Genomic DNA, 57,671 nt, shown 5'->3' on the forward strand with positions numbered 1-57,671 from the left:
CGATGAGGATTCGAATAGTCACCATTCAAGGTGACCGGTTTTTTTAAGTTAGCACTAGTCTAATATGCCTGGCAGCAAAGATGCTTGTTCTTCACACGTGTGCAAAAGGCATAGGAGCGTTCCTTTCCGCTGCATGCGCTTGCTTTCCTGCGGGGAGGGCGTCGAGCCTCCTCGTGCCTGCGGGGTCTCGCCACTCCTCCTTTTCCGCTGGAGTCAATCGCCTTCCGCTTCAATTCACTCTGTGGTTTTAATCAAGGTGATATTCGATTTGACTATAGAGTCATTCATTTGAACTTTAGCCTGACCTGATAAACAGTATTGCTACCTCTACTCACCATCATAATGAAATGATCTTTCCCATTAACATTAGCTACCACATCTTAAAAAGCACACAGTGCAGCAAAAACCTCACGACTCCTAAGGAATAATCCGCAGAGTGAAACCACGCAAGCGCAGCCGAAGCGGCTCACCGTCCCCCCCGCTGGAAAGCGGTCGGCCGAAGCGGAACAAACGACCCTTTTCCCTCCAAACCTAATAAAGTGATAGATTAGCAGATAGCAATCACTCATCCTGATGCACTCAGTGCAGTGTAGCGGAGGCCACCCGACTCCTATGGGAAAAGCGGGCAGGGTGAGACCCTGCAGGCTTGCCGAAGCGGCTCACCGCACGCCCCATGGAAAGCGGGTGGCCGCAGCGAAACGGAACGACCCCTCCTCCCCTCCATCCCTAATCAAAAGGAAACAACATGCTTGATCCCCCACTTAAAAAATCCATACATTTTGTTAAGAAGTCTTTGCCTGTTGCATGACCTTATTCATAGATTCCCCCATCAAATCTCACTCTACGTTTCCTAGGAACAGCCAGCCCCTTTTTCTACACCCCTTGTCATTTCCATTCCTCCCCCTGCAAAAAGATTGCTATTGAATAACGTCTGCACACATCTTTTCCTAGGGGATCATGCATGAAACATTCATCAATGACAAATGAAAAAACATGGCCAAATCAAAAATCGATTTGGCCATGTTCTTCATTCTTCTACAGGTGAGAAAAGGATCAGCTGAACCAACCTTTTATGGACTTAAAGAAGTTCCCGATGGCTTCAATCAGTCCTGAGAAAAAGTCGGATATCTTCTGCCCGAGTCCTTCATCCTGCACAATATCCTTGATCTTAGATTGGATGTCTTTCGTCAGATCCTCAAGCTGCTGCTGGACATTATCGAAATTGATATCAAGAGAACGCATCTTTTCAAACAAATCGATGAGAAGTTGACGATCCTCAGGAGATAACTCGATTTTCAATGTTTTCAGCTTTTCCTCGACAATCTGCTCCACTTCTTCTTTTGTCGCAGGGTTTTGTTCCGCGATTTCTTTTTTGATTTCAGTCAGGAGCTGACTGATTTCTTCTTTATCCACACCAGAATCCTTTGCGATTTCAGTTGCGACATTCAGTTCTTCGTTGGCTACTTCCATGCGGACGGTGTCCAGTTCTTCCCCGCTCTCGTCGTAGGCCTTATAAATACCTACCAGGGCAGAATGACCACTTACCTTCACTGGAGATGCAACTTCTACGACCGCATTCTCTACCCCAGCAGTTAACAGGGCGTTAGCGTACATCGTATCCGTCACCTCGGTGATGTTGGACGGAGTGACAATTTCCACATTCAATCCTTCACCCTTTTCAACACGGGTGATCTTTGCAGAAGAAAACATTCGGGCATTGCGGTTTTCCCCTTCGATGTACTTGACAAGATCGTCTCCGTTGGCGACGAACTCCTCCACATCTGTGTCAGCATCGATCCCTAGTTCCCGTTGAACCTCTTTTTTCTGGTCGGCTGTCAGTGTTTCCCCGTACACAACGATGGGCACACCGAATTTCTCGTTAATACTATCTTTGTCCTTGGAATTATCGGAAGCAAATGCACTCGTCTGTACCGTAGTCATCATCAGGGCAGCTGTTACAAACATTATGAATCTCTTTTTCATGCTCATTCTCCTCTTATCATTTCGCTCCGTCACTCCATGCCTCCCCCTTGTGCATGGGTGACTCTTACTATAAGACGTGTTCCCCCTCCATGAGGTTACAGGAACTTTCAACATTATAGCATATCTGATACGGAAGAATGATGGCGATTAGATTAAATAGAATCCCGTTTGTCTCTTTGCCATATACTCGGCCCTTCCCCGGATGACGCCAACGGGTTCTTCGAGATAGATCGGCACCTCCTGCCCCCACTCCGGGATATAGTCCCTGCAGTTGAATTCCAGTGCATACAGCGTCTGGTCGGTCACTGGGAGCTCTCCTTTGATCGGAACAGGTCCTTGGAGATCGTATAGTCCAATCAAGGCACCGGCTTCATGACAGTGAACTCCTATAGGATGTGTGTAGATCATGCCGTTCAGTTCCTCTTCATCCATTCTTGCCATGGATCTCCGGAAGACGTCATTCCCTGGTACACCGGGTTTCAATTCTTCCATGATGATGTCTTCCATTCTCAGAGCCTTGTTAAAGGCAGAGATAAGTCCCTGGGGCGGCTGTTCTTCATCCGGGAATAAAACATATGCCAGCTGCTGCGTATCTGTGGCAAGGCCGAGATATTCGATTCCAAAATCGAGGTGGACGATATCTCCCGGCCTGATGATCTCACCTTCAATCCGGTCCATGGCAGCTCCCTTCCTCTGCAGATCCACCGTAGGATAAAAGGACGTCTTCAATCCGAGATCCAGCACCTTTTGACGGATCCACTCCACCACATCATCGGTCGTTGTGATACCGGGATGGATGACACTTCTGGAAAGGGCGGATTCTGCGATTTCCCTCGCGGATTCTGCGATGAAAGGATAGGCAGTCAGTTCCTTTTGGGAACGGGTTGAATACCATTCGATCAAAAGAGGTTCCGCTGAGATGAATCGATCGGTAAATCCAGGAACCAGATATGCTAGCTTGGAGTGGAGGTTATGGGTGAGACCATCACATAATGCAAACCCCTCGGAAGTATTCAGAGCAATCGTCGCGGGATCTTTCTCCTTGATCAACCTGACCAGGCACTCCCATTGATCTTCGGTTGCAGGATTCCACACCCGCTCATAAAAAGGCTCAAATTCGGGATTGGTATGAATGACAGAACGCTTCAGGATTCCACCTTCCAAAGTAAAGACCAGGATCGTCAACCTCCTGGAGCTATCGACGGCAGAAGGAAATAATGTGAGAAGGGCCGGATCTTCATGGTACTCCCTCCCGATTGTGATCCACATCCCGACACCATGCTTTTTCATCAAAGTGGGAAGCAGCGTATTCAAACGGTGGAAAAGCCATCTATTTGTGATTTCTTCCCTCTTTCTCAATGGAAGGAAATGTGAAGTCATTTCGTTCATCTATAGCGCCCCTTTATAATATGATTAAGTCTACATCGCATAGGATTCTACACATTTCGGCAAAATCCTCCTTTATGCCGTTCCAATCACCCAGAAAATAGGACGTCAATATAAAACTGACCACCCTCCCGGATCGAAATACCCAAGAAAAAATATAATTATAGGAATATTCAAAACGTTTGTTCTCCATTTATGATACCATTCTAATACATCACCAGAACCTGCATCATTGAGGGAAAGAGGAGCTGATCAAATGACCATCGGTTCTAAAATCCGCTTTCATCGACAGAAGCGTCAACTGACCCAGGAAGAATTATCAAAGGGGATTTTATCCGTTTCCTATCTTTCGAAAATCGAAAACAATTCCATTTCCCCTTCACAGGAAATCATCGAACTCCTTTGTGAACGACTGGGAATCTCCAATCTGATGGATGACCATCGCGTCGTCCTGAACAAACTGGAGAAATGGAATCGTCTGCTTTTATGGAATTCATTAGCGGAAGCAGACGAAATGAAGGCGTCTATCAGGTTACAATTGGAGAACGTAGACGAACTCACACCCCATCTCTACTATCAGATCCTTTGTTTCCGAGCCGATCTGATCCATCTCGACCTTAAAGCAGCACTTGCCCGATTAAACGCGATCCATAAGAGCTATACGGATATGACGGACCTATTGAAATTCTACTTCCATAAGTATCGGGGAAACTACTATTATCTGCTGAACGAATACAGCAAGGCGGAGAATGAACTGAAAGAAGCCGAAACCTTCTATGTTACAGGGAACGTGGTGAACGAAGAAGAAAGGGCCGATTTGTATTACCTGTCAAGCCTGGTCAAGACCCGCTTGAATCACTTTCGCCTCGCCCTGTACTATGGTGAAAAAGCACTGAACATCTTTCAAAGCGTCTATTTCCAGAAACGATGCGCAGAAGTCCACCTGCTTCTCGGGATATGCTACAGGCGGATTGGATCCCTGGATGAGGCCAATAAGCATTATGAATGGGCCGGATATATTTCTGAAACCATCCGCTATACCCGTCTAAGGTCCAAGGTGGAACAGAACCTTGGATATATGAAGTCCCTATCCGGTGATAGCCAAGAGGCCATCCGTCACTTTTTGAGGAGCATCGATCTGAAAGGGACAGATGCGGAAGGTCAGCTGTATTCCATCCTCTCCCTCGTTAAGGAATATCATAAATTGAATCAGCAAAGGGAAATGACAGAGTGGCTGGATCGCGGCCTGGGCCTCTGCGGACGAGATCATCATCCTGCTAAATATTACGAGCTATGTTATTACCGGTATGCGTCGGAGGGATTCAGGGATGGGTTCGAGCCATTTATGAGGGATCAAGCCCTTCCGTTTTTCCATCGCCACGATATGAAGATTTTATATGCGACGTATTCTACACTTCTTGGTCAATATTACCAAGGGATGAGGAAATATAAAAATGCCGCCTTTTATTTCAAAGAAGCCAATGACATCTATGAACAGATGGTATCTTTTTAGGAGGTGAGAATATGAAGAAAGTGACATCCACCATCATCGCAATCTGTCTGACATCCATGGCATTGACTGCAGTGGTCATCAACCAGATCAACGAAGAGGAATTTCCACCATTCAGCGTCAAACAATAAACGTTCATGAAATCCGTACCGGTGGACCCGGTGCGGATTTTCATTTTTGATGAAATTTTCTGAAGAAAAAGATATAGTAAGGAGGAGACATACATAAGGGGGAATCAACGTGAATCAAGAATTTCAACAAAAACTGGAGAACTATGCAGAGCTGCTCATCAAAGTAGGACTTAACCTGCAGAAAGGTCAACATTTGAGCATACAGGCACCGCTGTCCACGGCTTCTTTCGTGAAGATTGTCGCACGGAAAGCGTTTGAAGCGGGAGCGGCCATCGTCCTTCCCGATTTTTATGATGAAGAATTCAAAAAAATCCGGATTGAACATTCAAGTGAAGAGTACCTAGGTGTATATCCGGATTGGAAAGCAAAAGGGATGATTGAGTTTGCTGAACAAAACGGCGCCCTCCTCAACTTGATTGCACCCAACCCGTCAATCTTAAAAGACAGTGACCCTGCCAAGGTGGCCGCATTGAATAAAGCGGCAGCCATTGCCACAAAAGATTTCTCGGCTTATATAGGAGGAGGGAAAATCAACTGGCTCATCGCTGCCCACCCGTCCGATGAATGGGCAGAAAGTGTTTTCCCCGGGCTTGACAAAGAAGAGGCCTTGGATGAATTATGGAAGAATATCTTCTACACGACACGGGCGGATCAAGATGATACCGTCGGCCTTTGGAAGGAGCATATCGCCTCTTTGAACACCCATGCCGACCGATTGAACAGTCAAGATCTCAGACTTCTTCATTATAAAGGGCCGGGAACGGATCTAACAATCGAACTCCATCCGGAAACCCAGTGGCTCAGCGCAGAGTTTACGAGCGACACAGGAACCAAGTTCGTGCCAAATCTACCGACTGAAGAGGTCTTTACCATTCCAGTGAAAGACGGCGTCAATGGTATCGTCTCGAGTACGAAGCCCCTGAACTATGGCGGGACGATCATCAAAGACTTCAGCTTAACGTTCAAGGATGGCAAAGTGGTTGACTTCTCAGCTGTAGAAGGGTATGAAACGCTCAAGAACCTTCTTGACCTAGATGATGGGGCCAGACACCTCGGTGAAGTCGCCTTGGTTCCCCATGACTCACCGATTTCAAATACAAACATTATTTTTAACAATACCCTCTTTGATGAAAATGCTTCCTGCCATCTTGCGCTTGGCAGGGCCCTGCAGGTTTGCGTGAAAGACGGGATCGGCCGCTCCGAAGATGAGCTCGCTGACATCGGCTTCAATCAAAGCGGCACTCACGTCGATTTTATGATTGGTTCAAGTGATCTATCCATTGTAGGCACAATGGCTGACGGCACCCAAGTCAGCATATTTGAAAAGGGAGATTGGGCAGAGTAAGTCCTCAAGTTCTGTCCTGTACAGAAAACACTTCAAAAACCAAGAGTCTGGGACAAATGTGATTTAGTCATTGCAAAACCCGAATTGAACTGCCAATGATAAGGCAATTTAATTCGGGTTTTTAGTATGTACTTGTTCCAGCGATTGATTGAAGTTCAAAAGGAAGGCTCCTGCGGCAAGAGTAGCTGATGTAAGACCCCGCGGAAAGCGGAGTCATGCACGGAAATGCGGTATAAAGGATTTTGTTACTCTTAAAATGGCCACTTCTACCTTTGTCACTACCATATCGCTATTTACCTACCGTCTTATTCTTCCACAAATGGATTGGTCACCTTCCATCCGATTCCCTCGAATAATGATTTCAGCATCCATACATGGTCCCCACCTACCAGAAGCAACAGGCGGTCCCCATCCTTGCACACATCGATTACATTCTTGAAGATCATCAGTTCCCTCTCGTTCCACTTTCGTAAGAAATCATAACCGATCTGATTTTTGTCCTCCTTCACCACGATGAATGATAAGTACATGTTTTCCATTTCGTTTACGATTTTTGCATCATTCAGATCTTTGTAGGACGTCATCAAAGGAATATCCGGACTAACTTCCGGGGAACATTCACCGACTCTTTGCATGGTACGGACAATATCCGGGTAGGAATCTTGAATCGTCGTATTGAGCGCCACCATATCTCCTTCTGTAATCCCTCCTTCCCAGTTCACAGCATATACTTTATCATGACCGGCCTGCCTTGCCAGCCTGAAACCGATCTGCTGAATTTCATCCATGGAATCATTCCATCGACATTCTGAATATAGCTCTTTTAGTTCAGGGTCCTTTGAGGCTTCCCATTCCAGCGCAATTTTCGTCGGTTTGAAACGAGACAGGTGCTCTACCAATTCGTTGATTTCCGCTTCTTTTCGGGCGATTATATCTGCATTTTGTTCAAGATGGAATGTTCCTACGAGGATGATTTCTTTTTCCATTCCTTCTCCTCCCTTCTTTTATATAGCACCCGAGTACGACTTCCAGCTTCACCATTCTTCTCAAATGCAAACAGGAAAACGGATTCATGCCAATACTCCTCTATATTACCAATAATTACATCCATTATGACAAATAAATTTCTTTTATAACATATTCAAGACTTCCCATATGGCTTACAATAAGGATATACCTTTTTAAGGGAGAGAACTGTTATGTCTTTTAAATCCAAGCGGGTCTACATATGGAGCATCGCACTCTGTTTTGTTTTCCTTATTGCATATACCCTTTTCGAATCTCAGGGCGTTGAGTCCAGTGAGCAGCCTCTCACAGTCGAACAACAATACCCTACCGTGTTCGTCCATGGCTATAAGGGCACCCATAATTCGTTCAGAACCATGCTTGAACGCTTCCAAGACGATCATGGATGGGGACAGAAAGTCCTGGAGATCTACGTGAGGCAGGACGGCAGTGTTGAACACAAAGGAGAACTCCCCGATGACCCAAGCTCCACACCATTCGTACAGGTAATCTTCGAAGATAACCGTGCCTCATTGGAGAAGCAGGCAGTTTGGCTCGAAAACGCCATGAAGTTCCTGCATCATGAGTATGGCGTGGAGAAAATCAATATCGTCAGTCACTCCATGGGGGGGCTCGCTTCTACTGTGTACCTTGAACAGACGAGTGACAATCCCTTCGTGCCTCAGACAGAACGGTTCATCACGATTGCCACACCATTTCAGGGAGTTACAAAGTCATCTTATGCCCAAATCAACACCGGTGAGGCTGTGATCGATCTCAAACCGGGATCAGATGCCCTGCAGCATATGGTTCAAGATGCACACCGGATCCCTGAAGGATTGAAGATCCTATCCATCGGAGGTAGTGGAGACGGAGTGGTCAACACCAAGAGTGCTACGTCCAGCAAAGAGATCTTCACAGGTCAAAATGTTCAAACCACCATCGTATACGATAACAGCATCACCCACAGCGGGATGCATGAAACGTTGAAAGTCGATAAGCTCATCGGGGAATTCCTTTGGGATCAGTGACATCCATCCATCGGTGGATGTCTTTTTTTATACTCCTCCCCCTTCCCAATCCCTTGCACCACAAGAGATTAACCTCTATACTACACATGACAGAAATCATAGATTAGGATGAAGCATATGACGAACGAGATTACGATCCAGGCAAATCCCAAAAATGTAAAATCATTCAGGAAAGGATTCCCTCTTCTTCAAAAAGAACATCTCAATACTCGAATGAGTGATATAGAGGAAGGAACCATCATCAAACTGACGGACCATACACATTCCTTCATAGCGCGAGGGTATTACGGGAAACAAAATAAAGGGCTTGGGTGGCTTTTGAGCTGGAAGGAAACCGAAGCGATCGATGAAGCTTTCATCAAGAGGAAGATCGAACTGGCAGTCAATCAGCGCCTTCACTTTTTCTACAACGAGGACACTACCGCATTCCGTGTTTTCAATGGAGAAGGCGACGGCTTCGGAGGATTCACCATCGACCATTTCAATGGATACTACCTGATCCAATGGTACTCTCTCGGAGCTTACTCATTCCGTGATGAAGTCTACCGTGCCGTAAGAGACTTCAAGGGATGGAAAGGGACTTATGAGAAGAAACGCTTTGCCCAGGACGGGCAGTATGTGGAAGATGATGACTACGTCGAAGGCGAGAAAGCGACATTTCCCCTACTTGTGAAAGAAAATGGCATCCAGTTCGCTGTTTATTTGAATGATGGAGCCATGGTAGGAGTGTTCCTAGATCAGAGGGAAGTCAGAAAGCGTATCATGCACACTTATTCTGAAGGGAAAACGGTCCTGAATACGTTCTCTTATACTGGAGCTTTTTCAGTTGCGGCTGCACTCGGAGGCGCTTCAGTCACGACCAGTGTCGATCTTGCCAAGCGCAGCTTGAGTAAAACGATCGAGCAGTTCAGCATCAACGGCATTGACTACGAAAGTCAGAACATCATCGTGGAAGATGTGTTCAACTTTTTCAAGTATGCGGTGAAAAAAGAACACTCATATGACTTGGTCATCCTGGATCCACCAAGCTTTGCACGCTCGAAAAAGCACACATTCAGTGCACAAAAAGACTATCCATCCCTTTTGAAGGATGCGATCTCTATCACTTCAGACGGTGGCGTCATAGTGGCATCCACCAATTGCAGCACTTTCGATATGAAAAGATTCCACGAGTTCATCGATCGTGCATTCAAAGATATGGATGAAACATACACCGTCCTTGAACAGTACTCCCTGCCTGAAGACTTTAAAACAATGAGTCAGTATAAGCAGGGTGATTATCTGAAAGTGGCGTTCATCCAAAAAGGAAAATAATGACCTTTTGGCATCAGACTTAAGCATAAATGATATGAATGTGGCCATCATGGAGGAAGGGGGTTTTTTAGATTTCCCCCTTTCCTTTAAAACATGGCAAGTGAATAAACAAAAGTAAAATACTGAATGTTCAGTTATTCCCCCGGAAAGCGCAAGATATGACAACATCCTGTTGAATGATAGCGAACGAGGAGGATTATTGTTGAAAAAGGCGATTTTTTTGGACCGGGATGGCGTCATAAATGAAGTAAAGACAAGTCGTGTTAAATTTGTGAATCGTCCCGATCAATTTTTCTTCCTGCCGAGGGTCCCTGAAGCCATTAAGAGGTTGAGTAATGGAGGATATGAGCTGTTTGTGGTAACGAATCAAGGTGGAGTAGGTTTGGGTTTTCTAGAACCTGGACAATTAGAGGACATCCATGCGTTCATGTTGAAAGAACTCTCTTCACTGGGGGCGACCATCAAAGAGGTGGCAGTATGTACCCATGCACCCCATTCTGGATGCTCGTGCCGCAAGCCCGAAGCGGGTATGCTCCTGGATTTATCCGAACGTCACGGAATCGATCTTGCTGCTTCCTATATGGTAGGTGACCGGGAACCGGATATCCTTGCAGGAAGAAACGCAGGTTGCATGACCATTTTGATCTCCGAAGTACCACTCCCGGGGGTGAAGGCGGATTTCGTATTTCCCGACCTGTGGGAAGCGTCCCTCTTTCTGGTCGATGATGAACATCATACCCATCTTGGGACATGAACAACATGTTGATGCATGGAAAAGAGGCAGTCAATGACTGCCTCTTTGGCTTGAACAATTATCGGATCTGTCCATTACCATGCATAAGGTACTTGATGGTCGTAAGGGCCGGAAGCCCCATCGGGCCTCTGGCATGAAGTTTTTGAGTGGAAATCCCGATTTCCGCACCGAACCCGAGTGCACCTCCGTCGGTGAATCGTGTTGATGCATTGTGATAAAGGGCAGCTGCATCCACAAGCATCATGAATCGTTTAGCCGTCTTTTCGTTTTCTGTTACGATGGCTTCTGAATGCTTCGTGCCATAACAGTCGATATGATCTGCGGCGGCGTCCACATTCCCTACCACTTTTACGGCAACGTCGAGACTGAGGTATTCGTTGGCCCAATCGGATTCTCCTGCCGGAATGGCATCTGCCTTATGATTGAGCACTGCTTCATCTCCATGAACCGTTACACCATGCTGTTCAAGGGTGTCAAAAAGAACTTCATGATTCTTTTTGAACCACTTTTCGTGAATCAATAGCGTCTCTGCTGCATTACAAACAGCGGGACGATCAGTCTTGGCATTAATGATGATGTTCAGTGCCTTTTGCACATCGGCATCTTCATCAATATAAATATGACAATTTCCCACGCCTGTTTCGAGTACAGGTACCGTAGCATTGTCAACCACTGCCTGGATCAGTGCCCCACCACCGCGTGGAATCAGGACATCGATATGCTCTTTCATCGTGAAAAGGGCATTGGTCGCTTCACGATCGGTTGAATTGATGAACTGTACGGCTTCACTTGGAACCGCAGAATTCTTTAAGGCGTCATGCATGACATCAACAATTGCTTTATTTGACTGAATGGCATTGGAACCGCCTTTCAAGACGATGGCATTTCCAGATTTAAGGGCCAATCCCGTTGCATCAACCGTTACATTCGGGCGGGCTTCATAAATCATGCCGATGACCCCTAGGGGAACGGTCACTTTTTCAACCAGAAGCTCGTTTTCCAATGTCCAGTCTGTGATGGTCTTCCCTGTTGGATCCTCGAGCTCTGCTACTTCCCGAAGCCCTTCGGCAAAGTCCCTTATCCTTTGTTCGTCAAGGGACAGACGGTCCATGAGGGCCTCATCAAAGCCTTTTTGTTTTCCGGCTTCCAGATCTTTGGCATTAGCTTCCAATATTGGTTCCATATGTTCTTCAAGGTGGTCGGCGAGTTTATAGAGCACCTTGTTCTTTTCCTCGGTGGATAGCATACGCAGTTTCTTGGATGCATCCTGTGCCAACTTCGCCTGCTTCTTCACATCAGTCTTTTCAATTGTTAAAGTCATCGAATACCTCCTAAAGAATTTCCATGGCTAAAGTGTCGGGACACTAAGATTCTACATGTTTCTATTAGTAAGGGTTATACTCCAATCGGAAGCGGTACTTCGATATGACAAACCAGTGCGTCGGTTTCCACAACGATTTCATTCTCATCAATGTCAATCGGGTCTTTAAGCTTACCTGATCGATAATTGACAACACCTAGGGCGACCTGTTCATTCCGTTGATCCAGTATTCTCACGACCGCCCCTTTCCTGAAGTGACCCTTGACCGTGTATACGTCTTCCATAGTCAGACTGCCTTGTTTTCCGATCAGTCTATCTTTTGCTGCGGCATCGATGGTGATTTCACCCTCTGGTCCTGAGTTGAATGCTATCCATTGTTTTTTGGAATTCAAGTTGATCGAGTTGTCATCCGCTTCGAAATAGGTTCCGTTTGCAGTATTCTGCACTGCGTCATAGATGATGTTATCGACACCGGACTTCCCAAGGAATGCCGGTATTCCTGAAGCCATCGTGATCTTGAAGGCATCGATCTTCGAACGCATTCCGCCTGTACCAACGGAACTGCCGGGTTCTCCAGCCATTTCTTCGATATCATCCGTGATTTCAGTAACGGAAACCAACAAGGTTGCTTCCGGATTTTTGCGTGGATCTGAGTCATATAGTCCATCTATGTCCGAAAGGATGATAAGCTGATCCGCACCCGACAGGGCCGCCACTTTAGCTGAAAGGGTATCGTTATCACCAAACTTGAGCCGGTCGACGGTCACCGTATCATTTTCATTTACGATCGGGATGATGCCCCTTTCTAGTAGGACATTGATCGTATTGCGGACGTTATCATACCGATCCTCGTGTAAAAAATCACTGCGTGTGATCAAGATCTGTGATGCTATATAACCATGGGAAATGAACAGGTCAGAATAAGCTTCAATCAACAGCCCCTGTCCGATCGATGCCGCCGCCTGCTTTTCTGGTAGAGAACTTGGACGTGTCAGGCAACCGAGTTTGCGATAGCCTGCTGCTACAGCTCCTGACGATACTAGGACCACTTCATGGCCATCGTCTTTCAACCTGACAACCTCATCGACTAGGCGCTCCAATTTCTTTCTGCTCATTTCACCGTGAAGACTTGTAAGGGAACTACTTCCGATTTTGATGACGACTCTTTTCTTATTAATGGACATTCAATCACTCCTAGCTGATATTTCCTTATTGACTGACCAGTTGTTTTTGTTTTAAAGATGAACTGATTTCTGCAGAACGCTTTTGCGCCCCTTTTACAGCTGCTGATATGGCCTTTCCCCCACCGTTTTCATCAAGTGCACGAAGACCCGCCGCCGTTGTTCCATTAGGTGAAGTGACGTTTTCTCTCAGTTCTGTAGGCGACTCATTTCTTTCAAGCATCATTTTTGCTGCACCATAAATGGTCTGTGCACCGATCTCTCTTGCCACTTCCGGGGACAATCCAGATTCTGTAGCCGTCTTTTCAATGTGTTCCATTAAATAATAGAAGTAAGCCGGACCACTACCCGCTACACCTGTAAAGATATCCATTTGCTCCTCTTGTATGATGAAGACCTGACCGATCGTACGTAACAGTTCTCGTGCTTCCTCTATCTCGCTTTCCGTCGTGAATCGCCCTGCTGAAATTGCCGTGGCTGATTCTTTCAGCATGCTGGATGTGTTCGGCATCACGCGGATCACGGACTGACCGGCAGGAAGATTCTGCTCCATGTGGCTGGTAGTGATTCCAGCAAGTACAGACATGATGACAGTCTTATTGTTGACCTTGTACTTGATGGAATCAAGGACCGTGTCGATATCTTTCGGCTTCATGGCGAGTATGAGGACATCGATTTCATCAAATGGGAGCTGCTCGCTCGCCATCGTCCTCACACCATAGAGACGCTCGATTTGTTCACGCTTTTGTTGATCGCTTCTGTTCGATACGATGATCTGATCACCCGAAAGCTTTCCGCTCTGCACGGTTCCTGATATCATGGCTTCTGCCATATTGCCTGCTCCCATGAATGCGACTGTTTTGTTTTTTAACAAAAAATCATCTCCAATCAATTGATTCGCGGATACTGTATGTGAATGTTAGTTGAATGTAAGTTGATTACCGTTTTCCGTGTTTGTATCACAACGCCAACTATCGTAACATGCTGACGGATGATATCAAGTGTAAAGAGGGAAGTAGTTAGGTATTGATCGAATGAGTAAGTGTAAGCGTTATCATTTGTGGATATATGTTCCTTAAGCTGTCTCAAGCCATCAGATTCCCTCAGATAGCGCCTCATCCTGATCACGATTGGGATCGGTGGATCCACCGGACATTTTTAAATCGTAATGGAAACTGATTTTTTCATTTAAAAAGACCGAGGCAATCATCTGCCACGGTCTTGAGTCGTTTTTGTGATATTCACTATTTCTAAGGAATTGTATTTGATCCGTCTACATGGCGTCAATCAAACTTTTTCTCTTTTTCATAATTATACGTATTAAAATTAGTAATCGTCACATCCACATTCGTTGCCTGTAGAGAATTGGCGTTCAGGAAAAATGCATAGTGGTCCTTCAATTTTTTATATTGCTCAGGGTGACGACGATAATAACCGTCTCCTATATGAAGAAGATCTGTCTCCTTTCCGATCCCAAACGTATACAGATCTTTTATATCTTTTTCAATGGAGGTCTCGAGTGCTTCCTTCAAGCCGTCATAAGAGGTACTCTTTATGATTTCCACAAGCTCTGCCTGCACATTCAGCGTAAGATCGAATACTGGATCTTTCCCCTTTCCATGGAAGGATTTCTTCAGATTGCCTGCCGTCATATAAAACACGGCCACAAGTTCTCCATCCATGTACACATCATAGTTAATCTTACTTTTACTGATGTTCAGCCAGTTCGTGAAGATGGCGTCTTTCTCTGTAACCTTTCCTTTATAAGAACCGTGCTGAAAAAGATTGAATCCACTGATCAGCAGGGAAGCATTCATATCGTCACCTTTCCATGCTTGCCTGTCGATGCTGATGATCGGAAGCATCGCAGCACCCATCGGTTCATTATACTCCCGCCTGAATCTCATCAAACTGGTACCACCGATTTCTTCCGTAAGGCTTTCGTGATTTTCTTCCGTCAACAGAACCGTATAGATGGGAGGATAATCATATAGGCCCTTGGCTGCAAACACTTCATCAAGTTTCTCATTCGTTGAGAAAAACAACATATTCGGTCTCAATGAACGATTACGCCCAAACACCTCCAGTACATCATCGAATGTGTGTTGAAGAACACTTTCCGTGACCACCACGGATTTGATATGTCCATAAAATAGCGTAGGCTTGGATTTTTTATACAGCTTCCCGACAGCGAGATTAATGGTTTTCCCTTTAGAAACCCCGATCAGATTCGGGATCGGTTCAGAAGAACGGGTTCCTTCCTGTTTGGCTACATTAGAGAAGTTCAATCCTTGGAGATAGATGGTAAACTCCTCTTCTTCTTCGTCATAGTCCACTCCGATCGCCACGATATAGCTGAGATCCTGTATGTTCTTCAGGCCGGAACACCCGGTCAGGAGGACGAATGAGAAAAAGAGTATCCAGAGCTTCTTCATTGACCATTACCCCTCTCTCTTGTCCTGTCATGAGGGCTCGTGGACTTCGTTCTTGTCTTGTAAAATTGAATAGGGAGTCGGAGAAATGATTTGAGAGCTTCTGTTCCGCTGATCGGTGCCACAGACCCAAGGTATAAGGATCCAAACGAAGACTTGGATGCAAGGTAGAGGACGGTCAGGATATAGGAGAGCAAGATGCCGAGAACCCCGAACAACGTGCTCATCAACAACACGATGAAGCGCAGAGTTGTAAGACCGCTCTTTAACGATTGATTCACCACGGTGAAAGATGAAATATAGGTGATGGCACCTACCACGAGCATAGTTGGCGAGGTGAGACCGGCCCTGATGGCCGCGTCCCCCACTATCAATCCTCCCAGTACCGATACCGTCTGCCCGATCGCGCGGGGCAGACGTATGCCGGCTTCGTTGAAAAATTCGAAAAGGAATAGCACAATGAACATTTCTAAGGGTGCCGAGAGCGGAAGACCAAATCGAGACACGGATATTGTCGCCACCAGCGTGTATGGGATCTGCTCGATATTATAAGCGGAAAAGGCGACCCACACACCTGGAAAAAAGGCAGAAATCATCACGGCCACCATCCGCAACAGACGCTCCAGTGACACGAAAAAATAATTGATGTTCATATCTTCTGGTGATTTCACCTGAAGCAAAAGATTGACTGGTGCGATGGAAGCGGTCGGGCTCCCGTCCACCATGAGGGCAAACCTGCCCTGGTTGAGGCTCTCCACGATATAGTCAGGCCTTCCCGTATAATCCAGGGTCGGAAAAATGGAATATGGGTGATCCTCGATGAGTGACTCAAGCTCATGACTGCTTGCCAGTACATCAATGTCGATCCGGTCCAGACGTTCATGAAGCTCGTCCAATATCCGCTGATCAAGCACATCCTTCAGGTAAAGGATGGCAATATTTGTCCTGCTCCGTTTTCCGATCGTCCGTTTTTCCACGGAAAGTGCCGGGGAAGAGAGCCTTCTTCTCACTAAAGAAATATTAGTATTCAAATCTTCGACAAATCCATCCTTCGGTCCACGAATGGACGTCTCCAGAGCGGATTCCTCTGGAGCACGCTTCGGTAGATCCGCTGCATCAAGGGAAATGATCTCTTCTGGAAACAAAAACAATGCCTTCCCCTCCAACAGCAAATCAGCGAGCTGTTCACTGCTACTAACCGTGCGGTCTTCACCTTGAAACGCGTTCTTTAATTGTTCGATTGGAAATCCTGCTCCCGCCAGTTCAGGAAGGATGTATTGATCAAGATATTGACGCTTCACCAAACTATCAATATAGATCAATTCACACTTCGTCTCCTGAAAAAGGTGATCGACTGCTTGGAAATCATCACTGCTGTTGAATAGTTCTTTCATCTCCGCCCGTTTGGAATCTATGGAAGCAATCGGTGCTTTCATGATGCGCCCCCTCCTCCCTTTTTGTGCACAAGGACTTTTGTGTACAGGGCAGTTGCCATTATATATAGACTGAAGAACGCTACCGTTGCAGGGAAAAACCAATGATACAACACATAATAGAAATGATAGGTATCTACATTAATCCACATCATTGAAAGGAACAGGATGTAAATGGGGACAACCACTTTCCATGACACCCTTGTGCTCCTCAGATTGCGGTTCAAGATACTCCCCAGCAAGAATAAAAAGAGACCGATACGGACCAGGGCACCGCATAACCACTGATAAAGAGCGAAGAAATCCATGTGTGTGATGAATTCCCCAATGCCCATGATCCGCCATTGATCATATGCGGGATACCTCATACTGGCTGCTTCAGATGGGCCGAATTCCATGATTGCGGCTGATAGTGGTCCCATTATGAGAATGATAAGGATCAGTCCAAGAACCAGCAGATGGTGCAGTTTGAACTCTCCTTCACTGAAAGGATGCAACAGCAGGATTAGATACAATTCCATGAAACCACTCAACACGTATAAACTTCCTTTGAGCAGTGGTGACCACCCTTCAGAGAGGATCGGAAATAGCAGTGAAGGATCCTTCACATCTGTATTTGTGATGGCAATGAAGATCCCGAGAAACATGACGATCGGCAGCAACAGTCCTGCAGCTACCGCCATATATTTTACCCCCGCCCAGGTAAAGATGAAGCAGGAAACTCCCATTAGGAGCATGATGAGCCATCTGGATACATCAGCCAAAAAATAAGCTTGGAGCCAAATGACGAGATCAATGAATGTGATATAGGCGCTGATGAACAGGAATAGGCAGATCGGTGCGAAAAACAGGACTCGCACGACGGGTGTGCCTTCAGTCAGAATATGGCGCATCATCCCTCCTTTGGGGGACTTCTTAATCGTATACCCGATGACAAGGATAATGAGGAAGAAGAACGGAACAGCTAAAAGAACACTTACCCATCCATCGCGTCCCGCAGCCTGAAGGATATCGGGTATGAGCATCACATGACTCAGCAAGCCGGTCGAGAGGATGATCAATAAGCTTAATTGTCTGGGTATGAGTACGGGTTGTAGTTTGATCATGGCTGCCTCCGGAATCTTGGTTGTTTTATCAAGTTTCCCCAGCAGGTGAAAAACGATTCCTTTAATCCACGAAAACCCGAATGAAATGATTCTGATTAGGGTTTTCCTATCGAATTGCATGTGGGCCTGAACGACAAAAGGACCAGCCCTCAGGCTAGTCCTTTGTCATTATTGTGCTTTCACTTCGTCAGAACTTTTCCCATTAAGGAAGTCTTGAAGCGCTTTTGAATTCGTTTCGAAATTGACCTCCATCACATTCCCGACTCCGCTATAATCCGCGAACGTATAAGTGCCTTCGAGAGGAAGTGTGAGTTTGTCTATCTCTTTGTCACTGCCCATCACCACATCTTTGACAATCGAAATCTGATCCATTTTGGACATATTCGTTTGGATATATGGCTGTACAGACCCAGCAAGTTTAGGAAGTTTGGTCACTCCCCCGACGGAAAGGACTTCATCCTTCAGTGCTGAAATGACTTCCTGCTGACGCTCCACCCGTCCGAAATCCGATTTAGCATCATAGCGGAACCTGGCATAGCCAAGCAGCTCCTTGCCATTCAATTTCTGGACGCCCGGTTCAAGTGACACACCGATGTTTTTGGACATGGCATGCTCGACATTCATCTCGATCCCATCCGGTGCAAGGATATCAACCGATTTCTCAAATCCTTTGAAATCTGCAACCATATAATATTGAACGTCGATTCCGAAGTTTTCTTTGATGGTCTGTCGGAGAAGTTCCGGCCCTCCAAGATAGAACGCCGTATTCAGCTTGTACCCCTTATACCCAGGTATCTGTACGTACATATCCCTCATCAGGGACACGATTTTTGTTTCATTGGTTTTCGGATCGACTTGAGCGATCATCATGGAATCAGTGCGGGACTTTTCTTCACCCCTGCTGTCAACGCCGAGCAATAGGATATTGATCCGGCCATTCTCGTCTTTTACGCCATTGAACTCGTAATTCTCGTCTATTTGATCTCCGCCGGCCGCTTTATATCCACTGTAGAACTGTACAGCTGAGTATCCAACGACGGCTAGGATGATGATCAGTAAAAATAATATGATCTTTCTTCCGCGTTTTTTCTTCTTCGTTTTGCGATTGATTCGCGAATCCATTTCCTCACCTACTTTTGTGACTTTCAATTACAGATGCTGGATGTCTGAATGATAATATAGGAGATTCAAATCTACAATCCTTAGTTAATGGATACTCTAGCAGATTTCCCCACCAAAATGTTCAGTCGAACTCCTATTCTATCATAAAGAATTGGAAAAGTAAGTATGATATTAGTACTTTTTCTTCAGGAATTCATACCCTTCCAGCCGGCATTCTTTGTTTTGAAAGCGCGCACGTTGGTTGTGTACAACTTGTGACAGAGGGCAGAAGGCTCATGATTTTCTTTTGAAGAAACCATACACAAAATGAGCGATGGTCAGATTGAGGACGGCGGATAGACAAAACATCGCAAAAGAAGGGCGGCTTTCGATGGATTGCATGATCAACGGACAGAGTAAGCCGTAAACGCTCAAGAAAACTACTGCCGCTACTTCAGCTCTCCATTTGCTGAAGATACCCCCAAACAGCCATACGGCTCCCAATAAAAAGGCGATATGTGTGAACGATGAAGGCACAGGACCATTCATAGCCAGGAGGCTCATACCTCCGACGATTGCGACCAGGACCCCTCTGTATGTACCAAGGAAGGATGCGGCAAGGAGTGGCGGCAGACTGATGAGGGTCAAATGTATACCCATAAGGTGGATATCCATTAGTCCTGCAGGAATTGCCAGCAGCACAAGCAAAATAAAGATGGCATGCTTATTCATACGAAGTCCCTCCAGTCAAATAGCGTGTCGACCACAGCAAATACCATTCACTTCTCTTCCCCTCTTTTATGGTTTTTATAGTTTTGGACTGCCTGCCTGGTCACCTCATGGACCCCCCGGCCAATGAGTTTCCCGATTTTCGTTACAGGGCCTGCGAACGGATCCTTCTCCCCGTTTTGGGTAGAAGCGATGAGGATGCTGTCCGTCGGTGTCCCCGTTGCACTTCCACCTGTCCGCGGATCCGTTATCCCTTCATCAAGGAGGGCTTTGACTTTTGCTTCCGTGGATGTTACCAACGCTTCAATAAACGCTTCATCGGTCAGATTCCCTTCAATGAAAACCCACAGGTTGATGGTACCGGGAGCCTGGTCGGACGGGTGGAGATAGCTGGTCGAAACATCAATGGCGTTACCCGTACCTGCCGTGACGACGACGAACACCGCCTTATCCCCATCTTCGTATCGTCCATGGGCTGCCAGTGACAGGTCCAATGCTGTCATCATGCCGACGGTACGTGACGGTTCGAGAGCATGTTCTTGAATGAACCTGCGCATGTCCCCTGCATAATCCACATGGTCATAAGTCGGTGAGACCCTCCGATTGACAAAATCGGCATACCAACCGATGCCTGCCCCGCTCACTCCTGAAGACATGCATTTCAAGTGGGCTGGGGCTGCATAATGAATCACATTTTCTCCTATGGAGAGATGATGCGGCCCCATCTTGGCATGGGCAGCTGCTTCTGCCTCGGGGATGATCATCATTTGAGGTTTGGCCACACTCGGGTGGGCTTGCTTTTGCACCTTCGTGCGGTATACGGATTCAATGTTTTCTTCTTTAAGCACTTCTTCAGGAAGATGGATGGTTTTCGTTTTACCCTCTTCAAGCAATAAAAGCCGGTCACAGTAAAGACTGGCCAGATTAAGATCGTGGAAGATGGAGATCACCGTCAGACCATCTTCATGGGTTTGCTTCTTAATGAGGTCGAGCAGGGATTTCTGATAGGATAGATCAAGATGATTGGTGGGCTCATCCAGGAGCAATAATTTTGGCTCCTGAGCAAGGGCTTGTGCAAGGAAGACCCGCTGCCGTTCCCCCCCAGAGAGCTCATGAAGGTATTTGTCCTTGAACACCCCAACCCCTGTCTGATCCATGACGCGCCCCACCACTTCTTCGTCATATTCGGAAACCGTCTTGAGAAAGCCTTTTTGATGGGCATACCGGCCAAGCATTACGGTTTCCTTCACCTGGTAAGAAAAAGTGTCTCCCGAAAGCTGGGGAAGGACGGCTACCGTTCGGGCAAGTTCCTTGGCGTTGTATGCATCGATGGATTTTCCGGCAATCTCGATTTTCCCGTCCAGCAACGGAAGAAGACCCGTCATGGCTTTCAATAGCGTCGTCTTACCGCTACCATTAGGGCCGAGTATACCAAAGAATTCTGATTCCCCGATGGAGAAGCTGATATCGTCGACGACCTTTCTTCCTTCATATCCGACCGATACGCGGTCTGCCTTCATCATATGGACGCCCTCCTTTTCTTCAGAAGAATATAAGCAAATATCGGGGCCCCCACAAGAGAAGTGATGACTCCGATCGGCAGCTCAGTCGGGGCGATGATGGTCCTCGATACAAGATCAGCCAGCACGAGGAAACCTCCACCCGTAAGGACGGATAATGGTAGGAGATGAACATGGTCATGACCGACAATCCTGCGAAGGAAATGAGGCACCACCAAGCCGACAAACCCTATCGTACCGGAAACGGCTACAGCCGCCCCTGTGAGGATGCTTCCGGAAATGAGGATCAAGAGCTTCCTTTTCTGGACCGAAATCCCGATGTAGCGTGCCTGATCCTCCCCGAAACTCATCCCGTTCAACTCTTTGGCATTGAGCAGCAGCAAAAGGACGCCGACCACGAAGAATGGCAGAACGATCCCCACATACTCCCAGCCTCTCATGGACACGCTTCCGAGTAGCCATCCGATGATTTGTCTCAATTCCTCCCCTGTGAGAGCAATCATAAGGGAGATGAATGATCCCAGGAACGAACTGAAGATGATGCCCGTGAGGATGATGGTCTCCACCTTCATCGTCCTTTCGACCTTTTGAGCAAACCATAAGACGATAAAGATGGTCGCGATTGAAAACAGGATGCTTAGAAATGGGAGGGTGAATGGGCCGATGAACGGGATTGTCAAATGGAAAAAGAGCGTGACCACTGCCCCCACTGATGCTCCGGAAGAAACGCCCAAAGTGTATGGATCGGCAAGGGGATTCCGCAAGAGACCTTGAAAAGAAGCTCCCGCAACAGCAAGGGAGCTTCCTACAATCAGAGCCAGCAGGACTCTTGGAAGCCTGATGGAATAAACGATATTAATGAACATCTGATCTACCTCAGGTGGTACATCACGACCAACCATTTTCGCCCCGATGATCTGGATGATATCCAAGAACGGGACGCGGATTGTACCGACCGAGATGGCGACCAAAATAGAAATGATAAGGAATGAAAATGACGTAGCGTAACTGATCCAAATTTTATTCGTTGAATAGCTCCGGATAGACCGCTTTGGCAATTTCCTCTACTCCTTCTACGATCCTCGGACCTGAACGGGTCACAAGATCGGTGTTCACATCATGCACTTCTTTATCCTTGACGGCTTGTACGTCCTTCCATGCGCTGCGGTCTAGGACTTGTTGGACGGCTTGCTCACCGTAAGTCGTAATGATGACGTCAGGATTTTTTGCGAGTACGTCTTCTTCACTCACTTTGATCCAGCCTTCTTGATCTCCCATTACATTATCGGCATTGATGGTCGCAAGCATTTCATCCACAAAGGTATTCTTCCCGGTGGAATAGATTTCAGGCTCTCCGGACACTTCCACATATACGCTTTTCTTCTCTTTTACAGAAGCGGTTTTTTCTTTAATCGAGTCGATCCCGTCTTTCATGTCTGAAACGACCTTTTCCGCCTCTTCATTCTTCCCGACAAGCTTCCCGATATTCTCGATTGTTGTATAAACTTTATCAAAGCTCGACGCATCACGTACGACATATACAGGAATACCAGAATCCCTGATTTGATCAAGACCGGCTTTTGCTGATACAGCCGTGGATTCATGGGCAAGGACCAGGTCCGGTTTCATCCCTACGATCTTCTCGACGTTGAATTCCATTCCACCGATCTTCTCGATATCTGCCGCTTCTTCCGGATAGTTATCAAAATCGGTCACTCCGACGACGCTGTCTCCGAGCCCCAATTCAAAAAGGATCTCCGTATTACTTGGGATCAGGGTGACAATCTTTTCGGGTGCTTTCTCAAGGGTGATATCATCCCCGAGTGCATCCTCTACCGTGACGGGTTTGGATGCTGATTCACTGCTTTTTTCAGAGGTTTTTTCCTCTGCTTTGTTGTCTGTCGTTCCACATGCTGTCAATAATCCAAGCGCTAGGAACAGGGCTAATACGATCTTGATTGAATGTTTCAATCGTTTCTCCTCCTTATTCGTTCCAGGCGAAAGAAAAACATCCCTGCAACAGGGATGTTAGTGTAAAATGCATCAAGCACCGTACACCCTTCTATCCGCGTAGACGGTGTGATCAGAACATGGGCAGGTCTCCTGGCTCATGAGTATGCGCTCCCTCGCCTTCCCATTTCTCAGAAACAGTGGCGTTGAAGGAGCAAACCCATTTACAGTGGCGGGACCGCGCCGGAGTTGAACCGGCTTCCCTATTATGAGGCGTCAAGCGCCTCACCCATGATCGTTATGTAAGATTATCCACTCAGAATTATACACAAGTTTACAAGGATAGTGAATCTTTTTTCACATCCAGCATGTCGAATGCCGTCTTCTAAGGGCTTTGAGAATCCATTCATGATATAATGGACCATATTGAGAGATTCATCGGCCCAGCGCTTCAACATGATAAGGAGTTTTTTTTATGTCAATTCGATATGCACTGCTCGGTTTATTGGCCAAGCAACCTCAGACGGGCTATGACCTGTTCCATACATTCAAAACACAACAAATCTACTATTGGAGCTCTACCCACTCCCAAGTTTACAAGGAACTCGGGAAGATGGAAGAAGAACATCTGACCACTCATGATATCGTCTATCAGGAAGGCAGCCCCAATAAGAAGGTATACACCATTACCCCTGATGGAGAACGCCACCTGATCGAATGGATGATCCATACCAAGAGCAAACCAGCCAAGATCAAGGATGAGTTCCTGATCAAGACTTCTGCCTTTCACGTTATTTCAAAAGAAGAAGCCATCTCTCTCCTTCATCGGATGAAGGCGCATAACGAAATGGTGGTCACCGGGACCGGGCAGTGGAAGGAACAGACGTTTCAAGGCAAAAAGCCCGGGTATGAGCAGTTTGGAGAATATTTGACTGCGGAGTATGGAATCAGGTACGCGCAAATGTATGTCGATTGGTGTGACTGGGCGATAAAGGAGATTCAATCTCTTCCTGAAAATACGAAATCTTGACAACTACTATGAATTGGAGGACGAATTGATGGGTGCACATACACATTTGGCAACATTCGCAGGAGGATGCTTCTGGTGCATGGTGAAGCCTTTTGATGAGCTTCCGGGTATACACGGAATCGTTTCCGGCTACACGGGGGGGCACGTCAAGGACCCGGCTTACAAAGAAGTGAAGGAAGGAAACAGCGGTCACTATGAAGCGGTTCAGATCACATATGATCCCGACCTCTTCCCATACGAACGGCTGCTGGAGTTATATTGGCCACAAATCGATCCAACGGATGATGGCGGTCAATTCCAGGACCGTGGTGACCAATACCGCACGGCCATCTTTTATCATGATGAAGATCAGCGGATTGCAGCAGAAGCCACAAAAAAAGAGATCGAAGAAAGCGGCCGGTTTAAAAAACCCATCGTGACGGCGATTCTCCCTGCTTCCACTTTTTATCCTGCTGAAGATTATCACCAGGACTTCTATAAAACAAATCCCGATGAATACAAGGAAGACCGAGCCAAGTCCGGAAGGGACGAATTCATCGAGGAAAACTGGAAAGAATGATCACAAAAATGCCGCGTGGGTGTAAACATCCACGCGGCATTTTATTATCCAGTGGCTCTTCCGGCTTTCGCTTGTTCCTCGAGGATCAGCTCTGCTGTCAGTTGTCCTGACAATGAAACCATCGGGACCCCTCCACCTGGATGGGTCGATCCCCCCACAAAATATACATTGGACAAGATCCGGCTTTTATTCGGAACCTTGAAGCCTCCATTTAATTTTCGATCCGTCACCGTTCCATAGATCGAACCGCCATTCGACCCGTAAAGCTTCTGAATATCATTCGGTGTAAAGGTGTATTCAAACTCGATATGCTCCCTGAGCCCTTCTACACCCATGCGCTCCAGCTTGTTCAGGATCACTTCCCTGTATGCTTCTTCATGCCGGCTCCAGTCTTCTCCTTTTTTCAATGGAGGTACATGTGTGAGGATGAATAGATTCTCTTTTCCCACAGGTGCCTGAGAAGGATCCGTTTTTGAGGAAATCCCGATATAGACCGTAGGATCATCCGCCATTTTCTTTTCTTCGAAGATCTGATGAAATTCTTTCTTCGGGTCTTCACTGAAGAAGAAGTTATGATGAGAGAGATGGTCATACGTCTTGTCTACGCCAAGGAGCATCACCAGGCCGGATACGGATGGTGCATACTTGCTCAGCTCCTCCACTTCCGTTTTCGCTTCAGGCAGCTCACCGAGAAGTGACTGATAGGCTGGGATCGCCTCGAGATTGGATATGACGAGATCTGCAGGAACCACCTCACCAAGCTTCGTCCGTACACCCTCTGCTCGGCTACCCGTCGTCACGATATCCTCCACCTCACAACGAAGCCTCACGTCGACACCAAGCTCACCGAGAAGTTTCTCCATCGCTTCTGCGATTTTATACATCCCGCCTTTGACGTAATGAACACCGATCCCCAATTGAACGTGAGTCAATTGAGACATGATTGCAGGGGATTGGTACGGAGATGACCCTACATACATGATCAAGAAATTGAACAGCTGCCTCAGGTGTTTATCCTTGATGAACTTGCGGGTGGCGGCATCCATCGACTTCATGGGATCCATCTGGAGAAGTTCCTTCACCCCGTGCATCATCCGCAGATCCTGAAGACCGCTGATGCTTTTTTTGTAGAAGCTTTTCATTGTTAACTCATACATCTTACTGCCATAGGAGAGGTATTGAAACAGCTGCTGGGCATCATCAGGGGACTGCTTTTTGATCTCAACAAGCAGGGTGGGCAGATCCGCTGACAAATCGATGACCTTCCCATCTTCAAAAAATGTCCTCCAGCCCGGATCGACCCTGACGATTTCAATATAATCATGCACATCACGATCCGCATGGGAAAACACCTTCTCCAAGACCCACGGCATGGTGAGGATCGATGGACCCGTGTCAAAGGTGAATCCTTTCCCATTCCGCTGGTTGAGTTTCCCACCAAGTCTTTCCCCTTTCTCCAAGATGGTCACCGCATGTCCTTCCGCCGCCAATCTGATGGCCGCAGACATCCCTGCAATGCCTCCACCAACAATGACTACTTTCCTCTTCATACTTCTTCCTCCTTCAATATCAGGTTTATCCGCTACCCATTCTAGCCAGTTTTCACAGAATCTAATCGACTAAAGGTATGGAGACGAGCGTTCATGACTAAAATGGCAGTAAAAATGACTGATAGAGGTGTATGAAATGATACTTTGGATCACTGCCATTCTTCTGACGTTCGTCTTATTCCCAAAGGTTCACCGATTGAAGAAGGACATCCATGTCCAAAAAGCATTTCTTGTGAAAAAATGTTCTGTCATCATACCTGCACGGAATGAGGAACACACCATAAGCAGGCTTCTTGAAAGCCTCTCGACACAGCTGGCCACCCCCTTAGAAGTGATCGTCGTGAATGATGGATCAACGGATAGGACGAAAGAGGTGGCAAGTTCTTATGGGGTACAGATCGTAGATGCACCCCCTCCACCTGAAGGGTGGGCAGGTAAAACGTGGGCATGTTGGAACGGGACAAAGGGCGCGCGTGGAGATACCCTGATATTTTTGGATAGCGATACATGGCTCGGGAGTTCGGGACTTCTCAAACTTTGTGAGGCATATGAAGAACAACATTCCTCCGGCATCCTCACGATCCAGCCTTATCACGTGATGAAGCACAGTCATGAACCGTTCTCCCTTTTCTTCCAGCTCATCATCATGGCCTCTGTTCATTTCCTGGGCAGGGCTCGTGGGGGCTACGGTCAGTGCATGATCTGTTCAAGGGAAAGCTATGAACGACTAGGTGGTCATGAAGCCATGCGACAGGAGGTGGTCGAGCATTACTCGTTCGCCAAGAAGGCTTCAGGAAGCGGAGAGAGGGTACGTGCGCTGAGTGGCAAAGGAGCGGTCAATATGAGGATGTATGAAGGCGGGATCAAACAGCTGATTGAAGGTTGGTCCAAAAGCTTCGCTTCCGGAGCGAAATCGGGACAACCACTTCCGACGATGATCACATGCGTGTGGATCGGCACCATGGTGTCCCTGCTTGCCCAGGGTTTCGACCGGTTGATGGAAGCCCCTTATGTTTATATAGGAGGATATGGAATCCTCGCATTGCAACTGTATTTGATTGCCAGGATGATCGGAAACTTTTCATTATTGGATACTCTTCTATTTCCGGTCCATCTGCTATTCTTCCTTTTTGTGTTCACCCACTCATTCCTGCAAACGTTTCTAAAGAGGAAGGTTAAATGGAAAGGACGGTATATTGTTCTTGATAAGGGGAAGGACGAAAAAATGAAATGATCCTGTACTATATCTTAGCGTGGGTGGGCATCCACCTCTTGTCGGCTTATGGCTGTTCACGCCTGAAGGAGCGGACCCTCCTTCGCCTTACACATATATTGAAACCGAGGGATTTTGAAGGAGCCGGTTGGTTCAGGGTCTTGGCGGTGCGGAGGTGGAAAAGCTGGTTTCCTGATGCAGGGGGATGGTTCCGTAACGGTATCTCAAAGAAGGAAATCGGTCTTACCAGGCAAGGCGGGAGGACTCGCTTCCTCGCCGAATTGAACCGGGCAGAGCTGTGCCATTGGCTCCAGCTTATCCCCTCCCCATTTTTCATCCTGTTCGGCGGAGGGGTGATCGGCTGGTGGATGGGGGCATACGGGATCGCGTTCAACCTGCCCCTGATCCTGATTCAACGGTATAATCGAATGAGGCTATTGCGGATCATGCAGGGTGAAGAACCGATCATGCATAGTTCCCTTGGAGTTGTGCACCTTAAGCATAAGGACCGGGGAAGTCCTCCACCATGAAACGCCATCAATCGCTCGACCTCCCCGGTTCTTTCTCCCTCTCCATGAAGTGAAATACCTCCGTCGCCGGAAATTTTCCGACGATTTTTTTTATGCGGAGCGTTTCTCCCTTCAGCCACTTTGAAAAATCGATGGCCACACCCCGGGATCCACTCCCCAAGCCCACGACGGCCGATAGGTTTCTGCAGTCGAATGCTACCGTATGGATTGTCCCGTTCCACTGCTCATAGTCTTTTTTAAAGATCCTGCTCTCTTCATGATGAAAGCTTTCGAATCCCCCTAATAGAGTAATGGGACCTTCCATCATGTCATTCAAATGCCCCAAGCGCTCTTTGGACTCCATGATGTGGAAACGATTCTCCGCCAGAAGATCAGGGGATTGAAAATGATTGGCACAGACTAAACTGAAATCGGATTGATAGGATTGCACACCTCTCGGGCTAGCTTCCACAACTGCCGATTTCCCCCTTCGGTCATGGATGGAATAATTAAAGCTTTGACGGTGGGGAAGTTCCCTGAGGAGTGAGACCGCTTCTTCCGTTGTGGCGCATGTATCAAGGACCATTCTCGCTAATGTGGTACATATGAGGCCTTTCCCTGGATTCACGCGATTGACGAAATGAAAGCCCAGGGCGAGACCTTCTTCATTCAGGCCGTCGATACGGCCGATCCCCCTGCCCGAAAATCCGATGCTCGAATAGGCTCCTTCTGTTTGGGTCAAGAGCAACCTCCCTTCATAGGTTTTCGGATGAAAATCATAGTTGCGGACATAGATCCCGTCTTTTGCCAGTGCCGAACATCCAGATACGGGCCAGTCTGCCTGATAGCCTGAATATTCATGGACCGTTTCTTCCAATGACCAACCGATTCCTTCGGCAAACCCGTTGATTTCCTCCCATAAAGAGGGATCATACTGCATGAAGAGATCCCTCACCTCAGACATTTCTGTCGCATAGGAATTCCGGGACTTCTTTCTTCTTTCCAGATGGAAACCGTAAAGGGGGGATTCTTTTAATTCATTTCCAAGGTCCACTCCCACTGCATAGGGCGTCCCTCTTGAACCAATGACACTTGCTTTGACCAATTGCATACAGGTCGCCTTCCTTTCATATGGGCTTCACCAGTCTCAGGAAATGCAGGATCCATTTTTCGTTGGACCCCCTACGGACGTCAATGTAAAAAAAGGAGCGCGAATTTGCCGCTCCTTTTTCCGTCAATCTTTTTTCAAATATGTCCAGCCATCTTCCTGATAGATCTTGCCTTCTTTCATCATCATGCCCAGTGCCCGCTTAAATGATGCCTTACTCATATTGAAACGATCCTTGATCTCTTCAGGAAGGCTTTTATCCCAATAAGGCATGGAGCCGTTACGTTCAAGGAGGTATTCGAAGATGATCTCGGCATCATCAGACATTTTATCCTGCTTTAATGGAAGGAAAGATACATTAAGGGAACCATCTTCTTTCACATCGATGACCCTCCCTTCGACCATTTGACCGAGGCGCGGTTCCTCGCGACGCTCATTTTCATGGACGAAGCAGCGATAGCCCTGCTCCGACAAGAAGAATGTGCCCACTCGTAGGAGGCGGTAAACCCTTCCCTGGATGCTGGCCTTGTTCATTTCGGAAGACGCTCTTCTAGCCACCTGTTCAATGATGTTCTCCGTTGCCAGACGGCCATACAGCCTGTCCTGCTTATCGCGGTTCAGGGTCATGAACAGCTGATCTCCCGGTTCTGGCCACAGTGAAAAGAATTTTGGTAGATCGTCACCTGAAACCAGGATATCCTTTGGAAGACCGATGTTGACGAATACACCGAGATCCTCATGCTTATCCACTACTTCTGCCCACCCGTAATATCCCACCTGGATTTTAGGGATACGCATGGTCGCAGCCAGTCTTACTTCTTTATCATGATAAAGGAACACAGTTACCGTATCCCCTTCTTGAAGTTCTTCGGTCATTTCAGAGTGGTGAAGCAGCACGCGATTTTCACCATCGGTTAAAAAGAATCCGTATGGCATTTCCTGGTCGGCTGTCAGCTCCGCCACCACGCCCGGTTTTAATGAAGACATTGTATTTCCTCCTGCCGTTAACAAGTATTAAATAATCGTATTCCCTAAATATAGCCTGTTTCCTATCTTATGTATAGGGCGAGCGACCATTTAGGAATAAAGAATCAATTTAGAAAAGAGTGAAAAAAAGAACATTTAACACATATATTGACCCGTTTCGAATGATTTTGATATGATTCATCTATTCTGATTATAATAAAATACATGAACCCTTGTATAAGTTCAAGAATATGGCTTGAACGTTTCTACCAGCTACCCTAAATGGCTTGTCTACAAGAAGATGAATGTTTTCATATACATTCCTTTTGTAGAGTAAACTCTGGTCTGGGGCCGGGGTTTTTTATTGTTCTCATCCTAGGAGGGTTATTATGAAAGCATTCTTCAAATTCGAAGAACGTGGCACCAACTACCGTAAAGAAACATTGGCAGGCATTACAACCTTCCTATCCATGGCATATATTCTGGTTGTCAATCCGATTATATTAAGCCAGACCGGCATGGACAAAGGTGCCCTTTTCACCGCTACTGCGCTCTCTGCTATCGTGGGATCGCTCCTGATTGGACTGCTGGCTAACTTCCCTGTTGGGATTGCACCCAGTATGGGGCTCAACTCCTTCTTCACGTTTTCCGTCTGTATCGGAATGGGTGTTCCATGGGAAACAGCACTGACCGGTGTCTTCATTGCCGGGATCATCTTCATGATCTTGAGCTTGATGAAAATACGCGAAAAAATCATCAACGTCATCCCGTCCGATCTGAAATTCGCTATCGCCGGGGGTATTGGCTTCTTCGTTGCTTTCATCGGTTTTAAAAATGCCGGGCTGATCCAGGCGAATGAGGATACCATCGTATCCATAGGAAACCTCGGTTCTCCAGGGGCACTGCTTGCTGTCTTCGGTTTCATCGTCACCCTGATGCTTCTCGTGAAGGGCATCAAGGGAGGAATTTTCTATGGGATGGTGATCACGACCATTCTTGGCATGGTCGTTGGACAAATCGCTGTGCCTCATTCCGTGGTTGGAGCGGTACCAAGTCTGTCTCCTACGTTCGGAGTTGTGTTCAGCCATCTCGGCGACATCTTCTCCCTGAAGATCTTCGCTGTTATCTTCACCTTCCTCTTCGTAGCGTTCTTCGACACGGCAGGTGCATTGATTGCCGTCGCAAGTCAAGCAGGTTTGATGAAAGACAACCAGATCCCGAATGCCGGACGCGCCTTGCTGGCCGATTCCGCCTCTGGAGTGGCAGGATCCATCTTTGGTACTTCCACGACGGCATCTTTTGTAGAATCATCTGCGGGAGTTGCCGTAGGGGGACGCACAGGCTTCACTTCTGTGATCATCGCACTCGGTTTCGCTGTTGCTCTCTTCTTTTCGCCAATCCTGTCAGTCATTACGCCCGAAGTGACGGCGCCGGCACTGATCATTGTCGGTGCATTGATGGCAACAGAAGTCAGACACATTGACTGGGGAAAACTTGAGGTTTTCATCCCGTCTTTCCTTACCATTATCATGATGCCTCTTACCTCAAGCGTCGCGACAGGCATTGCTGCAGGGTTCGTTTTGTATCCCTTCGCCATGATCGCGTCGAAAAAGGCCAGGCAAGTTCATCCGATCATGTATGTACTGGCGGCGCTGTTCATCTTATTCTTCGCCGTCTCATGAATAAAGAAAGAGGACCGGAATCTCATCCGGTCCTCTTTCTTTTATTGGTTGCGGTTCGGGAATACGCTTCGGATCATGCCGCTGATTTCTTCTCCGAGGCCTTCGATCGGCTGACCGTTTTTCACCTTGCCGGAATAATCCTTCATGCGATCAACGAATGCAGGGTTGGTTGAAATGTAGACGTTATGGATGCTTCCATTTGTTTCCTTCACTTGCTTTGTGATCTTGTCTTCGAGGTCCTTGCTCAATTTCCCATTATCAAGGACTGCCGCTACATAGGCATTATGATCGGTTGCCATGACATATGCGCTCTTAACATTATCGAGGTTGGCCACTTTATTTGCCGCATCTTCTGAGATGGAATAGTTTCCATCATTCATCATTCCATCATTCATATGATCATTGTTATAATCACGTTCTGCCTGGTTGTCATAGTTTACATTCTGAAGGTTGTCATTCATTCCTTCTTTATCTGTGCCGTTTTTAGAAGCACAACCAGCAGCTGCAGCAGAGATCATCAAGATCGATGCTCCCGTAAGGATCAATTTTTTCATTTTTCTTTCCTCCTAATTCGTATTCCTCCTTACTATCCCCGGACGCGAACTTTCTATTCATGCAAAAAACGATCCTGGGTTTATTGGCCAGGATCGCGTTCATTTCATCTAATTGATCGTTTATACTGATACCTTTTCCATTGAAAACGAATGAAGCAGCCGATGCAGAAGCCAAGCAGTGCCACGGCCGCCGATACGAATACCAAAGCGGTGAACACGACCGATGCGACCGACCAACCTGCAAGGGAGGATGCATAGCCCGCAGCCAGACAGATCACTACAATCGTACTGTTAAAACTTTGTTGGTCCGCGTCCTCCTGAATATAGCTGGAGGCATCTTTTCTTAAAAACGCCCTGCCCGCTTTTACGATTGGATTGAACCCTAAAAATGTACCACAGGCATTGGCTGCCAATGGGACCAGAAGGAAATGCTCCACCTGAAAGATCCAGAAGCTGAGAACAAAAAGGATGATGCTCCACTGATTCAACTGGACAAGAGGTTTGGGAATCGTTTTCGACTTCATACACAAATCCGACCTTTCCGATTTGCTTTGTTACTTATCATACATCGTGGAAAAAGAAATAGCAAAACTTTTATTCCATCTCTCATCCTTCTCATCCCTTGGCAAATCACTTGGGAGTAAAACTGCATGAATGGCCAAAAGAGCCGACTTCCCTATCTTTTTGAGCCTTATGCATGGTATAATCTTTTAGATTGAGTATTAGGAGGGTTTCATACATGATCCAAGTATCAGATGTAAGTTTGCGTTTCGGCGACCGAAAATTATTCGAGGACGTCAATATAAAATTCACACCGGGGAACTGTTACGGCTTGATCGGTGCAAACGGTGCCGGCAAGTCCACATTCTTAAAAATATTATCAGGAGAGATCGAATCCCAAACCGGCCATGTTTCCATGGGGTCAGGGGAGCGACTCGCTGTCTTGAAACAGAACCACTTTGAATATGAAGAACACGAAGTCCTCAAGGTAGTCATCATGGGACATAGCCGCCTTTATGAAGTAATGCAGGAAAAAGACGCCATTTATATGAAAGAGGACTTCTCTGATGAAGATGGCATGAAAGCAGCGGAACTTGAAGGTGAGTTTGCAGAATTGAATGGGTGGGAAGCCGAGTCAGAAGCCGCGATCCTTCTAAAGGGTCTTGGAATCGGTGAAAACCTCCATACAAAGCTGATGTCTGAGCTTACAGGTGGAGAAAAAGTAAAAGTACTCCTTGCACAGGCACTATTCGGCAAACCCGATGTCCTGCTTCTTGATGAGCCGACGAATAACCTTGACCTTCAAGCAATCCAGTGGCTTGAAGACTTCTTGATCAATTTCGAGAACACCGTCATCGTCGTATCCCATGACCGTCACTTCTTGAATAAAGTGTGTACGCACATTGCGGACCTTGATTTCAGCAAGATTCAGATTTATGTCGGGAACTACGATTTCTGGTATGAGTCCAGCCAGCTCGCTCTGAAGATGGCACAGGATCAGAATAAGAAAAAAGAAGAGAAAATCAAAGAGCTCCAAGCTTTCGTTGCACGTTTCAGTGCCAACGCATCCAAGTCGAAACAGGCGACTTCACGTAAGAAATCCCTTGAAAAAATCAGCCTTGATGACATCAAGCCAAGCTCAAGGCGCTACCCTTACGTTCACTTCCAAACCGGGCGTGAAATCGGAAATGATGTCCTCCGCGTAGAAGGCCTCAGCAAAACGATTGATGGCGTGAAGGTACTGAACAATGTCAGCTTCATCATGAACAAGGAAGATAAGATTGCCCTTGTCGGTAAGAATGAAATTGCCAAAACGACCCTTTTCAAAATCCTCGCTGGAGAGATGGAGCCGGATAGCGGTTCTTTCAAATGGGGCGTCACAACGAGTCAGGCATACTTCCCGAACGATAACTCGAAGTACTTCCAAGGTAGCGAACAGACCCTTGTCGACTGGCTCCGTCAATATTCACCAGATGATGAGAGCGAAACGTTCCTGCGCGGATTCCTTGGACGCATGCTGTTCTCCGGAGAAGAAGTTTTGAAAAAACCGAGTGTGCTTTCCGGAGGGGAAAAAGTACGCTGTATGCTGTCGAAGATGATGCTCAGCTCATCGAACGTGCTTATGCTCGATGAACCGACGAATCACTTGGACCTTGAATCCATCACTGCCCTCAATAATGGATTGATCAACTTCAAAGGCGCCATGATCTTCGCCTCCCATGACCACCAGTTCGTTCAAACGATCGCGAACCGCATCATTGAACTTACCGACGAAGGACTTATTGACAAAGAATCATCTTATGATGAATTCCTTGAAATGAGAGCGGCGCAAAAAGCCTGATAAAAAAAGAAAACCTCACCGGAAGCATCAAGTTTCCGGCGAGGCTTTTTTCATGTCTGTTTTGCAAGGAATGCTTTGATTTGGAAATAACTGATTTCATCAGGTAGGAGCTCTTTGATAGGCTTGAGTTTATCCGAGCCTGCCTCTTGCACTGCCCCCCTGATCAACCCTTCCTCCTCTTCTGAAAACAAAAGTGTCCAATCCGTACCTACCCCTTCTTCATAGGCACGGGCGATATGATTCTCGATCGTCGTCGAACTCATACCTCTACGTGATGCAATCTGCTTTGGATCGTATCCTTCCATGAACAGCTGATAGCTCACGATATGTGAAGGCCCCTCTTCTTCCATCCGTTCTCCGGGCTCTTCTTCCATGACTGTCCTCTCTTCAAAGTCTGCAATTCCTTTCAGGAACGCATCCCCATATTTAACGAGCTTATTCTGTCCCACCCCGCTCACATCTAGGAATTCATCCCTTGATTTAGGGCGCTTATCGCTCATGTCATGAAGCGTCTTGTCCGAGAAGATGACAAACGGCGGAACACCAGCTCTTTCTGCCAACTCTTTTCGGATCTGACGTAGTGATTCGAAGAGGGGGTCTTCCTTCTGGATGACCCTGACCATGGTCTTTTGTATCTTTCTTGAAATCGACCTCTGGCCCAATAGGACCTCTTTTCCCTTTGAAGATACTTTAAGAATGGGGTAGCTCCCCCCTTCTACCGCGATCACCCCTTCGGCGATCAGATACTCAATGAATAGGGAAACATCCTTTTGCGATTGGTCTTTCATGAGTCCGTATGTGGAGAGCTGATCAAAACGCCAATCTTTAATTTTTTTATTCTTTGATGCCGTCAGGACCCCGGCAATCAGGGAGGTACCGAATCGCTCATTCATCCTGAGCATACAAGACAGGACCATCTGAGCTTTGACCGTCACATCTTCCTGTTCACGGTCATCAAGGCAGTTGCTGCATTTCCCGCATCTTGCATCGCCCTTCTCTCCGAAGTAAGTGAGAATATACTGTTGGAGGCAGGACTCTGTGTGGGCAAAATCAATCATCTCCCTCAGCTTTTGCATTTCATTCATCTGCATGTCGGGTGAAATATTCTGCTCGATGATGTATCGCTGAGTCTGAATATCCTGAGGAGCGAATAGGAGTATGCATTCACTGTCGACTCCATCACGTCCTGCCCGTCCGGCTTCCTGATAATAGCCTTCCATATTCTTCGGCAGTTGATAGTGGATCACATACCGCACATTCGATTTATTGATGCCCATTCCGAAGGCATTCGTGGCCACCATGATGGAAATCGAGTCATTCAGGAATGCATCCTGCTGCTCTTCACGGAGGCTATCGGACAAACCACCGTGGTATTTGCCGACTGCTATCCCCTTCCGCTCGAGAAGCTGGTGCAAAGCTTCGACTTCCTTTCTTGTGGCACAGTAAATGATCCCTGAGTGATCCCTGTTCTTTTTAACATAGTTTTCAACCCATTTTTTTCGATTTTCCCCTTTGACGACTTGGAAGAACAGGTTATCCCGTTCAAATCCCGTCAATACCATATTCTCATCACGAATGTGAAGGTGATATAGGATATCCTGCTGAACTTGTGGAGTTGCCGTTGCCGTCAAAGCGAGGATAACAGGATTTGTCGGGAGTTGGGCCACAGCCGAGGAGATGTTCATGTAGCTCGGCCTGAAATCGTGTCCCCATTGGGAGAGGCAGTGGGCTTCATCCACCGCTACCAGGGGGATGGGCAGGGTTTGGAGGAATCGAAGGAAACTCCTTGATTCCAATCGCTCTGGTGCGATATAAAGGAGCTTATATTCACCTGCTGAAAGTCCAGCCATCGTTTCATCCGTTTCTCTTGCTGTGAGGGTACTGTTTATGTAAGTAGCTGGTATCCCTTGTTGGATAAGGGCATCTACCTGATCCTTCATCAAGGAGATCAGCGGTGAAATGACGACGGTCACTCCATCCAGGAGCAGAGACGGGACCTGGTAACAAAGGGACTTCCCTCCTCCAGTCGGCATGATTCCGACGGTGTCGTTTCCGGCTAAAACGTGTTGGACAATTTCATCCTGTCCCGTTCTGAATGAATCATAGCCGAAATACTCTTTTAAAACATTCGTTGCTTGCTGCAAACCTTCGACCTCCTGTCATGATTGTGGTCCCCTAATTGTAAAACAGATTTTCTTATCTGCCAATAAACAGTCCCAATAAAAATGAACAAGGCGGTCACGGATTTCCGTGATACCGCCTCACATTCAAAACCACTTGATTTCTTTGGTATCCTTTTTATCTTCGTTCGGTGCCGTCCCTTTCCAGAATTGCTCCCATACGGTACGACGAGTTTCTTCAGGCTTTTTTGTCTCATTCTCTTTTTTCACAGCCACCGTGCTCCCTCCTTGAAGTCAGAATACAATACAGTGTATTCACCTACCCGGAAAAGCGTTTAGCATTTGGGCGGGCAAAAGAAAAAGAACCGACATTTGTCGGTTCCGATCAGGAAGTCTTCAAGGTAGGGTGGGGATTATCCACAACCTGCAGAACCTTGGTTGACTGTACCATGTCTTCTTTACATAATGGACACTTAGGTGTGTCTTCGCTTTTGAAATTATCTCTCATCCAGCCTTTACAATCTTCAGCGGAACAAGCCCAAATTTTTGTTTCTTCCGTTTTAATTTCTTCCTCAACTTGATTTCTACGACCAAAAGCCATTGAATGTCCTCCTTTAAGATAAGTAGGATTTTCCCGCTAAGCTTTCTAACATGGAAAAAATAAAACTGCTGTAGATGGTAAGGGTTGATGAATATATGCTCTAGGTTCACTTCTATTGTACCATACTTTTACTTTTAAATATAGTGAACACTGCTTCTCCCCCCTAGTATGGATGAAACCCAATGAAAATATGCAAGATCTCCACCCTTATTTTATGATGCTATCCAGGGTAATATGCCGATCTCCGGGCAAGCTAAAGGGTAAATGAGTGTTGTCAGGGTGATGTGAATCATGTTTAGGAGTAAACAACAGAAACCTTTCGGCAGCGTCCTTTCAGACGCTTTGAATGGGCGAATACAAACGAGCAGCGATCTCGTATTAAGGCATGTGGTGAAGAGCTCCCAAGCTTTCACCATCGCGTATTTGGAAGACCTTATCGATTCAGAGGCTCTGCATAGTCACATACTTAGGCCGCTTGAAGACTGGCCTGGCCCTTTGTCAGACGAAGAAGTCCGTAACGTGATTTCCATCGGTGGGCTTTCCACCACAGACTCCATTGAAGACGCGATCAGTCACCTTATTAACGGTGCGGCGATCATCTTTCAAGAAGAATCACAATACGCAACGATAGCAGATATCAGTGATCCGGGTACAAGGAGCCTGGAAAAGGCTGAAACCGAATCACTCGTTTTCGGCCCGAAGATTTCATTTACCGAATCCATATCGAAAAATCTCAATCTGGTCCGGGCAAATGTAAATGACCCCAACTTATGCGTGGAAACCTTCGAAGTTGGCGACCGGCTGAAACGCAAGGTGCAGATGGTCTATATCAGGGACCTTGCCGATGAAGAGAATGTTAATACCTTCCGTCAACGCATCCGTGATATTGAAGTGGACAGCATTTTGGACTCAACGGTTCTGACTCAGATGATCGAGGATAATTCTTATACGTTTTTCCCACAGTTCCTCACAACGGAACTCCCTGACCGGGTGAGTGTTTCACTTCTGCATGGTAAGGTAGGTGTCCTGGTGGACAGGAGTCCGACGGTCATCATCGGCCCTTCCACTTTTCTGAGTTTTTTTGAATCCACGGAAGATATCTATCTACGTTGGAATATGGGGACATTCCTCCGCATTGTCCGTTTCATAGCCATCTTTTTCTCGATCCTGCTTACCCCTGCTTACGTGGCCGTCATCACGTATCATTACGAGGTGATTCCATCCGCCCTGCTTGTCTCGCTCGGCCAGTCGCGCTCGAACGTCCCCTTCCCTCCCGTCTTCGAAGCGCTTCTATTGGAATTCATCATTGAGTTACTAAGGGAAGCAGGGGCAAGATTGCCGACCAAAGTGGGTCAGACGATGGGTATTGTCGGAGGAATCGTGATCGGGCAGGCTTCGGTTGAAGCGGGATTTACAAGCAATATCCTGATTATCATCATCGCTATCAGCGCCCTCGGCTCTTTTACCGCTCCGAGCTATGCCATCGGGACAGCTGTCAGGGTCATCCGGTTCCCACTGATCGTCATGGCTGGTCTATACGGAGGGCTGGGGATGATGTTTTGTTTTTGCTTCTTACTCATCCACTTATTAAGGCTTACCACACTGGGTCGACCTTATTTATCACCGGCTTATCCGTTCAGGTATCAGGATTTGAAGTATAGTCTCTTCCGTCTCCCCTACCAGTTCCTATCCAAACGACCGGTAACCAATCACCCCAGTGACACAGGACGGATTCCGGAAGAGAAAATCAAACATAAAAAATAAACGCAGTACTTGAATAGAGGGAAAGGAGGGTCATCATGAAAGTCAATCTGAATCCTCAGCCGAAATCAATGATCAATGCTTTTCTAGTCATGTTTATCATCCATACAGCTCAGACCGGCGTAGGTATTGCCGGCCTTCCGCGTGTCGTTTTCATGGAGGCAGGCAGGGATGCATGGATTTCTGTCCTCTTGTCCGGTTTCTCCATCAGCCTTGTGCTTTTCATCATGGTCGTCATCTTGAACTCATATGAGTCAGCGGATCTTTATGGAATCCATAAGGATGTTTATGGGAAATGGCTGAGTGTACTAGTCAATTGCATTTATATAGTCTACCTTCTATGCGTAACCTTCATCATCATGATGAATTACATTGAAATGGTCCAAGCATGGATCTTCCCAAAGATCCAGCCGTGGCTAGTGATGGGCCTCCTCCTTATCTTATTGGCCTATGGCGTGAGCGGAGGCTTCAGGGTTGTAGCGGGGATCTGCTTCCTCGGATTCATATTCGCCTTTTGGCTCGTGTTTATGATCTACACCCCCATCAAATTCATGAGCTTCAATCATTTGCTCCCTATCATGACGGCTTCCCCGGATGAACTGATGAAAGGGACTTATAAAAGCAGCTTTTCCATGGTTGGTTTCGAGCTCCTTTTTCTGTATTACCCCTATATTAAAGAGAAGCAGAAAGTCTTGAAATATGCCTTGATCGGTTCAGGTTATACCACGATCCTATTCACGGTCGTGACCGTCGTTTCGATCGGCTTTTTCTCTCAAGAGACACTGATGAAAACCATTTGGCCCGTCCTTTCCATGTTTAAGATTCTCAGAATTCCGAACTTGGAACGTTTTGAATTCATCGCCGTATCCTTTTGGATGCTCATCATCCTTCCAAATATATGCGTTTACTTTTGGAGTGCGGTCAGGGGGATGAAACGGACCTTCAATCTTTCCCACAAGAAGGCGATCCTGATTTTTTCCCTTATAATTTGGACTGTGTCTATTTTCCTCGAGAACCGAGTCTTAATCAACCACGTCACAGACCGTATCGCTACAGGGAGTTTTGTTCTCGCTTTTATCTACCCTTTCATCCTATTAATTCTGGTAAAGTTCAAAGCACGACTGACCAATAGGAGGAATGATTCTTGAAAATAGTCTGTATACTTATCTCCTGCATGCTCTTCCTCACGGGTTGTCTCGAAACCAAATACCTCGAAAAATTGGGTTTAATTACGGCAGTCGGTTACGACAAAGCAGAAGATGATAAACTCAAAGGCACCACTGTTCTCTATCAATTCAACCCATCAATGGATGAAGTAGAGAAAACACTAACCACGACTGCTCGGACCTCCAAGGGAATCAGGCTCTCTCAAAACCTGGATACGGATCATAAACTCGTATCTGGACAGCTCAGGGTCGCGGTCTACGGGAAGGACATCGCGGAAGAAGGCATCGCTCACCTTGTGGATACACTCGAGAGGGATTCCTCCATTGGCAATATGGTGTATCTGGCGGTTGCGGAATCGACTGCTGAAGAAATATTAACGTTCCCCTTGAAAGAAGAACCTTCCAATACAGGGACGTATCTTTATAATCTCATCCAGCAGAATGTAGACGGGGATGCGATCATCGCTCCGACTCTGCAAGAATTCGTTACAGATTACGGAAGCGTCGGCAAGGATGCTATCCTGCCTATGCTGTCGATCACGAATGGAGATATGGGGGTGGAGGGATTTGCGCTATTTGATGAAGATCGCTATGTGCAAAGCGTCGGAAAGGAGAGATTTTTCTATGTACGCTCTCTTATTGAGAATAATGAAGTAGGTAGCGTGGAGTTGGGGGTTCCTTTGGAAGCTTTCAAGGAACATCTATCCAAATGGGACCGTGAAGATCGGACAGAGGAAGATCTATTCATCACCTTGGATAGCATAAGGTCTTCTTTCAAGATCCGGTTACCCGACCGGGATCAGCCGGATTTCCACATCACCCTCAAGGTCAAATCACGCTTATTGGAAATGTCAGAGGAGCTTCATCTCGGAAACCCGAAAGTCATCAAACTGCTTGAAAGGAGTATTGATAAAAAGATGGAAGAGTCCATCGAAGATGTCCTTACGTTTCTGCAGGAGAACCACACGGACCCTGTTGGTTTTGGGATGAAGTATATGAGCGTGAGGGGGCATCAGGATTTGACCCGCAAACAATGGACGGACCTCTACCAAAAAGCGACGTTCCATGTCACAGTCGAAAATGAAATCGTCCGCACCGGAGTGATCAATTAAAAGGGCCGACACTGGGCGGCCCTTATCGATTCGTTATATAGTCACGGAGATCCTCTGTCAGTTCATTGGATGGCAAATGTTCCGCAGGCTTCCCGTCTTTGAACAGGATCAGACCGATGAATAGCTGAAGATCATCATCACAGGCCTCGCAGAATTCAATTTCTTCCGGATTCCAAAAGGCGATTGAATGAATATGTTTGGCTTTCATATTCGGATAGTGGGATCGGTGATGGTGGATCTGTTCCTTATATTTTTCAATGGCCTCGACGTCATTGTCGAAGGACCATTCTTCCACGATATCCCGTTCCCAATTTTCGAAGAACCACCATGGTTCAGCATCGCTTTTCGTTTTGATCACTTTCCATTTTGATTCCATATTCCCACTCCTTCTCCCCAAATTGTACAAAAAAATAAGGGAAATGCAAAACATTTCAATTCTATCCCCTGGCCGGAGACAAGTTCTTGTCCTGCGATGCATAGTTATAGGACAAGAACACTACAGGGGTGAACGTATGAAATTTTATTCCATTTCCAAAAGAAGATTCCTGATCACGGGGTTGCTGATGGTGGTGATGTTGGTTACAGCCAGTTTATGGTATTTCTCGAATCGGGATGACTATCCGACCGTTTCCCTCCCAGGTGGCAAAGCCCAAGTGTTTCAACTGGTAACTGGGGAATTCTCCTCAGAACTGCCCGGTGGAAAAAAGATCGAAGCTTACCGATGGGACCCCGGGACGATCGTCGTTGAAAGCGGAAAAGAAGTTGAACTACGGATCCTCGGAGTGAACGGGCATGAGCACCCCTTTCATATTGAGGGAACGAATGTGACCGGAGTGGTTAAAAAAGGGGAAGAAACAGTGGTACACTATACATTTGCCGATCCCGGGACCTATAAACTCGTATGCGACCTGCATGAAACAATGGAGCAGAACGGCCCCATGATTGCTTACATTGTCGTTCAATGAAGAGGATTCCTCCGTGGGTGCCTTGGTGAATGAGTGGAGACGGTCCTTTAAAGGGGAATGGCTGACAAGTTCCAATAGATAATCATGGATTTTTCCCTGCAGAAGAAGTATACTCTAACTTGTATGACCTCTTAATAAAGGAGCCAACCTCCATTGTCTATTCTTTTTATGCAGGAGTTCATCGATTTTTATCTGAGCCCGATCCACTTCAGCATCCTGCTGTTATTCATCCTGATCCTGTTCCTGAATCAATTTCCTTCTCCGTTCAAGCTTTATTCCCACTCATCCTATAAACGGATCGATGGGGTACAACGGGTCGCGGAGGTACAGACAGACCAGAATGATACGGTCGGCACCAGATTGATCAAAATGATGAAATTCCTCTTTTATCATGCAGAAAGTGATGAACCGTCCTCCATGGATTGTCTAAGTATTTAACAATCCAATTACTCAAGGAGGAACACATCATTGAAGAAATTAACGATATCATTACTTGTACTTATAACCGCCATCACACTCGGGGGATGTCAGAGCGCTACGACTGACGGGGCATTCTTCCATGATTATTTCGTCAATCCATTTGCCTACCTGATTCACGAAATCGGCACATTCCTAGGTGGAAACTTTGGACTTGCTCTTATCGTGATCACGATTCTTATTCGTTTGATTTTGCTTCCATTTATGCTGCGCACCTATAAAAATCAGCAGGAAATGAAAGTGAAGATGGACGTGATGAAGCCTGAAATGACGGCTATACAAAAAAAGATCAAAGAAACGAAAAATAAGGAAGAGCAGCAGAAACTGCAGCAGGAAATGATGCAGCTATACCAAAAGCACGGCGTCAATCCACTGAACATGGGCTGCCTCCCTTTAATTATCCAGACACCGATCCTAATCGGTCTGTATTATGCCATTCGTTCTTCTACAGAAATTGCCGATCATTCATTTCTATGGTTCAATCTCGGAGAGCCGAATATCGCCATGGCCGTCATCGCCGGAATTGTCTACCTCATTCAGTCGAGGGTGACCCTGATCGGCATGACTGCTGAACAGCAGAAGCAGATGAAGATCCTTGGTCTTCTCTCACCTGTCATGATCTTCATCTTCTCATTGAATGCGCCATCGGCCCTTCCCCTCTACTGGGCAGCAGGAGGAGCCTTCCTGATCGTCCAGACGCTTATCGGGAAAAAGCTTTACGCACCAAAGGCCGTTGAGAAAGAAGCGAAACCTGCAAAATAATAATGAGTCTGAAAAAGCATCTTCGTCATAGCAAAACCCGGAATCACTTCCCTAATATAAGGAAATGATTCCGGGTTTTTAATTTGTTTCATGAGCATTTAAATTGTTTCTAGCGATTGATCGGAGTGCAAGACGAAGAATTTTCCGGCAAGAGTAGCCGATGTATTACCCCGCAGGCTTGCCGAGAAAAGCGAAACCTTCCACGGAAATTTCGAGTGACTGAAGGAACCTATACTGATATTGTTCGCCACGAACCCTACTAGTATTTCCCAATCCTGTTTAGGATGGACTATTGAGCATTTCTTCTCCTCATAAAGGTTGTACCTGCAATGACCATGATGATGAGATAAAGATAAAATGGCAGCATGATATATCCTTTTTCAGGGGAACTATTGTGAACGGTTCCCGGCCCATTGGTTGCAAGGGCATGATCCTGTTGAAGATTTGAGGAGGCGTCTATCCGTTCCAATTTAGTGGATGTGATTTCGTCCCCGTCTCTGTTAAACAATGTCAGAAGCCCGTCCGCGCTCATTTTCTCGCTGATATGGCCATTGATTGGCTGGGTATAATGAAAGTCACTCGGAAGCCTGAAACGCTTCCCATCGAATGTGAACACGGTATCCTTCGGAATGTACTCCGAAGTGAATCTATCCAGTCCGTAATCGAGAAGCTTCTTCGTATCATCGTATATGGCCGGTTTAGATTGAGCCTTCATCGTCACGACGACAAGAGAAACGTCATCTTTTTCAGCCGTTGTTACGAGCGTATGCCTGGATTCATCAACAAATCCGTTCTTCCCACCGGTCACCTCAGGGTAAGGAAGCTCCCCCTTCACCATTTTATGGGCATTGTACAAGGTGGTATCCCAGCTTTCTGATGACCAATCCATGGATTGGATGCCAAAGAGCTTTTTGAATGTTTCGTTTTGCATGGCGTACCGTGTGATTTCCGCCATATCTTTGGCCGTCGTATAGTGATTTTTGTCGAATAATCCATGGGCGTTTGTAAAGTGGGTATGTTCCACTCCTGCCTTTTCCTTCAAGAACGTATTCAGCTTATCGACAAATTCATCCTCAGATCCAGCTACCTGCTCTGCAATGGCCACTGCGGCGTCATTCCCTGAATTGATTAGAAGACCTTCAAGGAGTTGTTCAATGCTCATCTTTTCTCCTTCTTCGAGGTATACGGTCGATCCATCGGTGCTGGCTGCCTTTCGGCTGATGGTCACCTCTTCATCAAGGGCACTATGCTCGATGGCATAAATGGCTGTAGCGATTTTGGTGATGCTTGCAGGGTACATTTTCTTCTCGGCATCTTTGGAAAAAAGAAGGCTATCTGTATTCGTATCTAATACTACAGCGGTTTCGCTGTAGACATTTGTAGGTTTTTTTGCGGGTGCCTCTTCGGCAGAAGCTGTCGTTGCAGAACATAAGCCGAAGAATAAAGCGGCTGCTGCGATTCGTTTCATCATGTCCACTCACCTATCATTTCAATGTTTACACCTCAATCATTCTATCAAATAATAGAAGGGCTTAAACACTATCTTCATTGTTTTGTTAAGAAATTGAAAGAATCCTGTCAGATAATGACATATTTTGCATGCGCAAGGAGTACGGATTTCCAATTTGACTGTGATTGTTCTACAATAGAGGGAGCAGATGAAACCTTTTTTATCACCGGAACGTATAGAAAGTCAGCATATTTTTTAAGGGGTAGATGAGATGAATACATTTCTACAAGTCTTGACGAGATCAGGAATCGGGTGGAGTGCGGGAGCAGCCGGATTCTTCACCTATCTACTGGCATTCGACCTGGGGTTTTTCATATCCGTCCCGGCAGCCGTCGGCACCAGCTTTCTCGCCTTCTATTCCACGAAGCAGATTCAGAAGCAAATGTGGCTTAAGAAGAACGGCATCACCCGCAGGGAATATCTCTTCATCACCAGGAACCTAAAAGAAGCTAAAATTAAAATAAACAGATTGCAAAGGCAGCAGCTCAAGGTCAGATCACTTGGGGCCTTCAGGCAGATCCTTGAGTTGAATCGATTGAGCAAGAGGATCTACCAGCTTGCTAAACGGGAGCCCCGGCGGTTCTTCAAGGCAGAGTCGTTCTTCTACTATCACCTTGATTCCGTTGTTGAAATTACTGAAAAGTATACCTTTCTTGCGTCCCAACCTGGGAAAGACAAGGAGGCATTCAGATCCCTTCAACAGACGAAGACGACACTCGATGAACTCTCTCTTTCACTGGAGCAGGATCTGCGCAAGGTCCTCGCTGATGACATGGACACCCTTCACTTTGAGTTGGATTTTGCCAAAAAAAGATTGGAAGAACAAAAAACGATAAAATGATGACGACTGGAGGAATCCCCCATGGAACAACGCAAAGAATACTCGGAACTTGATCAGCTATTATCAAACCCCTTCGATGAGGGTCTCTCCACGCAGCCTCAGAAGGCAAACGGCCTCATGGAGCGCCTGCCAGAAGAGCAGCAGCAAAAAGCTAAGCAGCTCGCAGAACAGATTGATTACAAAGATTATGAGGCCATCCTGAAGTACGGGACGGCCGCCCAATCCCAGCTCTCCAATTTTTCGAATTCCATGCTTGATCACGTTCAAAAACGGGATATCGGACCGATCGGAGACGTGCTCGGGGACCTCATGAAGAAACTGGAGCTCATGAACCCCGATGAACTGAATTCAAAACAAAAAGGAGTCTTCAAACGGTTGTTCCGTAAAGTCTCGTCATCCATTCAGGAAGTCCTTTCCAAGTATCAGAAGATCGGATCACAGATCGACAGAATCTCGGTCAGACTCGAGCATTCTAAAAAGACCCTGATGGACGACAATCGACTCCTTGAGACGCTTTATGAAAAAAATAAAGACTACTTCCACGCCCTCAATATGTATATTGCAGCGGCCGAATTTAAACGGGATGAGATTCAAGGGACCCTCCTTCCAACACTCAGGAAAAAGGCAGAAGAAAGCGGCGACGAGCTCTTATACCAGGAAGTCAATGACACCACCCAGTTTCTTGACCGATTGGAAAAGCGGATCCACGACCTTAAGCTGAGCCGGCAAATGACGATTCAATCCGCACCTCAGATCCGCCTTATCCAGAACACCAATCAGGCACTTGCTGAGAAAATCCAGGCATCGGTCCTCACGGCCATCCCGCTTTGGAAGAATCAGATTGCCATCGCCCTTACCCTACTGAATCAGCAAAAAGCCGTCACAGCTCAGAAGCAGGTATCGCAGACGACCAATGATCTCCTTCTGAAAAACTCCGAGATGTTGAAAGTCAACAGCATCGAAACAGCAAAAGAAAATGAGCGTGGCATCATCGATATCGAGACGTTGAAAAAAACGCAGGAAAATCTTATCACTACAATCGAAGAGACCTTGGCCATACAGGCAGAGGGGCGACAAAAGCGCCAGCAGGCCGAACAGGAAATGGTCACGATGGAGCAGGAACTGAAGCAAAAACTCATCGAAATCAGAAAATAATCAAGCAAAAAAACCGAGTGATCATTGGATCGCTCGGTTTTCTTCATATGGAATATATCTGTTTAAGGTGCGTCCGACCTCTAAAAATCGTCACCTTAACCCAGACACACGGTTAAATGCTACTGATCAACAGCTTCCTCAAAAGTGGAAAAAGCACATCAGGAAGCTCTGATACATCCGACACCAGGATACTGTAGTTCCCATATATGTTCTGAATCGTTTTCCGTTGACCTTCGTCAATCTCTCCGTTTGCAAGGAATACATTGATGACTTCGATTCCTTTTTTCCGCGCATCAAGAACGGCCTCATGGGTATCGACGATGCCATTTTGCTCGTAATCCATGGCAGCCGGCTCTCCGTCCGAGAAGACCAAAAGGAACTTTTGCTTCTCTCCTCTTTGAAGGATGCGATCTGTCATCAATCTGATGGCGAATCCGTCCCTATTGTCCTCTTCAGGATGAAGCTGCATGATTTCGGGACCACTGGACGGCTTCAGGGATGACTGGAATTCCAGGACCGGTTTAAGATAATTGGGCTGAGAATGGGAAGTAGCAGTATTGGTATCTTCCCAGAACCCTACCACTTCGTGAGGCACCCTGACCCCTTTCAAGGATTCGTGGAATAATGTGATTCCAAGCTTTGTCTCATCCATTTTATCAAACATGGATCCCGAACAATCCACCAGAAGGGAGAATACGGTATCCAGGTCGGTGGAAGGATCATGTTTTTTGTAAAACAGTCTGGGCACATCATCTGTAAGGAGCCTCAGGAGTTTTTTATTCAATCTGCCGAAGTGGAGATCCGTTCTCGGCTGGATCCTTTTATGCTCCAGAGTCTTTTCGATCATCTTCTGGAGCTTTTTCTTATAGCTGAATACTGCCGCCTTATTCACACCGTAGGCTGTCTTGTCTTCTGAAGATGGTACATCTGGAGCAAGAAAGACCGCTTCTGCATAACGATTTTCCTTTCCATATGGGTGATCTCCCATGCCACGTTCTTCATGCTCTTGATCGACCGCTTTAGGAGTCTCGTAGATCTCACGGTCGGTTTGTTTGGACGTACCCTGTACCATGGCCATGGCCTGGTCCCCGTCTTCTCCTTCCCGAACACCTTCTCCCATGAGATCGGAGGAACTTCCCTGATTCAAATCGAATTGCAGGAATGATTCCCCTTTCTCTTCGGATTCCCGATGCCAGGTGCGGAACTCTTCATCCATGATCTCCTCTTCCCCTGTGCTCTCCTCCTCAAGAACATCATCGTTCGCAAGGGGAGCCCGGCGTTTCAGATCATCAAACGTCTGGTCCGCCTCATCATCATATACATCTTCCGGGAGATGGAAGTATTCATTCAGCATGTCCTTCTTCAATACGTCTTCACATACCTCGACCATCTCCAAGCATACCTTTACAACGTCGGAGGTGGATTTCGTTTCGTATAAAAGGGCTAGCTGCCGCTGGAGAAATGGCATCATGAGATCGATCTCATCCGAAATAGCCGCCGCTTCCTCCAGGGGTGATTGAGCATGAAGCAGTAGAAACAGCTGGTTGAATAAAGCATCTGTAAATACGCTTTTCGTCAAATTCACTTTTAGCTGCGCATCAAAAAATTGCCGATAAATCCTTCTCCTCACACTGAATGATGCCTTCGTACCAGGTCGCTCCGATTTGCAGATTTCCTCAAGCCTTACTTCTTCCCCGATCACAAAGAGCTGTTTGGCAAAGCGCTTCACAGGTGACCGGTCGATTGCTCGTAGATAGCGTTCCACCGTTTTCATTTCTGTGTGTTCAAGATTCCCGATCGTGCGAAGATACACATCGCTTTTCAACCCATATGTCTCGTCCCTTTTATCCCGGTGATTCCAGAAGTGACTGACATAGACGACTTCATTTTTCGGATCGAGATAGGAAAACGGACCATATTTCAAGGACATTTCACCATTCTTTGAGAGGGTTTTCGCCAGGTCGGCCATCTCCATGAACAGAAAGGAATCGATGCGCTCATCATTGAATTGTATAAATCGATGCATGATTAACCCCTCATTCGAATAGTGTATCGGCAATGTTTTCAATTGCCGCTTTTTCCCTTTCATCTTCCAATTTATCTATGATCCCCCGTCGGATGGCCCGCTTTGCCGGCAGATGCACCGCCAGGTCACACGCGTCAAGGAGGGCACGTATGGAAGCCGCTTCTTCTGAGACCTGTCCGTTCCTCACTTGCACCATCAAGTCTGAAGCGAGCTGGACGAACCGGCCCACCACTTTAGGATCTGTAAGGGAGCTTTGAGCAGCTATGACCGCCTTTAATGTTTCTCCTTCAATATATGGCACGTCCACCACCACAAACCGGTTTTTCAAGGCTTCATTCATCGGGACGGTCCCGACATACCCTTCATTGATGGCAGCAATGACGCCGAAACTTGGGTCTGCTTTAATGACTTCACCTGTGAAAGGATTTGTTATGCTTCTCCTGTAATCGAGGACTCCGTTAAGGATTGGAAGTGTCTCGGGCTTAGCCATGTTGATCTCATCTATATAGAGGAGGTGCCCTTTTTTCATCGCCTGGATGACTGGGCCTTCAATGAATTCGATTACGCTTTTGCCGTCCTTCTCTGCAATTGTCTTGTAGCCAAGGAGAGCCTCTGCGTCAAGGTCAACGGAGCAGTTGATGCTGTGCATTGGTTGGGAGAGCATGGAAGATAGCGTATCGGAGAGCTTTGTCTTCCCCGATCCGGTCGGCCCCTTCAATAGAAGATTCTTTCTCAGGGTCAGTGAGATCAGGCAGTCCTCAATAATAAAATCCTCACTTGAGGTATAACCTCCTTCCCTGACCAATGATTGGTCCTTTTCATGATGGTAGGCTTCCTTCCGTTCTTCGATCAAGCGGAAAATTTCATCTGGTAGTTGTGTTACGTTCACTGTTGTCATCCTTTCTGATTATCCATGGAACTATTGTATCGAAATGAAACAAGCACTGCAAAAGGAAGATGCTTTAAAGTGGCAAATCATACCTCGTGAAGGTACGCTGAATGGACATGCCCGCTTTTTTATAAAGGAGTGCCGCATGGGTCGGGCTGTCACTGTCGACCAACAAGGCCGCATGGGTCATGCCTGCACGGTGTAACCCGTCAAAAGACTGCCGCAACAGTTGGAGTCCCAGTCCCATTCTTCGGTATTCCCTTTTCATGCCCAAATGGGTTATTTCCCCTACCTTCGTTTCACCATCGGCACGTGAAAGGACAAATCCGATCACTTTTTCCTTATCGATCATAAGAAGCCACCGATCGGTTGAGTCCTCTGGGATGAAAAACCGCTGATTGAATTCTTCCCAAGTGGAAGGATGATGATCATAATGATCCGCAAATATCTCTTCATAGGCTTCATATAGAGCACGTTCGTCGTTTCCGAGAATAAATGGACGGACGAGGTATGGACTGCCTGGTACCGCTGTTTCAGTAAGTTCAGTGCTCATCTGATGCCAGTGTCTTTGAATGGAAAATCCCGCTTTTTCAAAAGCAATCCGCTCTTTAGGCGTATTGGCAGAAATGACGATGCTTTTCTCATTGATACCCTCAGATTTCCAGCGCTTTCCCGATTCGATCAGAGATTCGATCAGCTCTTCTATATAGCCTTCTGTACCCTCATCTTTCACGGTCAACACCAATGATGGGAGACGATGATCCCGACGGGTGAGAAACGATACCCCTTTCAGCACACCACGGACCCATAACCCAACTTTGTCCTCTCTTTCCGTTTTGACTACTAAGTCCCTGATCATCTTCAAACTTGTTTGCACGTTTCCATATACGGTTTGTTCATAGTCATGGAACAAACTGATCACCTCAGAAAGCTCGTCTGCCTGTATTGACCGTTTGACTCTGCTCATCCCTACACCTCCACATAAAAAAACTGATGCTTTCAGAAATTGAAAAGCATCAGCTTTGATCCTTACAGTACTTCAAAGTACTCTTTATAAAATCCACCCATTTTTCTACTTTCGTCGATGACGAAGTAGTAATCCTCGGATTCATTTTTCAAATCGTATACTTTCCCTGGAATCAATACGTTTTCCACGGTATATTTCGCCGCATCTGTATGTAGGCATTTCACTTTTCTTCCTGTTTCGTTTTTGGTCCATGTATGATGGATCATTGTTGAATCCCCTTCCTGAGCTTGACTATGTTACTAGTATAGTCTTATCTTCATGTGAGTTCAATACTCCATGATGAAACCTTGCCGTCCGCTTTTCACATCCTGACAATACGATGCCGCTGATGTAAACAAACCATTTTCGATTCGATTTCGATAGACGGAAACCACCAATGGAAACTGCTCTGGGTGAGGATCATGATGCTCACCCATCACGAAATTCATATAGATAACCCGCCCTCAGGCAGGATCCCGGTCCACCGCATGGACCTGATGAAGCATGGCACGAATCCGTTCTTCATCCATTCCGAGTCCCAAGAGCTGATCTTGCAGTTTACGATGATATTCCTCACTCACATAAGGGTGGCTCCCTCTCAGTATTTCAAGGGCATAGTGTTCAGGCGGCAGGGTTTCAGGTGATTTCCGTTTTACGATGAATGTCAAGACGTCCTTATACACCCTTCCGTCGATCGTCACATCAAGAAACGCAGGCCGATACCAACCGGGGAGTACCCCTTCCCTTTCGAACAGGTAATCGACTGCTTCCTGATTGACCCGGTAGACCACGCCTTCCATGACCTCTCCAGGAACTTCCGTGATATCCCCCCTGCCTCCATCATCCACGACGAAAGAGTAGTCCATTCGGAAATCTTGTACGATTCCTGCCCCGAGACAGTCCTGAAAGTGGATATGGACCCCTGCTTTTTTGAAACGTTCCTGATCCATGCAGGATCCGTAGGCGAAGTACAGGGTTTCAGACGGTCTGTTTTCGAGGAAAGTCTTCACTTTCCAGTCACCCGAAAGAATCACTGAACCTTGTGCGTCTTCAGATGCTGCAGCAAATACGGTAGCCACATGGCTTCCGTGATCGGTAACTACCGTCGCTTCCGTCCGGATTGCATTGGCCGGGATCACTTCTTTCATTCTTTCGAGCTGGTCGATCACGCAAGGATCGATCTCATACAATTCACCGTATACCTTCTCATTCCCATCGGTCATGACAGGCTGCCCGTCTACTGACTCAATGAGCACCCCGTCCACGTAAGCTTGGAGTGAAATGGTTCGGGGGTTTTGTAAAAGGGAATGATGTCGTTCATGCTTTCTTAAATTCCCATAAACGAATATAAGCATATATGGTCCCTCCACTGGTTAAATTCATTGTACTCTGCTCATCCATCATATCACAGAAAAAGGACATTGGATTCCTATAACAGAAGCCAATGTCCACCCCCTAAATAAGTAAGCGATTACATTTTATTAGTATGGGAAATCGCCTTTTCACCCATCTCCCGCAAACGGAATTTCTGAATCTTCCCTGACGCGGTCATGGGATACGAATCGATGAATTCAATGAATTTCGGCACTTTGAACCGAGAGATCTTTCCTTTGCAAAAATCCCTGATTTCCTCTGATGTACACACTTGACCAGGCTTGAGGATCACCCATGCAATCACTTCTTCTCCAAATGTTTCATCCGGAACCCCGGTGACTTGTACGTCCAACACCTTCGGATGGGAATATAAAAATTCTTCAATTTCCCTTGGATAAATATTCTCACCGCCCCTGATGATCATATCTTTGAGCCTTCCCGTGATCCTGCAATATCCCTCTTTATCCATGACGGCCAAATCTCCCGTATGGAGCCACCCTTCCTCATCTATGGCCAGGGAGGTCGCCTGTTCATTTTTGTAATATCCCTTCATGACATGATACCCCCGAGAGCACAGTTCACCCTGTTGACCCGGACCCAGTGATCTTCCTGTAGCAGGATCGATGACTTTCACTTCGACATCAGGTAGGGCACGCCCGACCGTTTCCACCTTCACATTCAATGGATCATCCGTCCGGGTCTGTGTGATGACCGGGGAAGATTCCGTCTGACCATAAGCGATGGTGATTTCTTCAGCGCCCATTCGCTCCATGACCCCTTTCATCACTTCCACGGGACAATTGCTTCCTGCCATGATACCGGTCCTGAGCGTTGATAGATCATATTTGTGGAATTCAGGAAGATTCAATTCAGCGATAAACATCGTCGGTACCCCGTGTAACCCTGTACAACGTTCAGATTCCACGGTGCGGAGGACTTCTGCCGGACTGAATTCCTGAACGGGTACCATGGCTGCCCCTACGGACACACATGCCATCGTTCCAAGTACACAACCGAAGCAGTGAAAAAACGGAACCGGAATGCATAGGCGGTCCATTTCAGTCAGATCCATGCACCTTGCGATATTATACCCATTATTCACAATGTTGGAGTGCGTAAGCATGACTCCTTTGGGAAATCCCGTGGTACCAGATGTATACTGCATATTGATCACATCATCAGGTTGGCACTCGGCCATCCGTGCGTTCAGTTCTTCGTCAACCTCCCCTTCGCCGAGCTTCATGATATCGTCCCAGGAATACGTTCCTGGATAACGATGATCGCCGAGGACGATGACATTCTTCAATTTTGGGAGAGCTGCGCTTTCCAGCTGACCCGGGATCGCGTCCTTAAGCTCCGGACAGATATCATAGAGCATGTCAATATAAGATGTTGTTCGGTAACCTTCCATCAATATGATGGAACCGCTATCCGATTGCTCAAGCAGGTACTTCAATTCTTCCCTCTGATAATTGGTATTCACCGTGACCAGGACTGCCCCCATTTTCCCTGTAGAAAACTGGCTGATGAGCCACTCAGGAGTGTTTGTCGCCCAGATGGCCATATGATCTCCTTTGTTGATGCCAAGCTTCATGAATCCTTTTGCTGCTTGACGGCAAAGTTCATCAAAGCGGGAGTACGTCCATCTCAACCCTCGATCTGCATACACCACCGCATCCCGATCGGGGAAAAGCGCCGCTTTTTCTTCAAGAAGCGTCCCGATTGTTTTTGTTAAAACCGCCACATACAACCCCTCCCAAATATGTAAATACAGCTCTTACGTGAGTAATATTATCACAAAAATTAGAATTTTCAAATAAAAAAGGAGTAATCGCAGCTTTTTCAGTAAATGTTTATATGTCTAACTGCTGGCTCCCAGGCTCCGCCCTTACCCATGATTCAACCCTTCTAAACACGTTTCAACAATTCATGTCAAAACCCGACTTAAGTTGTATTTTCAAAAAACCCCTTTTCAAAAGAAGTGAATGTATGTAGAATAAATAGAAAATATAGAACATTCTATATTTTAAACATTTCCTGGGAGGTTGCTCATGAAAATTTTAAGTAATGAACAGTTGGTCGCAGCGTATCGGAATGCTGAAAAGCAGGGGAATGATCAGGATTGGATTATGCTCCTGAAGAAAGAAATTCGAAACCGTGGACTGAGGCCTTTTAGGAAATCGTGATGAGACATTGAATGAGGAGGGTGAAGACAAATCTGTCTTCACCTTTTATTTTTGTAAAGGGAACCTACCTTTACTTCCTTTCTTCCATTGTTCTTCCTCGATGATTCCAAGCTTATGAAACAAATAAGAATAGTAGTATACCTTTTTCTTCACTTCCATCGCCTCCTTTTCCCTTATGCAAAACTATTGGTTTTAATCATATTTTATGCATTTATACAAGTTTTAGTGCAAAAAAAATCCGATGCCCCACTGGGGCACCGGCAATACATTCATCAGTTCAGTCAAAAATCAGGATCAGCCTTCAAGCAGAAGGTCTTCAGGATTTTCAAGCAGTTCCTTCACCATGGCAAGGAAGCCTACTGCTTCTTTACCATCTATGATTCTATGATCATAGGAAAGGGCAACGTACATCATCGGACGGTTTTCCATTGTATCCTTATCGATTGCCATCGGACGCAGCTGGATCTTGTGCATTCCTAGGATCCCTACTTGAGGTCCATTCAGGATCGGAGTCGAAAGAAGTGATCCGAAGACACCTCCATTGGTGATGGTGAAAGATCCACCTTGGAGATCGGCAAGGGCAAGCTTGTTTTTCCTTGCTTTGGTTGCAAGCTCCATGATTTCTCCTTCGATTTCCGCAAAGTTTTTGCGCTCACAGTCTCGGACCACAGGTACAACCAGCCCATCTTCTGTTGAGACAGCAACACCGACATCATAGAACTTTTTGAGGACAATTTCATCTCCATCGATCTCAGCATTGACATATGGATACTTTTTAAGGGCAGCAACAACCGCTTTTGTGAAGAAGCTCATGAATCCGAGTCTTACATCGTGGTCCTCAAAGAATTTGTCCTTCTTACGCTTCCTTAGCTCCATGACAGCCGTCATATCGATTTCGTTAAATGTCGTAAGCATGGCAGCCGTCTGTTGGACTTCAACCAGCCTTTTTGCAATGGTCTGGCGGCGACGTGACATTTTTTCGCGTTCAACCGGTTTACCATTATCAGATTTAGGCGCTTTTTTCGCTTCTGGCGCAGGCTTGGCCGGTGCAGAAGCAGGCTTGTTCCCATAGGCTTCGATATCCTGCTTGCGCACCCTTCCCAGTGGATCTGTAGGCACATCGGAAAGATCGATTCCTTTTTCCCTCGCTAGCTTGCGTGCAGCAGGAGAAGCAATCGGACGATTCTTCTTCTCGGTCGCTGCCGGCTCTTCTTTGGCAGGTTCCTGCTTTTGATCCTTCTGTTCAGGGGCTTCGGCTTTCTCTTCCGCTTTCTCCTCAGATGAGGCCGGGGCTTCCCCGCCTTCACCGACGACAGCGATGACTTGGCCTACCTCAACGGTATCTCCCTCTTCGGCTTTCAATTCTTGGATCGTTCCCGCTTCTTCAGAGATGACTTCCACGTTTACTTTATCGGTTTCCAACTCTACGATATATTCGCCTTTTTCCACGTAGTCGCCCGGCTGTTTCAGCCACTGGGCGATTGTACCTTCTGTAATGGATTCTGCTAATTCTGGAACTTTGATTTCTGCCACTGTGATGTCCTCCTCTTTCTTATCGGGTTAACGCTTCGTTCAGGATACGTGATTGTTCTTTTTTGTGTACGGTCGCTTCGCCTTCAGACGGACTTGATCGCCTTCTCCTGCCGACATAATGAACGCTTATTCCCTCTGGTGCAAGCTCTCTCAGGCGCGGTTCTGCAAATGACCATGCACCCATATTTTTCGGTTCTTCCTGAATCCATACAATCTCTTTCAGGTTCGGGTATCTTTCAAGGATTGTTGCGATATCCTGATTAGGGAATGGATACACTTCCTCCACTCGAAGGATATGAAGCCAATCCAGTCCTTCCATTTCACCAAGTTTTTCTTCAAGGTCGATGGTGATTTTTCCACTTCCGAGGATGATGCGTTCCACGGCTTCATGATTTTCACCCGTACCCTTTTGTTCGAGGACGGAATGGAACTCGCCTCCTGCCAACTCTTCTGCCGTAACGGATGCATGTTGATTCCGTAGCAGGCTCTTCGGTGTCATGACCACGAGCGGCCTTACCTCTTCTTTCTGCAAGATCGCAGCCTGCCTTCTCAACAGGTGGAAGTACTGACCTGAAGTCGAACAGTTGGCAACGGTCCAGTTGTACTCACCGCCAAGCTGCAGGAAGCGTTCCATACGGGCGCTGGAATGCTCCGGTCCCTGCCCTTCGTAGGCATGAGGGAGAAGCAGGACCAGTCCTGATTTTTGACCCCATTTAGCACGGCCTGCCGAGATGAACTGATCGAACATCACCTGGGCCATGTTGGAGAAGTCGCCGAACTGTGCTTCCCATAGAACCAAGGTTTCAGGGGCAAATACGTTATAACCATATTCATATCCGACAACGGCCGTTTCAGTAAGAGGGCTGTTGTGAACAACGAATGAAGCATGTGTTTCTTTCAGATTATGAAGGGGGATATACTCTTTACCGGACTGCTCATCATGCAGGACAAGATGACGCTGGGCGAACGTTCCCCTTTCGGAATCCTGACCGGTAAGTCGAATCGGAGTCCCATCCTTCAAGATGCTTGCAAAAGCAAGGGTCTCTGCATGGGCCCAATCGATCTTCCCTTTCCCTTCAAACGCAAGTCCCCTACGCTGAAGGATTTTCCCAAGCTTCTTGAAGACATTGAATCCTTCCGGCCACTGAAGCATTTCATCGTTCAAGCCCTTCAAGATATCAGGGTCGACTGACGTCTTGATATCAGGCAGGCCATTCGCAACGAATTCAGGAGGAGCGAGGATCGTATCTGGATCATCATCTTTTGCCGGGACCTTGTCATAAGCAGCCTTCAGCATATCTTCGATTTCTTTATCCATTGCAGCAATTTCGTCTTTATTCACAATTCCTTCAGATAGCAACTTTTCCGAGAAAAGTTCCTTTACGTTCGGGTGTTTGTGAATGATCTTGTACATCAACGGATTCGTGACCATCGGTTCATCCA

General features: G+C 46.7%; 53 protein-coding genes and 2 riboswitches (1 of these 55 cut by a window edge). Of the genes, 20 read left to right on the top strand and 33 right to left on the bottom strand.

Annotated features, from left to right (window positions below):
- Positions 1–1,053: 1,053 nt before the first annotated feature.
- On the bottom strand, positions 1,054–1,983 hold the full coding sequence (locus ABJ225_RS04755) for a DUF1002 domain-containing protein (protein ID WP_048012832.1): 930 nt from the start codon (positions 1,981–1,983) through the stop codon (positions 1,054–1,056).
- 147 nt (positions 1,984–2,130) lie between these two features.
- Positions 2,131–3,372 (bottom strand): M24 family metallopeptidase, encoded by a 1,242-nt coding sequence (locus ABJ225_RS04760; RefSeq protein ID WP_347318741.1) that lies wholly within the window; start codon positions 3,370–3,372, stop codon positions 2,131–2,133.
- 253 nt (positions 3,373–3,625) lie between these two features.
- Here ABJ225_RS04760 and ABJ225_RS04765 point away from each other — a divergent pair, with 253 nt between their 5' ends.
- Both ABJ225_RS04765 and ABJ225_RS04770 read left to right on the top strand, forming a co-directional pair.
- Positions 3,626–4,882, top strand: a complete 1,257-nt coding sequence (locus ABJ225_RS04765) for a helix-turn-helix domain-containing protein (protein ID WP_347318743.1) — start codon at positions 3,626–3,628, stop codon at positions 4,880–4,882.
- A gap of 237 nt (positions 4,883–5,119) precedes the next feature.
- Positions 5,120–6,355 (top strand): aminopeptidase, encoded by a 1,236-nt coding sequence (locus ABJ225_RS04770; RefSeq protein WP_347318745.1) that lies wholly within the window; start codon positions 5,120–5,122, stop codon positions 6,353–6,355.
- Positions 6,356–6,660: 305 nt separating this feature from the next.
- On the opposite strand, the gene ABJ225_RS04775 is transcribed toward ABJ225_RS04770, so the two are convergent.
- Positions 6,661–7,341: a DUF5694 domain-containing protein gene (locus ABJ225_RS04775; RefSeq protein WP_218247637.1), complete on the bottom strand. Its 681-nt coding sequence runs from the start codon at positions 7,339–7,341 to the stop codon at positions 6,661–6,663.
- A 213-nt stretch (positions 7,342–7,554) separates the two neighbouring features.
- Here ABJ225_RS04775 and ABJ225_RS04780 point away from each other — a divergent pair, with 213 nt between their 5' ends.
- From ABJ225_RS04780 to ABJ225_RS04790, 3 genes are all read left to right on the top strand, one after another.
- Positions 7,555–8,391, top strand: a complete 837-nt coding sequence (locus ABJ225_RS04780; RefSeq protein ID WP_347318747.1) for an alpha/beta hydrolase — start codon at positions 7,555–7,557, stop codon at positions 8,389–8,391.
- Positions 8,392–8,508: 117 nt separating this feature from the next.
- Complete coding sequence (locus ABJ225_RS04785; protein ID WP_347318749.1) at positions 8,509–9,705, top strand: class I SAM-dependent rRNA methyltransferase; 1,197 nt, start codon at positions 8,509–8,511, stop codon at positions 9,703–9,705.
- Between the two features lie 202 nt (positions 9,706–9,907).
- On the top strand, positions 9,908–10,459 hold the full coding sequence (locus ABJ225_RS04790; RefSeq protein ID WP_347318751.1) for a D-glycero-alpha-D-manno-heptose-1,7-bisphosphate 7-phosphatase: 552 nt from the start codon (positions 9,908–9,910) through the stop codon (positions 10,457–10,459).
- 58 nt (positions 10,460–10,517) lie between these two features.
- On the opposite strand, the gene ABJ225_RS04795 is transcribed toward ABJ225_RS04790, so the two are convergent.
- The 11 genes from ABJ225_RS04795 to ABJ225_RS04845 all read right to left on the bottom strand — a co-directional run bounded on the left by ABJ225_RS04795 (position 10,518) and on the right by ABJ225_RS04845 (position 23,253).
- Entirely contained in the window at positions 10,518–11,780 is a 1,263-nt protein-coding gene (locus ABJ225_RS04795) for a glutamate-5-semialdehyde dehydrogenase (RefSeq protein WP_218247633.1), read from the bottom strand.
- A 74-nt stretch (positions 11,781–11,854) separates the two neighbouring features.
- On the bottom strand, positions 11,855–12,964 hold the full coding sequence (gene proB / locus ABJ225_RS04800) for a glutamate 5-kinase (protein ID WP_347318753.1): 1,110 nt from the start codon (positions 12,962–12,964) through the stop codon (positions 11,855–11,857).
- Positions 12,965–12,989: 25 nt separating this feature from the next.
- Positions 12,990–13,835 (bottom strand): pyrroline-5-carboxylate reductase, encoded by an 846-nt coding sequence (gene proC / locus ABJ225_RS04805; RefSeq protein ID WP_347318755.1) that lies wholly within the window; start codon positions 13,833–13,835, stop codon positions 12,990–12,992.
- A 409-nt stretch (positions 13,836–14,244) separates the two neighbouring features.
- Positions 14,245–15,396, bottom strand: coding sequence for a Ger(x)C family spore germination protein (locus ABJ225_RS04810; RefSeq protein WP_347318757.1), 1,152 nt, complete (start codon positions 15,394–15,396; stop codon positions 14,245–14,247).
- Positions 15,393–16,829 (bottom strand): spore germination protein, encoded by a 1,437-nt coding sequence (locus ABJ225_RS04815; RefSeq protein ID WP_347318759.1) that lies wholly within the window; start codon positions 16,827–16,829, stop codon positions 15,393–15,395. Before ABJ225_RS04815 ends, ABJ225_RS04810 begins: the two co-directional genes overlap by 4 nt.
- Positions 16,826–17,932, bottom strand: coding sequence for an endospore germination permease (locus ABJ225_RS04820; RefSeq protein WP_218247629.1), 1,107 nt, complete (start codon positions 17,930–17,932; stop codon positions 16,826–16,828). Before ABJ225_RS04820 ends, ABJ225_RS04815 begins: the two co-directional genes overlap by 4 nt.
- Before the next feature lie 168 nt (positions 17,933–18,100).
- The gene (locus ABJ225_RS04825; RefSeq protein WP_347318762.1) at positions 18,101–19,054 is read right to left on the bottom strand and encodes an LCP family protein; all 954 of its coding nucleotides are present in this window, start codon (positions 19,052–19,054) and stop codon (positions 18,101–18,103) included.
- 273 nt (positions 19,055–19,327) lie between these two features.
- Positions 19,328–19,765 (bottom strand): hypothetical protein, encoded by a 438-nt coding sequence (locus ABJ225_RS04830; RefSeq protein WP_347318764.1) that lies wholly within the window; start codon positions 19,763–19,765, stop codon positions 19,328–19,330.
- Positions 19,766–19,812: 47 nt separating this feature from the next.
- Positions 19,813–21,285 carry an adenosylcobinamide amidohydrolase gene (locus ABJ225_RS04835; protein ID WP_347318766.1) on the bottom strand — a complete coding sequence of 491 codons (1,473 nt, stop codon included), beginning with the start codon at positions 21,283–21,285 and terminating at the stop codon, positions 19,813–19,815.
- Positions 21,282–22,340, bottom strand: coding sequence for a FecCD family ABC transporter permease (locus ABJ225_RS04840; protein ID WP_347318768.1), 1,059 nt, complete (start codon positions 22,338–22,340; stop codon positions 21,282–21,284). The genes ABJ225_RS04835 and ABJ225_RS04840 overlap by 4 nt, the downstream gene beginning before the upstream one ends.
- Positions 22,303–23,253, bottom strand: a complete 951-nt coding sequence (locus ABJ225_RS04845; protein WP_056536214.1) for an ABC transporter substrate-binding protein — start codon at positions 23,251–23,253, stop codon at positions 22,303–22,305. The genes ABJ225_RS04840 and ABJ225_RS04845 overlap by 38 nt, the downstream gene beginning before the upstream one ends.
- 105 nt (positions 23,254–23,358) lie before the next feature.
- Positions 23,359–23,540, bottom strand: a riboswitch (cobalamin riboswitch).
- A 167-nt stretch (positions 23,541–23,707) separates the two neighbouring features.
- Here ABJ225_RS04845 and ABJ225_RS04850 point away from each other — a divergent pair.
- Both ABJ225_RS04850 and msrA read left to right on the top strand, forming a co-directional pair.
- A complete protein-coding gene (locus ABJ225_RS04850) occupies positions 23,708–24,262 on the top strand; it encodes a PadR family transcriptional regulator (RefSeq protein ID WP_347318770.1) in 555 nt (184 codons plus the stop codon).
- A gap of 28 nt (positions 24,263–24,290) precedes the next feature.
- Positions 24,291–24,821: a peptide-methionine (S)-S-oxide reductase MsrA gene (msrA, locus tag ABJ225_RS04855; RefSeq protein ID WP_148984325.1), complete on the top strand. Its 531-nt coding sequence runs from the start codon at positions 24,291–24,293 to the stop codon at positions 24,819–24,821.
- Positions 24,822–24,865: 44 nt separating this feature from the next.
- Here the strand turns inward: msrA and ABJ225_RS04860 are convergent, their stop codons facing one another.
- On the bottom strand, positions 24,866–26,371 hold the full coding sequence (locus ABJ225_RS04860) for a phytoene desaturase family protein (RefSeq protein ID WP_347318772.1): 1,506 nt from the start codon (positions 26,369–26,371) through the stop codon (positions 24,866–24,868).
- 136 nt (positions 26,372–26,507) lie between these two features.
- On the opposite strand from ABJ225_RS04860, the gene ABJ225_RS04865 reads away from it, so the two are divergent.
- Positions 26,508–27,605: a glycosyltransferase family 2 protein gene (locus ABJ225_RS04865; RefSeq protein ID WP_218247621.1), complete on the top strand. Its 1,098-nt coding sequence runs from the start codon at positions 26,508–26,510 to the stop codon at positions 27,603–27,605.
- On the top strand, positions 27,602–28,114 hold the full coding sequence (locus ABJ225_RS04870; RefSeq protein WP_347318774.1) for a glycosyl-4,4'-diaponeurosporenoate acyltransferase CrtO family protein: 513 nt from the start codon (positions 27,602–27,604) through the stop codon (positions 28,112–28,114). Before ABJ225_RS04865 ends, ABJ225_RS04870 begins: the two co-directional genes overlap by 4 nt.
- A 7-nt stretch (positions 28,115–28,121) precedes the next feature.
- Here ABJ225_RS04870 and ABJ225_RS04875 read toward each other — a convergent pair whose 3' ends face one another.
- Together ABJ225_RS04875 and ABJ225_RS04880 are read right to left on the bottom strand one after the other, a co-directional pair.
- Positions 28,122–29,204 (bottom strand): C45 family autoproteolytic acyltransferase/hydrolase, encoded by a 1,083-nt coding sequence (locus tag ABJ225_RS04875; protein ID WP_347318776.1) that lies wholly within the window; start codon positions 29,202–29,204, stop codon positions 28,122–28,124.
- A gap of 123 nt (positions 29,205–29,327) precedes the next feature.
- On the bottom strand, positions 29,328–30,188 hold the full coding sequence (locus tag ABJ225_RS04880; RefSeq protein WP_056536197.1) for a CvfB family protein: 861 nt from the start codon (positions 30,186–30,188) through the stop codon (positions 29,328–29,330).
- Positions 30,189–30,380: 192 nt separating this feature from the next.
- A riboswitch (purine riboswitch) is annotated at positions 30,381–30,481 on the top strand.
- Between the two features lie 75 nt (positions 30,482–30,556).
- Here ABJ225_RS04880 and ABJ225_RS04885 point away from each other — a divergent pair.
- Positions 30,557–31,849, top strand: coding sequence for an NCS2 family permease (locus ABJ225_RS04885; RefSeq protein WP_079516177.1), 1,293 nt, complete (start codon positions 30,557–30,559; stop codon positions 31,847–31,849).
- A gap of 41 nt (positions 31,850–31,890) precedes the next feature.
- Here the strand turns inward: ABJ225_RS04885 and ABJ225_RS04890 are convergent, their stop codons facing one another.
- Together ABJ225_RS04890 and ABJ225_RS04895 are read right to left on the bottom strand one after the other, a co-directional pair.
- Positions 31,891–32,403, bottom strand: coding sequence for a YhcN/YlaJ family sporulation lipoprotein (locus tag ABJ225_RS04890; RefSeq protein WP_218247618.1), 513 nt, complete (start codon positions 32,401–32,403; stop codon positions 31,891–31,893).
- Positions 32,404–32,507: 104 nt separating this feature from the next.
- Positions 32,508–32,927 carry a DUF4395 domain-containing protein gene (locus ABJ225_RS04895; protein WP_347318779.1) on the bottom strand — a complete coding sequence of 140 codons (420 nt, stop codon included), beginning with the start codon at positions 32,925–32,927 and terminating at the stop codon, positions 32,508–32,510.
- 215 nt (positions 32,928–33,142) lie between these two features.
- Here ABJ225_RS04895 and ABJ225_RS04900 point away from each other — a divergent pair, with 215 nt between their 5' ends.
- Positions 33,143–34,744 carry an ABC-F family ATP-binding cassette domain-containing protein gene (locus ABJ225_RS04900; RefSeq protein WP_053426916.1) on the top strand — a complete coding sequence of 534 codons (1,602 nt, stop codon included), beginning with the start codon at positions 33,143–33,145 and terminating at the stop codon, positions 34,742–34,744.
- A gap of 50 nt (positions 34,745–34,794) precedes the next feature.
- Here the strand turns inward: ABJ225_RS04900 and recQ are convergent, their stop codons facing one another.
- The 3 genes from recQ to ABJ225_RS04915 form a co-directional block, all read right to left on the bottom strand.
- A complete protein-coding gene (recQ, locus tag ABJ225_RS04905) occupies positions 34,795–36,888 on the bottom strand; it encodes a DNA helicase RecQ (RefSeq protein WP_347318781.1) in 2,094 nt (697 codons plus the stop codon).
- A gap of 123 nt (positions 36,889–37,011) precedes the next feature.
- Positions 37,012–37,140 (bottom strand): hypothetical protein, encoded by a 129-nt coding sequence (locus ABJ225_RS04910; RefSeq protein WP_286188444.1) that lies wholly within the window; start codon positions 37,138–37,140, stop codon positions 37,012–37,014.
- Positions 37,141–37,249: 109 nt separating this feature from the next.
- A complete protein-coding gene (locus ABJ225_RS04915) occupies positions 37,250–37,465 on the bottom strand; it encodes a cold-inducible protein YdjO-related protein (protein ID WP_048003775.1) in 216 nt (71 codons plus the stop codon).
- 291 nt (positions 37,466–37,756) lie between these two features.
- On the opposite strand from ABJ225_RS04915, the gene ABJ225_RS04920 reads away from it, so the two are divergent.
- The 3 genes from ABJ225_RS04920 to ABJ225_RS04930 are packed head-to-tail and all read left to right on the top strand — an operon-like array spanning position 37,757 to position 41,504.
- Positions 37,757–39,229 carry a spore germination protein gene (locus ABJ225_RS04920; protein WP_347318784.1) on the top strand — a complete coding sequence of 491 codons (1,473 nt, stop codon included), beginning with the start codon at positions 37,757–37,759 and terminating at the stop codon, positions 39,227–39,229.
- Positions 39,230–39,264: 35 nt separating this feature from the next.
- A complete protein-coding gene (locus tag ABJ225_RS04925; RefSeq protein ID WP_347318786.1) occupies positions 39,265–40,374 on the top strand; it encodes a GerAB/ArcD/ProY family transporter in 1,110 nt (369 codons plus the stop codon).
- Positions 40,371–41,504 (top strand): Ger(x)C family spore germination protein, encoded by a 1,134-nt coding sequence (locus ABJ225_RS04930; RefSeq protein WP_347318788.1) that lies wholly within the window; start codon positions 40,371–40,373, stop codon positions 41,502–41,504. Before ABJ225_RS04925 ends, ABJ225_RS04930 begins: the two co-directional genes overlap by 4 nt.
- 22 nt (positions 41,505–41,526) lie before the next feature.
- Here the strand turns inward: ABJ225_RS04930 and ABJ225_RS04935 are convergent, their stop codons facing one another.
- Positions 41,527–41,880 carry a DUF1033 family protein gene (locus ABJ225_RS04935; protein ID WP_187442961.1) on the bottom strand — a complete coding sequence of 118 codons (354 nt, stop codon included), beginning with the start codon at positions 41,878–41,880 and terminating at the stop codon, positions 41,527–41,529.
- Between the two features lie 136 nt (positions 41,881–42,016).
- On the opposite strand from ABJ225_RS04935, the gene ABJ225_RS04940 reads away from it, so the two are divergent.
- The 3 genes from ABJ225_RS04940 (at position 42,017) to yidC (ending at position 43,708) form a co-directional block, all read left to right on the top strand.
- Positions 42,017–42,469, top strand: a complete 453-nt coding sequence (locus tag ABJ225_RS04940) for a cupredoxin domain-containing protein (RefSeq protein WP_079516184.1) — start codon at positions 42,017–42,019, stop codon at positions 42,467–42,469.
- A 168-nt stretch (positions 42,470–42,637) separates the two neighbouring features.
- On the top strand, positions 42,638–42,907 hold the full coding sequence (locus ABJ225_RS04945; protein ID WP_347318790.1) for a hypothetical protein: 270 nt from the start codon (positions 42,638–42,640) through the stop codon (positions 42,905–42,907).
- A 30-nt stretch (positions 42,908–42,937) separates the two neighbouring features.
- Positions 42,938–43,708 (top strand): membrane protein insertase YidC, encoded by a 771-nt coding sequence (gene yidC, locus ABJ225_RS04950; RefSeq protein WP_056536173.1) that lies wholly within the window; start codon positions 42,938–42,940, stop codon positions 43,706–43,708.
- A gap of 289 nt (positions 43,709–43,997) precedes the next feature.
- Here the strand turns inward: yidC and ABJ225_RS04955 are convergent, their stop codons facing one another.
- Positions 43,998–45,179, bottom strand: coding sequence for a D-alanyl-D-alanine carboxypeptidase family protein (locus ABJ225_RS04955; RefSeq protein WP_347318793.1), 1,182 nt, complete (start codon positions 45,177–45,179; stop codon positions 43,998–44,000).
- A gap of 250 nt (positions 45,180–45,429) precedes the next feature.
- Between ABJ225_RS04955 and ABJ225_RS04960 the strand changes: the two genes are divergently transcribed.
- Both ABJ225_RS04960 and ABJ225_RS04965 read left to right on the top strand, forming a co-directional pair.
- Entirely contained in the window at positions 45,430–46,059 is a 630-nt protein-coding gene (locus ABJ225_RS04960; RefSeq protein ID WP_347318795.1) for a 5-bromo-4-chloroindolyl phosphate hydrolysis family protein, read from the top strand.
- A 21-nt stretch (positions 46,060–46,080) separates the two neighbouring features.
- Positions 46,081–47,214: a toxic anion resistance protein gene (locus ABJ225_RS04965; RefSeq protein WP_048014426.1), complete on the top strand. Its 1,134-nt coding sequence runs from the start codon at positions 46,081–46,083 to the stop codon at positions 47,212–47,214.
- Between the two features lie 112 nt (positions 47,215–47,326).
- Here ABJ225_RS04965 and ABJ225_RS04970 read toward each other — a convergent pair whose 3' ends face one another.
- The 7 genes from ABJ225_RS04970 to ABJ225_RS05000 form a co-directional block, all read right to left on the bottom strand.
- The gene (locus ABJ225_RS04970) at positions 47,327–49,240 is read right to left on the bottom strand and encodes a vWA domain-containing protein (protein WP_347318797.1); all 1,914 of its coding nucleotides are present in this window, start codon (positions 49,238–49,240) and stop codon (positions 47,327–47,329) included.
- Positions 49,241–49,250: 10 nt separating this feature from the next.
- Positions 49,251–50,138, bottom strand: a complete 888-nt coding sequence (locus ABJ225_RS04975; RefSeq protein ID WP_347318799.1) for an ATP-binding protein — start codon at positions 50,136–50,138, stop codon at positions 49,251–49,253.
- A 64-nt stretch (positions 50,139–50,202) separates the two neighbouring features.
- Positions 50,203–51,096 (bottom strand): GNAT family N-acetyltransferase, encoded by an 894-nt coding sequence (locus tag ABJ225_RS04980; RefSeq protein WP_347318801.1) that lies wholly within the window; start codon positions 51,094–51,096, stop codon positions 50,203–50,205.
- A gap of 62 nt (positions 51,097–51,158) precedes the next feature.
- Entirely contained in the window at positions 51,159–51,362 is a 204-nt protein-coding gene (locus ABJ225_RS04985) for a DUF6501 family protein (RefSeq protein ID WP_347318803.1), read from the bottom strand.
- 60 nt (positions 51,363–51,422) lie between these two features.
- Positions 51,423–51,584, bottom strand: a complete 162-nt coding sequence (locus tag ABJ225_RS04990) for a hypothetical protein (protein ID WP_347318806.1) — start codon at positions 51,582–51,584, stop codon at positions 51,423–51,425.
- 15 nt (positions 51,585–51,599) lie between these two features.
- Positions 51,600–52,490 (bottom strand): gamma-glutamylcyclotransferase family protein, encoded by an 891-nt coding sequence (locus tag ABJ225_RS04995; RefSeq protein WP_347318809.1) that lies wholly within the window; start codon positions 52,488–52,490, stop codon positions 51,600–51,602.
- A 116-nt stretch (positions 52,491–52,606) separates the two neighbouring features.
- Entirely contained in the window at positions 52,607–54,259 is a 1,653-nt protein-coding gene (locus tag ABJ225_RS05000; protein WP_347318812.1) for an AMP-binding protein, read from the bottom strand.
- A gap of 301 nt (positions 54,260–54,560) precedes the next feature.
- On the opposite strand from ABJ225_RS05000, the gene sda reads away from it, so the two are divergent.
- Positions 54,561–54,695, top strand: coding sequence for a sporulation histidine kinase inhibitor Sda (gene sda / locus ABJ225_RS05005; RefSeq protein WP_048003790.1), 135 nt, complete (start codon positions 54,561–54,563; stop codon positions 54,693–54,695).
- A gap of 294 nt (positions 54,696–54,989) precedes the next feature.
- On the opposite strand, the gene odhB is transcribed toward sda, so the two are convergent.
- Positions 54,990–56,228, bottom strand: coding sequence for a 2-oxoglutarate dehydrogenase complex dihydrolipoyllysine-residue succinyltransferase (gene odhB, locus ABJ225_RS05010; RefSeq protein WP_347318814.1), 1,239 nt, complete (start codon positions 56,226–56,228; stop codon positions 54,990–54,992).
- Between the two features lie 19 nt (positions 56,229–56,247).
- Positions 56,248–57,671, bottom strand: partial view of a 2-oxoglutarate dehydrogenase E1 component gene (locus tag ABJ225_RS05015; RefSeq protein WP_347318817.1) — the 3' portion only. It continues 1,426 nt past the right edge of the window; only the last 1,424 of its 2,850 coding nucleotides appear in the window; its start codon lies beyond the right edge, outside the window — the gene reads right to left on this strand; the stop codon is at positions 56,248–56,250.

This window comes from Rossellomorea sp. RS05 (genome assembly GCF_039822645.1).
GTDB classification, from domain to species: Bacteria; Bacillota; Bacilli; order Bacillales; family Bacillaceae_B; genus Rossellomorea; species Rossellomorea marisflavi_B.

What these genes read in the sequence shown, in the direction of transcription:
- ABJ225_RS04780 (WP_347318747.1), top strand. Translation starts at nt 7,555, where the DNA reads ATGTCTTTTAAATCCAAGCGGGTCTACATATGGAGCATCGCACTCTGT.
- ABJ225_RS04955 (WP_347318793.1), bottom strand. Translation starts at nt 45,179, where the DNA reads ATGATGAAACGAATCGCAGCAGCCGCTTTATTCTTCGGCTTATGTTCT.
- ABJ225_RS04960 (WP_347318795.1), top strand. Translation starts at nt 45,430, where the DNA reads ATGAATACATTTCTACAAGTCTTGACGAGATCAGGAATCGGGTGGAGT.
- ABJ225_RS04785 (WP_347318749.1), top strand. Translation starts at nt 8,509, where the DNA reads ATGACGAACGAGATTACGATCCAGGCAAATCCCAAAAATGTAAAATCA.
- ABJ225_RS04865 (WP_218247621.1), top strand. Translation starts at nt 26,508, where the DNA reads ATGATACTTTGGATCACTGCCATTCTTCTGACGTTCGTCTTATTCCCA.
- ABJ225_RS04935 (WP_187442961.1), bottom strand. Translation starts at nt 41,880, where the DNA reads ATGGAATCAAAATGGAAAGTGATCAAAACGAAAAGCGATGCTGAACCA.
- ABJ225_RS04755 (WP_048012832.1), bottom strand. Translation starts at nt 1,983, where the DNA reads ATGAAAAAGAGATTCATAATGTTTGTAACAGCTGCCCTGATGATGACT.
- ABJ225_RS04895 (WP_347318779.1), bottom strand. Translation starts at nt 32,927, where the DNA reads ATGAAGTCGAAAACGATTCCCAAACCTCTTGTCCAGTTGAATCAGTGG.
- ABJ225_RS04885 (WP_079516177.1), top strand. Translation starts at nt 30,557, where the DNA reads ATGAAAGCATTCTTCAAATTCGAAGAACGTGGCACCAACTACCGTAAA.
- ABJ225_RS04835 (WP_347318766.1), bottom strand. Translation starts at nt 21,285, where the DNA reads ATGATGAAGGCAGACCGCGTATCGGTCGGATATGAAGGAAGAAAGGTC.
- ABJ225_RS04915 (WP_048003775.1), bottom strand. Translation starts at nt 37,465, where the DNA reads ATGGCTTTTGGTCGTAGAAATCAAGTTGAGGAAGAAATTAAAACGGAA.
- proB (WP_347318753.1), bottom strand. Translation starts at nt 12,964, where the DNA reads ATGTCCATTAATAAGAAAAGAGTCGTCATCAAAATCGGAAGTAGTTCC.
- ABJ225_RS04995 (WP_347318809.1), bottom strand. Translation starts at nt 52,490, where the DNA reads ATGCTTATATTCGTTTATGGGAATTTAAGAAAGCATGAACGACATCAT.
- ABJ225_RS04920 (WP_347318784.1), top strand. Translation starts at nt 37,757, where the DNA reads ATGTTTAGGAGTAAACAACAGAAACCTTTCGGCAGCGTCCTTTCAGAC.
- ABJ225_RS04975 (WP_347318799.1), bottom strand. Translation starts at nt 50,138, where the DNA reads ATGACAACAGTGAACGTAACACAACTACCAGATGAAATTTTCCGCTTG.
- ABJ225_RS04860 (WP_347318772.1), bottom strand. Translation starts at nt 26,371, where the DNA reads ATGAAGAGGAAAGTAGTCATTGTTGGTGGAGGCATTGCAGGGATGTCT.
- ABJ225_RS04875 (WP_347318776.1), bottom strand. Translation starts at nt 29,204, where the DNA reads ATGCAATTGGTCAAAGCAAGTGTCATTGGTTCAAGAGGGACGCCCTAT.
- ABJ225_RS04810 (WP_347318757.1), bottom strand. Translation starts at nt 15,396, where the DNA reads ATGAAGAAGCTCTGGATACTCTTTTTCTCATTCGTCCTCCTGACCGGG.
- msrA (WP_148984325.1), top strand. Translation starts at nt 24,291, where the DNA reads ATGGGTGCACATACACATTTGGCAACATTCGCAGGAGGATGCTTCTGG.
- sda (WP_048003790.1), top strand. Translation starts at nt 54,561, where the DNA reads ATGAAAATTTTAAGTAATGAACAGTTGGTCGCAGCGTATCGGAATGCT.
- ABJ225_RS04965 (WP_048014426.1), top strand. Translation starts at nt 46,081, where the DNA reads ATGGAACAACGCAAAGAATACTCGGAACTTGATCAGCTATTATCAAAC.
- ABJ225_RS04985 (WP_347318803.1), bottom strand. Translation starts at nt 51,362, where the DNA reads ATGATCCATCATACATGGACCAAAAACGAAACAGGAAGAAAAGTGAAA.
- ABJ225_RS04850 (WP_347318770.1), top strand. Translation starts at nt 23,708, where the DNA reads ATGTCAATTCGATATGCACTGCTCGGTTTATTGGCCAAGCAACCTCAG.
- ABJ225_RS04795 (WP_218247633.1), bottom strand. Translation starts at nt 11,780, where the DNA reads ATGACTTTAACAATTGAAAAGACTGATGTGAAGAAGCAGGCGAAGTTG.
- ABJ225_RS04765 (WP_347318743.1), top strand. Translation starts at nt 3,626, where the DNA reads ATGACCATCGGTTCTAAAATCCGCTTTCATCGACAGAAGCGTCAACTG.
- ABJ225_RS04970 (WP_347318797.1), bottom strand. Translation starts at nt 49,240, where the DNA reads ATGCATCGATTTATACAATTCAATGATGAGCGCATCGATTCCTTTCTG.
- ABJ225_RS04940 (WP_079516184.1), top strand. Translation starts at nt 42,017, where the DNA reads ATGAAATTTTATTCCATTTCCAAAAGAAGATTCCTGATCACGGGGTTG.
- ABJ225_RS04880 (WP_056536197.1), bottom strand. Translation starts at nt 30,188, where the DNA reads ATGTCTTCATTAAAACCGGGCGTGGTGGCGGAGCTGACAGCCGACCAG.
- ABJ225_RS04980 (WP_347318801.1), bottom strand. Translation starts at nt 51,096, where the DNA reads ATGAGCAGAGTCAAACGGTCAATACAGGCAGACGAGCTTTCTGAGGTG.
- ABJ225_RS04815 (WP_347318759.1), bottom strand. Translation starts at nt 16,829, where the DNA reads ATGAAAGCACCGATTGCTTCCATAGATTCCAAACGGGCGGAGATGAAA.
- ABJ225_RS04900 (WP_053426916.1), top strand. Translation starts at nt 33,143, where the DNA reads ATGATCCAAGTATCAGATGTAAGTTTGCGTTTCGGCGACCGAAAATTA.
- ABJ225_RS04890 (WP_218247618.1), bottom strand. Translation starts at nt 32,403, where the DNA reads ATGAAAAAATTGATCCTTACGGGAGCATCGATCTTGATGATCTCTGCT.
- ABJ225_RS04820 (WP_218247629.1), bottom strand. Translation starts at nt 17,932, where the DNA reads ATGATCAAACTACAACCCGTACTCATACCCAGACAATTAAGCTTATTG.
- ABJ225_RS04825 (WP_347318762.1), bottom strand. Translation starts at nt 19,054, where the DNA reads ATGGATTCGCGAATCAATCGCAAAACGAAGAAGAAAAAACGCGGAAGA.
- ABJ225_RS04990 (WP_347318806.1), bottom strand. Translation starts at nt 51,584, where the DNA reads ATGAATTTCGTGATGGGTGAGCATCATGATCCTCACCCAGAGCAGTTT.
- ABJ225_RS04775 (WP_218247637.1), bottom strand. Translation starts at nt 7,341, where the DNA reads ATGGAAAAAGAAATCATCCTCGTAGGAACATTCCATCTTGAACAAAAT.
- ABJ225_RS04760 (WP_347318741.1), bottom strand. Translation starts at nt 3,372, where the DNA reads ATGAACGAAATGACTTCACATTTCCTTCCATTGAGAAAGAGGGAAGAA.
- ABJ225_RS04945 (WP_347318790.1), top strand. Translation starts at nt 42,638, where the DNA reads ATGCAGGAGTTCATCGATTTTTATCTGAGCCCGATCCACTTCAGCATC.
- ABJ225_RS04925 (WP_347318786.1), top strand. Translation starts at nt 39,265, where the DNA reads ATGAAAGTCAATCTGAATCCTCAGCCGAAATCAATGATCAATGCTTTT.
- ABJ225_RS04830 (WP_347318764.1), bottom strand. Translation starts at nt 19,765, where the DNA reads ATGAATAAGCATGCCATCTTTATTTTGCTTGTGCTGCTGGCAATTCCT.
- ABJ225_RS04870 (WP_347318774.1), top strand. Translation starts at nt 27,602, where the DNA reads ATGATCCTGTACTATATCTTAGCGTGGGTGGGCATCCACCTCTTGTCG.